This window comes from Sinorhizobium sp. 6-70, assembly GCF_030124375.1.
Classification (GTDB): Bacteria; Pseudomonadota; Alphaproteobacteria; order Rhizobiales; family Rhizobiaceae; genus Sinorhizobium.
Genome location: NZ_JASKLS010000015.1, coordinates 57,530 through 114,482, shown reverse-complemented (window position 1 = coordinate 114,482; position 56,953 = coordinate 57,530). Strand labels below are relative to the sequence as shown.

The following is a 56,953-nucleotide window of genomic DNA, read 5'->3' as shown; positions in this document are numbered from 1 at the left end:
CTCGCGCACTGCGCGCGTCAGCGGCCCGTCGACCCAGACGGTGTCGCCGCCCTTCAGCAGGTAGCGGCCGGTGAGATCCGCGGCGGCAAGATCGTCATGGCAGGAAACAGTCGAAAGCGGCAGGCCGAGCCTCGCGGCCATATGGCTGACAAAACGCGTCTTGCCGCAGCCGGTCGGGCCCTTCAGCAAGAGCGGCAATTGCCTGACCCAGGCGGTCTCGAACAGCGCGCATTCGTTGCCGAGCGGACTGTAATGCGGAATGTCGGCGGTCGGAAGGGTTGCATTCGGCAGGACGAAATTCATTTTGGTCTCCGTGACAAACAGTCGAAGCAAGCGGAAGGACCGACCCCGACGCGGGCGACGGGGTCGGTCAGGGCGATCATTCGGCGGGCTGGATCGAAGCGCTGAGCCGTTCGCTGCGTTCCCGGCCGGGAACCAGCACGGCCCAGATGAACATCAGCGCCGAGACCAGGACGACCGCACCGGAGCCGAGGCGGATCCAGTAGAACAGCGCCAGCTGGTCCTGCACGTCCATGTAGCTTTCGCCAAGCACACGCTGCAGGTGAACCTGAAGGACGCCTGCGAAGGTGAGCGCGAAGGTCATCACCGAGATGGCGGTGCACATCGCCCAGAAGCTGACGATCGAGAGCCACTGGTTGTAGGGCTGGCGGCCGCGGATTTCCGGGATCGCATAGGCCATCACCGCCAGGTTCAGCATCACATAGGCGCCGAAGAAGGCGAGGTGGCCGTGGGCCGCAGTGACCTGCGTGCCGTGGGTGTAGTAGTTCACCGAAGACAGCGTGTGCAGGAAGCCCCAAACGCCGGCGCCGAAGAAGGCCATCACCGAGCAGCCGATCGACCAGAGAAGGGCAGCGCGGTTCGGGTGCTTGCGCCCGGCCTTCCAAGTCATCACGAAGGTGAAGATCACCATGGTGAAGAACGGTGCGACTTCGAGCGTCGAGAAAAGCGAGCCGATCCACTGCCAGTAGCCGGGGGCGCCGATCCAGTAGTAGTGGTGACCGGTACCGAGGATGCCCGAGAAGAGCGCCAGGCCGACGATGACGTAGAGCCACTTCTCGACGACCTCGCGGTCGATGCCGTTGAGCTTGATCATCAGGAAGGCGAGCACCGATGCCATGATCAGTTCCCAGACACCTTCAACCCACAGGTGGACGACGTACCACCAGTACATCTTGTCGAGTGCCAGGTTCATCGGGTTGTAGAAGGCGAACAGGAAGAAGATCGCCACACCCCAGAGGCCGAAGATCAGGATGTTGGTAACCGTCGTCTTGCGGCCTTTGAGAACGGTAAGCGTGATGTTGTAGAGGAACATCAGCGCCACCACGACAATGCCGACCTTGATCGCGAAGGGCTGCTCGAGAAACTCGCGGCCCTCGTGAATATGGAAAAGGTACCCGACCACTGCGACGGCGGCAGCGATCAGGAAGAGCCAGAACTGGGCGACGGCAATCTTGGTGCTGTAAAGCTCCGTTTCCGCTTCCTCTGGCAGGAGATAATAGGTGGCGCCCATGAAGCCCATCAGCAGCCAGACGATCAGCGCATTGGTGTGCACCATGCGCACGATGTTGAACGGCAGGAGCTCGGAGAGCGTGTTGGGCAGGACATAGATGGTGCCGGCTAGAACACCGAACAGCACCTGGGCGAGAAACAGGCCGAGTGCGCCATAAAAATAGAGCATCGCGACCTTCTGGGTCTGGTATTTCATGGTTCTTTACTCCAATCGCAACGCTTAGCCGGCTTCGTTCGGTGGCCAGTTCTGGGTCTTGATGCGGCTCGTCCACTCCAGGAAGTCGGCGAGATCGTTGAGCTCCTGCTCGGTGAGGTTGAACTGCGGCATCTGCCTGCGTCCTTCGACGCCGGAGGGTTGCGCCGCCATCCACGCCTTCAGCGTTTCGCGCGCGCTGTCCGGATCCTTGTCGCCACCCCAGCGCTTCCAGACATTGCCGAGCTCGGGCGCGAAATAGGCGCCTTCACCGAGAAGCGTGTGGCAGTTGATACAGGAGTTCTTTTCCCAGACGTGCTTGCCGCGCGCGACCGAGTCGGTCAGCGTCGTCTCGTCCGTCGAGCTCGTCTTCATGTAGTAGTGGCTATGGGCCGTCAGCCCGATGAATATTGCAAAGAAGAAGAAGGACCCGCCGTAGAAGACGTTTCGGGCCCCGGTCTTGGTGAGGCGTTCTGCCATCACGTGGTCCTTTCGATTTCAGATGGCCGCGAAAGCGTGGCCGGCTTGATCTGATCCCCTCCCCGTTTGCCACCGCCTGTGGCGGAGCCGACGAATGTCCGGGGCACGATCCATGTCTATGGATTTCCCGCGCGCGTTCTTTGCGTTTAGGCAAACAAACAGAGCGGTTTCAAACGGATGGCATGCCGGTGATAAACAGCTGCGCCGCTGCCACCAGAGCAAGGATCAGCGGCCAGGCGAGAAGCCCACGCCGTATGGCGGCCGGACCGGAGCGCAGGCCCATGAAATCCAGGATGATCAGTCTGGCCTTGATGAGTGCCAGGACGAGAACGGCGGAAGCGACGACAGGGGCACGGCCTTGAAAGGCGACCGCCAACATGCCCGAAAGCACGATGGCAACGAGCACGATCCAGGTTCGAGCGAGTTGGTTTCGATTGCGGTCCGTCATGACGTCATACCAGATAGATGATCGGGAACATCACGATCCAGATGAGATCGATGACGTGCCAGAGGGTTGTTATCAGGGTTACGTTGCCGGGCGTCTGGCGCCAGGCGACGAGAAGCAGGATCAGGCCGCCGAACACCACATGCAGCAGGTGAAAGCCGGTGATCAGGAAATAGAGCTCGAAGAAGGCACCGAACCGGGCAAGGTCGCCGCTTGCGAGTTCGCCGCTATATTCCGTGAGTTTAATAGCGACGAAGATGAAGCCGAGCAGGGCGGCCATGACGAGGGCACGCCGACGCTCCCCAGGTAGAGCGGATTTGCGCGCGGCGAGCGCCGCCTGCCAGCCACTCGTCAAAAGCACCAGCGTGTTGATGCCCGCGAGCAAGGGGTTAAGTTCGCTGCGCCCGGCAGCAAAGGCGTCGGCCTGCAGGAAGCCGGTGACGAGAAAGGCCACGAGCAGAATGCCGAAGGCCGCGAGTTCGCTCCAGACCAGAATCCAGAGCAGAAGCTCGTCTGCGGGCGCTTCCTCTCCCGCTTCAATGTCAGATGTTACGCGTGCATCCATGCCGCCTCTCCCTTGATCGGAAATGATCGGCACTTAGGCGAGCCGGCAAAGCGATGTCTTTGACATTTCGCAAGGAATGAGGACCAAAAACCGGATATCGGTGAGGCAACCAAGAGCGGGATGAGGGCAAGTGTGCGCGGTTTTTCGCCCGCATCCCGCGTCTCAACTTATTAGAATCGTTCACGTTTATGATTTTGGGCCGACTCGACCCAAAATCATCGTGATCCAGGAGTTCTTCGATGACAGACGCACAGATCGGCCTTTCGGTCGCTACCCCCATCATCATCGTTTTCGCCCTCGTCCTGCACCGCATGGGTGTGCTGCAGCGCGCCGGCACGGTCTCGGCCGTCCTGTTCTCGATCGCGATTGCCGTGGTGCTGTTTCTCGATCGCTAGAAATCAGGGTGCCGCGGTTTTCCGTCCGGAGTTGCGTCGCGTCGATCGGACTTGCGATATGTCAAAGAAGCGAGCCGGCTCGCCGGCTAGACGATTGCACCAGGATAAATCGACTGGAGTCCGGCTGATGGCTGGAAGAGAGACAATGCAACGAAGCCGCATGCTGGAAAACGGCTATGACGCGCTCTTGGAATTATGTGATCGGCTGGAGGCAATCGCCGACGCCTTGCCGAACGCAATCGATGTGACGCGCTACGATGAGATCGCGAACACGCTGGTACCGACGCTCGGCAACCTGCACGAACTGGAGGAGCAAGTGCTCTTCCGGCAACTTCGCTCGCAGCCGGACGGTCGCAACGTCACGACGCTGATCGAGCGTCTTCGCGCAGAGCACGAACATGATGAGAAGGCCGCGGCGGAGGTCGCCCAGGTCTTGCGTGAGTTGCTTCACAGTCGCTGCCGGCTAAGCTGGGACGCGATCGGCTATATGCTGCGTGCCCTCTTCGAGGGCCTTCGCCGCCATATCGCGACCGAGCGCCTGCTGCTTGCGGAAAGCCGTCGGGGTGGTGCCTGCCATGCGTGAGTTTTTGCTGGCCTTCGCCGTCTTTCTCGCACTGCACATGGTGCCCGCGATGCCGAAGCTTCGCGAGCGGCTCATTCAGCGGCTGGGGCGAAAGAGTTACTTCGCTGGCTATTCGCTGCTCTCGATCCTAGCCCTCGTCTGGGTCTTCCACGCGGCGCTGACACTCGATTTCATACCGCTCTGGGATGCGGCGCCGTGGCAGGCCCGGGTGACGTTTGTGCTCGCACCGCTTGGGATTTTTCTCGTTCTTGCGGGCCTCTTCAGCGAGAACCCGCTTTCCGTCTCGATCTTTCAGGGCACCGGACGGATGGGGGCGATCGTCGGCATCACGCGCCACCCGGTGCTCTGGGGGTTCCTCATCTGGGCGGTGGGACACGTCGTGCCGAACGGCGATCTTCGCTCGCTCGTGCTCTTCGGCGGTTTCGCGCTCTTTGCCGCTGGCGGTTTCCTGATGGTCGAGCGGCGTGCACGCCGTCGCCTGGGCGACAAGTGGCCGACCGCTGCCGCCGGCACGTCGATCTGGCCCTTCGCCGCGATCCTCACCGGGCGCACCCGCTTCCGGCTCGATCCGGTCCTGGTGCTGTCGGCCTTTGCCACGGCCGCAATCACGTTCTGGCTGCTTGCGGGCGGCCACTACGTCCTCTTCGGCGCCGATCCGCTGCTGCAAGCCTTTCCGATGTATTGAACCTGCCGCCGGGACGTTCTTCCCGGCCGGCCTTATTCCTGCCAGGCTTCCGCGAGCGGCGCGATCGGCAGCGCCAGAAGATCGATGGCTCGCGCGGCAAGATGGTCGACGATCGCCTCGACGCTTGTCGGCTTGTGATAAAATCCCGGCACCGGCGGCATGACGATCGCTCCCATCTCGGTGACGGCGCACATGTTGCGCAGGTGCCCGAGGTGGAGCGGCGTCTCGCGCGTCATCAGCACCAGCCGCCGGCGTTCCTTCAGATGCACATCGGCGGCTCTGACCAGGAGATTGTCGGCAAGTCCATTGGCGATCGCCGCCAGCGTGCGCATCGAGCAGGGTGAGACGATCATACCGGCGGTCGGAAAGGATCCGCTGGCGATCGCCGCACCGATGTTGTCGTGCTCGTAGACTCGATCGGCCTTTTCGAGCATTCGCAATAGCGCGTCCGGCCCCACCTCGTGGCTCAATGTCCGGTGTGCCGCCGGCGACATGACCAGATGCATCTCGACCCCGTCGATCCGTGCAAGTCGTTCGGCGATGCGCAACGGAATCGCTGCTCCCGAAGCGCCGGTCACGCCGACGACAATCCTCGATACTCCCGTCATGGGCTGTCTCCTAAACCCAGCTCGGCCCACATCCGGTCGACGCCGGCCTTCACCTCCGGCGACATGTCGAGCACCCTCCCCCATTCGCGGTCGGTCTCCGCGCCGATCTTGGTGGTCGCATCGAGCCCGAGCTTGCCGCCGAGGCCGGACCGCGGCGAGGCGAAGTCGAGGTAGTCGATCGGCGTCTCGGTGATGATCGTCACGTCGCGGCTCGCGTCGAAGCGGGTGGAAAGCGCCCAAACGACATCCGGCCAGCTGCGCACATTGATGTCGGGATCGACGACGATGATGAGCTTCACGTAGCTGAACTGCGGCAGCATCGACCAGAGCCCCATCATCAACCGCTTCGCCTGGCCCGGATAACGCTTGTCGATCGCCACGACCATCGCCCGGTAAGAGCAGGCCTCCGGCGGCAGCCACAGATCGACGATTTCCGGAAACTGCTTCTTCACCAGCGGCACGAACAGCACGTTCATCGCTTCGCCAAGACGCGACGGTTCATCGGGCGGCCGGCCGGTATAGGTGGAGAGATAGATCGGATTTCGGCGCATCGTGATCGCCGAAAGCGTCATCACCGGGAAACGGTCGACGGAATTGTAATAGCCGGTATGATCACCGTAGGGCCCTTCATCCGCCGTCTCGATGGCGGACACGGTCCCTTCGAGCACGATCTCCGCGTTCGCCGGCACCGGAAGCGGCACGGTCCGACCTGTCGCCAACGGCGTTCGGCGCCGGCGTATGAGCCCTGAGAAATTGAGTTCGCTCAATCCGTCCGGCAACGGCATCACCGAAGCAAGGATGGTGGCCGGATCCGCACCGATCGCGACCGCGACCGGCATGTCCCGGCCCTGTCGCTGCCAAAGGCGGTGATGGCGCGCGCCACCGCGATGGGCGAGCCAGCGGACGATCGCGCGGTCTCTGCCCAGAACCTGCATGCGGTAGATGCCGACATTGATGTCGGTCGGATCGTCCGGCGCCATGGTGATAACCAGCGGCCAGGTGATGAGCGGCGCCGGTTCGCCCGGCCAGCACCACTGGATCGGCAGGTTCCCGAGATCAAGCTCCGGACCGCTCCAGACAATCTCCTGGCACGGCGCTCGGCTATGATGCTTTGGCCGCATCGAGAGCGCGGAGCGCAGCAAGGGCAGTTTCTCCCAGGCGTCGCGCAGCGATCCCGGCGCCCGGGGATCACGCAGCTCCGCGAGTTCATGGGCAAGGAAGGGTAATCCGCCCGGCGCCAGACCGAAGCCACGTTCGATCCTCGCTTGCGCGCCAAACAGGTTGGCGAGCAGCGGAATTGCGTGCACGCGGCCGGAAGCATCGACCGGCTTTTCGAACAAGAGCGCTGGTCCGCCCGATGCAAGGACGCGCCGGTGGATTTCGGTCACTTCATGGACGAGCGAGACCGGCCGCGAAATCCGCTTCAGCTCGCCGTCGCGCTCCAGCGCCGAGGCAAAATCCTGAAGCGAGGCGAAGCGCTCTGCGGTGCGGAAGTCTTTGTTCATGCCGCCTCTTTGTGCCGGTGATTTCCGCCTGTCTTTGATGTGGGACAAACACAGGCGACGGCAGCCGGCTAACATCGGGAGAACATTCACAAGTTCGCAGGCCCCTCATGACCGTTCCCACAGCGATGGCCGTTCCGCTCCGGCTCATCCCCATTCCCGCCATCGAGCGGGCGACAAGGCTCGTCTTCTCCCACGTCATGGCGCGCCATCCCGGCCTTTTCGATCGCCTCGGCGAACACGCGGCCAAGCGGTATGGCTTCATTCCGTCGGACCTGCCGGTCGGTTTCCTGGTCGAGCCTGCCAAGACCCGTATATCCGTGCACCGCAAGCCCAATCTGCCGGCGACCGACGCTTCGGTCACCGGCGGCTTCGTCCTTCTCCTCGGCCTGCTCGAAGGCCGGCTCGACGGTGACGCCGTTTTCTTCTCGCGTGACCTGACGGTAACCGGCGACATGGAAGCGATGCTGGCGCTGCGCAATGCACTCGACGACTGCAACATCGACCTGCCCTCCGACATCGGCAGCCTCGCGGGCCCCTTCGCGCCGCTGATCGGCCGGGCCGCCGCGGAGATCAGAAGCCGCGTCCTGCCCAGGGAGGCCGGCCAATGGAACTGATCTGCCCGGCCGGCACGCCGGCCGCATTCCGCGAGGCCGTCGATGCCGGAGCCGATGCCGTCTATTGCGGTTTTCGCGACGAGACCAATGCCCGCAACTTCCCGGGGCTGAACTTTTCCCGCGACGAGCTGAAGGCGGCGATCGCCTATGCCCGTCAGCACGGAGCGATGACCTTCGTTGCCATCAACACCTTCATGCGCGCCGGCCGCGAAAAGCTCTGGCACGAAGCCGTGGACGATGCCGTGCGCCTGGGCGCCGACGCCGTCATCCTCGCCGATTTCGGCCTGATGGCCTATACCGCCGAGCGCTATCCCGACCAGCGCCTGCACGTATCGGTGCAGGCTTCCGCCGCCAATGCGGACGCGGTCAATTTCCTGGTCGAGACGTTTCGGGCAAAGCGCGTCGTGCTGCCACGCATCCTCACCATTCCTGACATCGCCCGCCTTGCAAAGCAGATCCGCTGCGAGATCGAGGTTTTCGTTTTCGGCGGCCTCTGCGTGATGGCTGAGGGGCGGTGTTCGCTCTCCTCCTATGCGACCGGCAAGTCGCCGAACATGAACGGTATCTGTTCTCCGGCGAGCCATGTCCGCTACCGCGAGGATGGGCGCGAACTCGTCTCGGAACTCGGCGATTATACGATCAATCGCTTTCCGGCCGGCGAGGCAGCCGGCTACCCGACGCTCTGCAAGGGACGCTTCAACGTCGCGGACGAACGCGGCTACGCCTTCGAGGACCCGGTTTCGCTCGACGTGATGGACCACGTCGACCTGTTGCGCGAGGCGGGCGTCAGCGCGCTGAAGATCGAGGGACGACAGCGCGGCAAGGCCTATGTGGCGGAGGTCGTCTCGGTGATGCGCCGCGCGGTCGCCGCCAATGCCGCCGAGCGGCCGGCCCTCATCTCGCGCCTGAGACTCTTGAGCGAAGGCCAGCGGACAACGTCCGGCGCCTATGAAAAGCGCTGGAGGTAGATCATGACCGTCACCACGCTTCCAAGCCTCAGCCTCGGCCCGGTTCTCTACCTCTGGGATGGACCGAAATGGCGCGATTTCTATTTCCGCATCGCCGACGAGGCGCCGATCGCGCATGTGTTCATCGGCGAAACGGTCTGCTCGAAACGCCTGCATTTCATCGAGCCGCATGTCGGCGAGGTGGTGGAGCGGCTGGAACAGGCGGGAAAGAGCGTCAGCCTTTCCTCGCTGGCGCTCGTCACGCTCGAACGGGAAAGCCAGCTGGTGCGGGCGCTCGCGCGCGACAGCGCGCACCCGGTCGAAGCCAACGACCTGTCGGCGCTCGGGCTGCTTGCCGGCAAACCACATGCCATAGGCCCGTTGATCAACGTCTATAACGGCGCCACCGCGCGGCTGCTCGCCTCGCGCGGTGCGACGAGCATCTGCCTGCCGCCGGAACTGCCGATGACATCCGTGCGCGAGATCGTTCGCGATGCGCCCGGCGTGGCCTTCGAGATATTCGCGTTCGGGCGAGTCCCGCTGGCGATCTCGGCCCGCTGCGCGCACGCCCGGTCCAAGGGACTGGTCAAGGACAATTGCCAGTTCATCTGCGGCGACGACCCGGATGGGCTTGTGGTGGAAACGCTCGACCGTCAGCCTTTTCTCGTCCTGAACGGCGTGCAGACCGTCTCGCATACATGTCAGGCCCTGATCCAGGAACTGCCGGAACTGGCGGACGCCGGCATATCGCGGATCCGCCTTTCACCGCAGGACTGCGACATGGTTTCCGTCGCCCGAGCATTCGACGATGCAATCGCCGGCAGGTCCGCACCCGCCGATGCCATCGCCCGTCTTCAAGAGGCCTATCCCGGCACGCGCCTTTCGAACGGGTTCCATTACGCCCAGCAGGGAGCCGCCTGGATCGCAGGCCACGCATCAACTTAGCCGGAGTCTCACCATGACACGTGAATTCGACATGCTCGCAGATGAAACCACACACGATGAAAATCTCGTGACGGTCATCAGCCAGATCCGTAGGTTGATCGATGCCGCTTCGCTCGAATGCGGCTGCCGTACACGCGTCGACGAATTGCTGCTTCGCTTCGAAAGCCTGACGGCGAGGCAACGCGAAAAGCGCATGCTCGACCAGGCCCGGCGCCAGCGGCGCCGCATCGCCACGATCATGGAACTGCTTCACGAGCTTGACGAGATCGGCTATGGGGATGCCGACCGCAGCGTGCTGGTGGAAGCACGGCTGCTTTTCGAGGACATTGCCGAAGCCGCGCTGCAAGGGGCGCGGCTGCTCAATGTCGCCGCCCTGCCGAGTTCGAAGGCGGCTGTGCGATGAACACGATGAGACCTTCGGGACCGGGCCTACTGGAGACGGAGAATGAAGCTTCCGTTGCGTATCCTTTGCCTGTGCCTTGGCTGGCTGATGGTCGGGTTCGCCGTCGCGGGCGTGTTCCTGCCGTTATTGCCCACCACACCTTTCCTGCTCTTGGCGGCGGGCCTGTTCGCACGGGCGTCTCCCCGGCTTGAACGCTGGCTTGTCGAGCATCCGGTCTTCGGTCCCTCGCTGCGCCTGTGGCGCGAAAAGGGTGCGATCACGGCGAGAGCGAAGTTCACCGCCGTCGCCCTGATCGCCGCCAGTTTCGGTCTCTTCTGCCTCTTCAGCGCGCCGGACGCGATGCTTGCGGCCATCGTCGCGGCCGTGATGGCACTCCCGGCCGCGTTCATTCTGACGCGCCCGAGCAATTGAGTGCCGATCCACTGCAGAAATTCAGAGTTCTACAGCGACCTTCGCGCGTCCAGTCACAATACACGACGATCGGGTAATGGATTTGGCGGGTGCTTTTTATCGCCCTCATCCCTGTGCTTGTCACAGGGATCCAGCAGCGCCGGGCGCGGAAGAGTCTGTTCAGCCCAAGGACTGCATGTTTCTTTAAATCGTAGCTGATTTAAGGATAAAAACATGCAGCAATTCAAAGTACTACAGCGTCCTTTGCGCGTCTGATAAGACGCGCGGCGCTGTAGGGGCTGGCTCGATTCCTGTGACAAGCACAGGAATGAGGATCGAGGAGAGCCTTGCTGCACGGCAGCCGGCGAGGCTGCAGTGCGCTGATGTCGTGTACAGTGGCGTCCAGTCGGACGCGCGACGCTGTAACGCTCAGAAGTTGCTCGCGTGCAGTTCCTTCATCGCCTGACGTAGTTCGTCGATCGGCGTTGAACTGGTGGTGCTTTCGCCTTCCAGTTCCGGCGGTACCTTCCAGCCCGGATCAATGCCTTGCATGTTCGGCAGTTCGTGGGCGATGCCCTTGTGGCAATCGATGCAGGTCGCGCGGCCGGGAAGCAGGTAACGGGTGTGGATCGCCGCCGCTCGTTCCGTCTGTCTCTGCAGGTCCATCGCCACGGCCGAATGGCAATTGCGGCACTCGAGGCTGTCGTTTGCCTTCAGCCGCGCCCATTCGTGCTGGGCGAGTTCCAACCGATGCTCGAGGAATTTCGGGCGGGTATTGATCGTCCCGAAGATCTTGCCCCAGACCTCCTTCGAGGCCTGCATCTTGCGGGCGATCTTGTCGGTCCAGTTATGCGGTACATGGCAGTCCGGACAGGTAGCCCTGACCCCGGAGCGGTTGGAGAAGTGGATCGTCCGCGTCAGCTCCTGGTAGACGTTGTCGCGCATCTCATGGCAGGAAGTGCAGAAGGCCTCGGTGTTGGTGAGCTCGAGCGCGGTGTTGAAGGCACCCCAGAACATCACGCCTCCGACGAAGCCGCCAAGCGTCAGAAAGCCGAGGCTCAGTGTTCCGGCCGGCGTGCTGACGACATGCCACGCCCAGAGGACGACTTTCCTGATCCATTCCATGGCGTCACTCGCTTCCCGCCGGCTTAGCGCCCAGCTCGCTCATATCCTTGAAGGTGTTGCCGACAAGTGGCTTGGCGTCGGCCTGCGGCACATGGCAGGCGGTGCAGAAATAACGCCGCGGCGACACATCCGCGAGCATCTGGCCCTCGCGGGTCATGTAGTGCGTGACGCTGATCATCGGCGCGCCGGATTCCTGGGTGAACTCGCGCCTGTGGCAGGAGAGGCACCGGTTGGTGTTGACCGAGAGCTGATAGCCCTCGATCGAATGCGGGATCACCGGCGGCTGGTCAGGATAATTGCGCTCCTTGCGGACGTCATCGGTGATCCACTTAGGCAAGGGCGCCGCTGGGCCTGTCTCCATCGCGGGAGACCGCCCCACCAGTTGTGGCATGACCGTAGGTATTACCTGGGCAATCGCGGTTGTCGTGACGAACAGCAGAAGGCCTGCCACGACCACCATCCATTCAGGCCGTCTCAGACGGCGACGGGTATAATCTTGACCGCGCATTTTTTGAAATCCGTCTGTTTGGAGATGGGATCCGTAGCGTCGAGGGTGACCTTGTTTATGAGCTTGCTGGCGTCGAACCACGGAACGAAGATCACGCCCGGCGGCATGCGGTTGCGACCGCGCGTATCGATACGGGCACGCATCTCGCCGCGCCGGGAAACGATCCTGACTTCGGCGCCCTGATTGATACCGCGCTTGCGGGCATCATCGGCATTCATGAAGCAGACGGCGCCCGGGAAGGCCCTGAAGAGCTCGGGGACCCGCAAGGTCATCGAACCGGAATGCCAGTGCTCCAGCACGCGGCCGGTCACCAGCCAGATGTCGTATTCCTCATCGGGCGATTCGGCCGGCGGCTCGTAGGGCACGGCGATGATGACCGCCTTGCCGTCCGGCTGGCCGTAGAAGTTGACGCCCTCCCCAGGCTTGACAAAGGGATCGAAACCCTCGCGATAGCGCCAGAGCGTCTCCTTGCCGTCGACCACCGGCCAGCGCAGCCCGCGCACCTCGTGGTACATGTTGAAGGGTGCGAGATCGTGGCCGTGGCCGCGCCCGAAGGTGGCATATTCCTCGAACAAGCCCTTTTGGATGTAGAAGCCGAAGTCCTTGGCTTCGTGGTTGTCGTAGGCCGGATCGATCTCGCTGAGCGGGAAGCGATCCACTTCGCCGTTGCGGAAGATCACGTCGAACAGGGTCTTGCCGCGATATTCCGGATTTGACTCGAGAATGTCGGCAGGCCAGACCTCGTCGGTCGTAAAGCGCTTGGAGAATTCCGCGATCTGCCAAAGGTCCGAGCGGGCCTCGCCGGGAGCCTGGACGAGCTGGCGCCAGACCTGGGTGCGACGTTCGGCATTGCCATAGGCCCCCTCCTTCTCCACCCACATGGCCGCCGGCAGGATCAGGTCGGCACTCATCGCGGTGATCGTCGGGTAGGCGTCTGAGACGACAATGAAGTTGTCGGGGTTGCGATAGCCCTGCCAGGTCTCGTTGCTGGTGTTCGGTGCGGCCTGGATGTTGTTGTTGACCTGCACCCAGTAGAAATTGAGCTTGCCGTCCTTGAGCATGCGATCCTGCAGGACGGCGTGATAGCCCGGCTTGTCGGGGATAATTCCCTTCGGGATGCGCCAGATCTCCTCGGCACGCTCCCGATGTTTGGGATTGGTCACCGTCATGTCGGCGGGAAGCCGATGGGCGAAAGTGCCGACCTCGCGCGCGGTGCCGCAGGCGGACGGCTGGCCGGTCAGAGAGAACGGGCTGTTGCCGGGCTCCGAGATCTTTCCCGTCAAAAGGTGAATGTTATAGACCATCTGGTTTGCCCAGACGCCGCGCACATGCTGGTTGAAGCCCATGGTCCAGAGCGACATGACCTTGCGGTCGGGATCGGCATAGAGCTCCGCCAACTGCTCGAGAAAGCCGGGATCGACGCCGGTCAGTTCCGCCGTCTTCGCCAATGTGTAATCGGAAACGAATGCCTTGAAGGCTTCAAAGTCGATCGGCTCCATCTTCGTCGGATCGGCCGCGTTGGGAGCCGCCTTTTCCAATGGATGTTCCGGTCGCAGGCCATAGCCGATCTCGGTTACGCCGCGGACGAATCGCGTGTGGCGCTGCACGAAGTCCTGGTTGACGCGACCGGTCTGGATGATGTGATTGGCGATATAATTGAGGATTGCCAGATCCGTTCCCGGGGTAAAGATGATCGGGATGTCGGCCAGATCCATGCTGCGGTGGGTAAAAGTGGAAAGCACGGCGACGCGGACGTGAGGCTGCCCCAGTCTGCGGTCAGCGACCCGCGTCCACAGGATCGGGTGCATTTCGGCCATGTTCGAGCCCCACAGCACGAAGGCATCGGCGTGCTCGAAATCGTCATAGACACCCATCGGCTCGTCCATGCCGAAGGTGCGCATGAAGGCATAGGCGGCCGATGCCATGCAGTGGCGGGCATTGGGGTCGAGATTGTTGGAGCGGAAGCCGGCGCGCATCAGTTTCGTCGCCGCATAGCCCTCGAAGATCGTCCACTGGCCGGAGCCGAACATGCCGACAGCCGTCGGTCCCTTTTCCTTCAGAACCCTCTTCGCCTGCTCCGCCATCACGTCGAAGGCTTCGTCCCAGCTCACCGGCTCGAACTCGCCGTCCTTGGCGTAGGCGCCGTTCCGCTTGCGCAGGAGCGGCGTCTTCAGCCGATCGGCGCCATACATGATCTTCGAGAGGAAGTAGCCCTTGATGCAGTTGAGGCCGCGGTTGACCTCCGCCTGCATGTCGCCGTGCGTGGCGACCACCTGCCCTTCCTTCACGCCGACCATCACGCCGCAGCCGGTGCCGCAGAAACGGCATGGCGCCTTCGACCATTTGATCTCCAGCGCGGTCACGCCACCGGGAACGGGTTGCGCTGCGGCTGGAAGCGCGATGCCCGCGGTGGCCGCCGCGATGCCGGCCGCATGGGCCTTGAGGATGTCACGCCGCGTCAGTTCGCCGGTCATTGCCGATCGTCTCCTCTTTCTCGACATGCTCGAACACCATGTTGGCCGCCACCACGCCCTCGAGCGTGGAAATTTGCGACAGGCACTCGCCGAGCATGCCCGTGCTCGTCCCTTCGATGACCACCACGATCTTGCCGCCCTGGTGGCCGTAAACCTCGACATTGCTCATTTGCGAAAGCGTCGCCAACACCTTGTCTTCCATCGCCGGAACGGCGACAATAACGGCGCTCGAGACATGATAATTGCCTGATGCGTTAGGCATTGGCGCCCTCCTGGTTCCGCGCACCGAGTTCGACAGCGCCGACCGGACAGATCCCGACGCAGGCGCCGCAGCCGCTGCAGGCTTCCTCGTCTACGACCGGCAGAAAAGGTCCGCCGATCCGCGGCTGGAAGCGGATTGCCTGTTCCGGACAGCTGTCGCGGCAGGACTGACAGGCGACAGCGTTCTTCGCCAGACAGTGATCGGCGATCGCCGCCACATGCGGAAAGCGCGTCACGCCGGCAAACTGAAAGACCGGCTCCGGACAGGCGCTCCGGCAATCACCACAGAAGGTGCACTCGCCAATGGAAAAATCGAGAGCCGGCCTGTTGCCGGCAAGGCTGATGATATGCGTCGGACAGGCATCCACACAGCGACCGCAACCGGTGCAAGCGGCGAGGCTCTCGGGCGTCACGCCCGGCGGACAGATCCGTTCGGGCTGAGGCGCGCCACGGCCGAAGAGCAGGTCTCGTCTGGAAATCGTCGCAACCGCCATGACGCACCTCAATGCGGCGCCGGCGGCGGACCGGGCGGTCCGAAGACGAGCTGCAGCATCCAGACGATGAAGCCATAGGCGCCAACGACAGCGACGGCGAGCAACGGCCAGATGCCGAAGGCCAGTATCAGAAATGTCAGAAGTTCGCGTCGTCGAGACTGCGGCGGCGGTGCCGCCACCTGCTGCGGAGATAACTCTGACACGCTAACATCCCCCGTTGATGTCACTCGCCAGCATAGTAACAATCCTTGACGGGAAAGAAAGGGAAATAAACTAAACTCTTTTCCTCAGGAAAAGAAATAACATCTGTCAATTCAATAGGATATTTTACCAGGGCAAATACGGGGTTTCTCTTGGGAGTGAGCGCCCGCAGCATTTCGTATCTTCGAAAATAACGCGCATGCTACAACGCCTGCGCGTAGAAACGTCGTCGGCAGAATCGAATAGAGAAAGAAAGGCCGGTGCGGCGTTCGCGCCGCGCCGGCCTCTATGATGCTGTCGGTGGATGTCGCCCGCTACAGACGGACGACACCGCTTATAGCGCCAGTGCCGCGAGGGCGGCGTTGAGGCGCTCCTGCGCCTTCCTCGGGTTCTTCGCCCCCTTCGCCGCGTCAAGGTTTGCCGGCATATCGCCGACCTGCACGACGCCGACCATGCCCATGCCGTAGTGCGGCGTGCACTTCACGCCATAGACGCCCGGCGTGGTAAACGTGACCTTGTAGTTCTCGTTGACCTTGCTCTTCAGCGCTTCGGCGCCATCCGGAAGCATGCCCTTGATCGTCTCGACATTGTGGCCCTTGTCGGTCGGTATGAAAGTCACGGTATCGCCTGCGGCGATCTTCAGCGAGGCCGGCTCAAAGACCATTACGCCGTCCTTGCCCTTGTTGAGCATGTGCACTTCAAAGTCTGCCGCAAGCGCAGGGGTGGTGATCAGCATTGCCACCGCGGCGAGGCCAAGGCCCTTCTTCATCATCGTCAGCATTTCATCTTCTCCGTTAAGTTCCAGGCCCTTGCCCGTGGTTGTCGCCCCGGAAATAGGCCGATGCCGACCTGCCGACTTTGACGCGCGTCAAATAACGCGCAAGATGACGCGCATTGCCCCCAGCCGGGGCCGCTTGCCACATGCACGCGAACGGCAATGCCGCGATCGCCGACGTCATCGCAGCCGTTTCTACCCCCCGCACATTTGAGTTCGAACGCGATTTTGAACGGAACTCCTTCGTCGAGCATCATTGACAGATTTCGTCTGTCGGATTAAAAATGACGAAATTTGAAAATCGTCACTCGTAATTCGTGAGAAGAAATGAGCGAACTCGTAGACACCGGCATCGACGCAGCCAGACAGGAAAACGTGACGCGGATCCTCGATTCCGCCGAGCGGCTGTTCCGCCATTACGGCTACAGCAAGACGAATGTCGCCGACATCGCCCGCGACCTCGAAATGTCGCCGGCCAACATCTATCGCTTCTTCGCGTCGAAGACGGAGATCCATCAGGCCCTTTGCGCGCGCATGCTGGCCGCGAGCTATGGGCAGGCCTTAGAGACGTCCCGCCTGCCTTTGAGCGCCTCGGAGCGGCTTCGGCGCTATGCACAAGGCCAGCACAAGATGACGGTCGAGACCATGCTCGACGAGCAGAAGGTCCACGAAATGGTCGTCGTCGCCATCGAGCGGGACTGGCACGTCATCGAGAAGCACATCGACCGCATGGATGGGATCCTCGCCGACATTATCCGCGAGGGCATCGCAGCCGGCGAGTTCGCCGACCAGGACCCGGAAAAGGCCGCGCGCTGCTTCGGCGCCAGCATCGTTACGCTCTGCCATCCGCAGATCGTCGCCCAGTGTCTCGCGAAGGAAAACCGCGCAACGCCCGACGAGCTGATCGAATTCGCGATCAGAGCACTGAAGAAATAATCGAGCCAGAAATATTCGAGCCGCGGGGCGGCAGACAGGATCAGGAGCGCCAGAGATGTTTTCACCAAAGGCCCTCGAAATAAGAACCCCGGTCGCCGCCAAGCTCGCGGCCGCGCTTGCCGTCGCCGTCGCCCTTTCCGCCTGCTCGGAAGAGAAGGTGGAGACCAGGGAGATCATCCGGCCGGTCAAGGTCGTCGAGATCGCCGCGGCCGGCAATCACCGCGAACTCGATTATTCCGGTTCGGTCAAGGCGCGCACCGAGATGAATCTCGGCTTCCGCGTCGGCGGTAAGATCACCGAAAGGCTCGTCAATATCGGCGACCGGGTGAAGCCGGGCGACCTGCTCGCCCGCATCGATCCGACCGATTATGAGCTCGCCGTGAAAAGCGCTGTTGCCAGCCTCGCTGCCGCTGAAAAGCAGGTGGAAACGACGGCGCTCACCAAGATGCGGGCGGAACAGCTCTTCACCCGTGAATTCTCGTCCAAGGCTGAGCTCGATCAAGCGACGCTTCTTTATGATCAGGCGGTCTCCACGCGGGACGCGGCCGCCTCCTCGCTCGACCAGGCCAGGAACCAGGTCGCCTATACCGATCTGAAATCTGACCAGAACGGCATCGTCACCGCGATCAACGCTGATATCGGCCAGGTCGTCGGCACCGGCACGCCGGTGGTGACCGTCGCCGTCGATGGCGAGAAGGAAGTGCAGGTCGCAGTGCCCGAGATGGATATCTCCGACTTCAAGCCGGGCAAGACGGTCAAGGCGCGCTTCTGGTCGGACGACGCGCTCGTGCTCGACGGCAAGGTGCGCGAGGTCTCCGGCAGCGCGGACCAGCAGTCGCGAACTTTTTCCGTGCGCATCAGCCTGCCGACCGACCCGCGTGTGCTGCTCGGCATGACGGCTACGATCGAGGCGGTCGCCGCCAATGCTGAGCCCTCGGTTTCCATCCCGTTGAGCGCGCTTGCCGCGAAAGACGGCCGGAAGGTGGTCTGGGTGGTCAATCCTGACAACTCGACCGTGCATGCGCGCGACGTCAAGCTTGCCGAATTCACCGGCGATGGCGTTCGCATCGCCGAAGGGCTTAAGCAGGGCGATCTCGTCGTTGCCGCCGGCACGCAATTCATGGCGGAAGACCTGAAGGTGAAGCTGCCGGCAACCGAACAGCAGGCGGCGCTGACCGAAACCGGCGAAGTCCTTCGCTAACCCTCCCTTTACCGATAGAACGGAACGACGGCGATGGACGCCTCCACTGAGGACAGGAAACCGTTCAACCTCTCGCGCTGGGCGATCGGCCATCCGAGCATCGCGCGCTTTCTCTTCGCGCTGATCCTCATCACCGGCGCGCTTGGCCTCGTACGGATGGGCCAGCGCGAAGACCCGGAATTCACCTTCCGTGTCATGGTCATCCAGGCCGTCTGGCCCGGCGCATCGATCGAGGAGATGCAGGACCAGGTCGTCAACAAGATCGAGCGCAAGCTGCAGGAAACGCCGCATCTCGATTTCGTCCGCTCCTATACGCGCGCCGGCAGTGCCATCATCACGCTGCAGGTCGAAGGCGACACCAATGCCGAAGAGGTGGCCGACGCCTTCTACCAGGTTCGCAAGAAAGTCGGCGACATCGACAACGAGCTGCCGGACGGCCTCCTCGGCCCCTATTTCAACGACGAGTTCGGCGACACCTTCATCACGCTCCATTCGATCAGCGGCGACGGCTACAGCTATCCCGAGCTCAAGAAGTTCGCGATCCAGGGCCGTGACATGCTCTTGACGACGCCCGGCGTCGAAAAGGTGTCGATCATCGGCGACCAGCCGGAGAAGATCTATATCGACGTTTCGTCCAAGACGCTCGCTGAACACGGGCTAACGCTCAACGATCTCCGCAGCGCGATCGTCGGCCAGAACAATGTCGATCTCGCCGGCTCTGTCGATACCGGCACGCGCTCGGTGCGCATTTCCGTCGAAGGCGGCGTCGACCGCGCCGAGGATATCCGTCAGCTGAGATTGCGCGCCGGGAACCAGGTGATCCGGCTCGGCGATATCGCCAGCGTCACCTCGGGGCTGGAAGACCCATATCAGCGCAAATACCGCTTCAACGGCCACGACAGCGTCCAGATCGGCGTGGTCATGGCCAAGGGTTACAACGTGACCGACGTCGGCAAGGCGGTGGAAGCGACCTATGAGCGCTTCGAGTCCGCGCTCCCCTACGGCGTTTCTGTCGACCAGATCGCCAACCAGCCGGAGGTCGTGACCGACGCCATCACCGAGTTCATGCATGCGCTCGGCGAGGCGCTGATCATCGTGCTCGTCGTCTCTTTCCTGTCGATCGGCTGGCGCTCCGGCCTCGTCATCGCGATCGCCATCCCGCTCGTGCTCGCCGCCACCTTCGCGATCATGTACGAACTCGGCATCGACCTGCAGCGCATCTCGCTCGGGGCGCTGATCATCGCGCTCGGCCTGCTCGTCGACGACGCGATGATCGTCGTCGAAATGATGGAGCGCAAGCTCGAGGAAGGCCTTGTGAAAATCGAGGCCGCGAGCTTCGCTTACTCCTCCACCGCCTTCCCGATGCTGACCGGTACGCTGATCACGACCGCAGGCTTCATCCCGGTCGGCTTCGCCGAGTCGACCGCTGGCGAATATGTTCGCTCGCTCTTTTACGTCGTCGGCATCGCGCTGGTGGTCTCCTGGTTCGTGGCCGTCTATTTCACGCCCTGGCTCGGCTACATGATCCTCAAGCAGCGCCATCATGCCGGCAGCCACCATGACGTCTTCGACACGCGCTTTTACCGGCGCTTGCGCGCGACGGTCGGCTGGGCGGTGCGCCATCGCGTCATCGTGCTCGTCATGACGCTCGCGACCTTCGTCGGCAGCCTCTGGGCGTTCCAGTTCATCCCGAAGAACTTCTTCCCGCAGTCTTCGCGGCCGGAAATCCTGGTCGATCTGTGGCTGCCGGAAGGAACCAGCATCAAGGAGGTCGAGAAGCAGGCCAAGGCTCTCGAAGCCCGGATGATGGATGACGAGGACAAGCGCTTCATCGCCACCTATATCGGCGAGGGCGCGCCGCGTTTCTTCCTGCCGCTCGACCAGCAGCTTCGCAATCCGAATTTCGCGCAGCTCCTCGTCATGGCGAAGGACGAGCCGGCCCGCGAACGGTTGATTACCAAGCTGCGCGCGGTTCTCGCCGAAGACTTCCCGTCGATCCGCACCAAGGTCGACCGGCTGTTCCTCGGCCCGCCGACCGGCTGGCCCGTGCAGTTGCGCGTGATGGGGCCGGATCGCGCCGAAGTGCGCCGCATCGCCGATCAGGTAAAGGCGAAGTTCAACGAGAACCCGCTGCTTGGTGCCGTCCACGACGACTGGCTGGAGCCGGTGCCGGCGATGAAGCTGACGATCGACCAGGACCGCGCCCGGGCGCTCGGCGTCACCTCGCAGCGCATCCGCCAGATGCTGCAGGCATCGATGTCCGGCGTGCCGCTCGACAATTTCCGCGACGGCGAGGAAACCGTCTCGATCGTCGCACGCGAGCCGGACGGCAACCGCCAACTGCTTTCGGCCGTCAACTCGGTTTATGTTCCGACCGACTTCGGCGGCTTCGTGCCGGTCTCGCAGGTCGCCAAGGTCGTTCCCGTCATGGAACAGGGCATCGAATGGCGCCGCGATCGCCTGCCGACGATCACGGTCCGCGCGACGCTCCCCGACGGCGTGCAGTCGAACGACGTAACGATGAAGCTTTATGACGAGCTTCAGGGGCTGAGAGACAGCCTTGCCCCCGGCTACAAGGTCGAGATCCAGGGCGGCGCCGAGGACAGCGCCGAAAGCCAGGCCTCGATCGCCGCCAAGGCGCCGATCATGCTCGTCGTGATTGTCGTGCTGCTGATGGCGCAGCTCCAGCACTTCGGCAAGGCGATGCTGGTGCTCGCGACCGGTCCGCTCGGCATCATCGGCGCGGCCGCCGCGCTCTTGATCAGCGGCGCCCCCTTCGGCTTCGTCGCCATTCTCGGCGTCATCGCCCTGCTCGGCATCATCATCCGCAACTCGATCATCCTCGTCGACCAGATCGATCAGGACATCGCGGCAGGCATGGAGCGCGCCGAGGCGATCATCGGTGCGGCGGTTCGCCGCTTCCGGCCGATCATGCTCACCGCACTGACGGCCGTGCTGGCGCTGATCCCGATCTCGCGCGGCGTGTTCTGGGGCCCGCTCGCCTACGCCATGATGGGCGGCATCCTCGTTGCGACGGTGCTGACGATCCTGGTGCTGCCGGCCGGCTACGCACTGTTCTTCGGCCGGGAGCCGAAGCGGAAAGCGGAGCCGGAAGCCGCCGAGCAGCCCGAAGAGGACAACGAGGAAGAGCGCTATCCCACGCCGATCGCGGCCGAGTAAGCTCCGGCGCTCTTATTCCTGATGCGCCAGCCGGAAGGAAAACCGGCTGGCGCATGGTCGTTTAGCCCAGGTGGTGGCGCTCCTGGAGGCCGTAGACCGGCGTCGAAATGCCTTCGCAGCGGGCCTTCAGCTGCAATGAAAGATACTGCGAATAGTGCCGCGACTGATGCAGGTTGCCGCCATGGAACCAAAGCGCCTCCTGTTGTGTCGGCTTCCACATGTTGCGCTGCTCGCCCTCCCACGGACCGGGGTCCTTCGGCGTATCGGAGCCAAGGCCCCAGACCTTGCCGACCTTGTCGGCGACCTCCTTCGAGATGAGATCGGCCGCCCAGCCGTTCATCGAGCCATAGCCGGTGGCGTAGACGACGAGATCGGCCGGGAGCTCTGTGCCGTCCTTCAAGACGACGGCATCGTCCTTAAGGTGGCTGACGTCGGAGCCGGATTTCAGCTTGATGCTGCCGTCGATGACGAGATCGCAGGCGCCGACATCGATGTAATAGCCGGAACCGCGGCGCAGATATTTCATGAACAGGCCGGAGCCGTCGGCGCCCCAGTCGAGCATGAAACCGGCCTTTTCCAGATCCGCATAGAACTCGGCATCGCGCTCGCGCATCTTCTCGTAGAGCGGAATCTGGAACTCGTGCATGATCCGGTATGGAAGCGAGGCGAAGATCAGGTCGGCCTTGCGCGTCGTCATGCCGGCGGCAACCGCCCGTTCGGAATAGAGGTCCCCGAGCCCGATATCCATCAGCGTGTCCGAGCGCACGATGTGCGTCGACGAACGCTGCACCATCGTCACGTCGGCACCGCCTTCCCAAAGCGCCGCGCAGATATCATGCGCGGAATTGTTGGAGCCGACGACCACCACCTTCTTGCCACGATAGGCGTCCGGACCCGGATGCTGCGACGAATGCTGCTGTTCGCCTTTGAAGACGTCCTGACCTTTCAGCTTCGGACTATTCGGCTTGCCCGACATGCCGGTCGCGAGCACGAGCTGCTTCGGCCTGAGCACGACTTCCTCGCCGTTGCGCTCGACGACGACCGTCCACTCCTTCGCCTCCTCGTCATATTTAGCCGACTTGCAAGTGGTCGAGCCCCAGTAGTTGAGCTCCATCACCCTGGTATACATCTCCAGCCAGTCGCCGATCTTGTCTTTCGGCGCGAAGACCGGCCAGTTCTCCGGGAAGGGGATGTAAGGCAGGTGGTCGTACCAGACCGGGTCGTGCAGGCACAGCGACTTGTAGCGCTTGCGCCAGCTGTCACCTGGCCGCTCGTTCTTCTCGATGATGATCGTCGGCACGTTCAACTGACGCAGACGCGCGCCGAGCGCGATGCCGCCCTGGCCGCCGCCGATGATGAGGGCGTAGGGCTGCGTCCCGTAGCCGAGGTCGGCCGCCTCCCGCTCGCGCTTTTCCTTCCATGTCCTGCGATTGGGATCGTGACCGTGCTCGGCGCCGAGAGGCCGCCGCAGGCCTTTCGGCTCCTCGTGCCCTTTGAGCTCGGTCATCGTCGTGAGAAGCGTCCAGATCAGGCCGTCCTTCAACCGGATATGGCCATAGCCCCGCGCCGCGTCCGTCTCGAATTCGAACCACCCGTCGGTCACGCCGTCCCCGCCGCTCGCCTGTTCGTTGGCGTCCTGCCGAAACAGCGCCGGCTTCACCGCTGCGAGCTGGCTCGCCAGCATGTCGCGGATCTGGTCCCGCCCCTCCATCGTCCTGATGTTCCAGGTAAAGGTGACGAGGTCGCGCCAGTAGCAATCCGCCTGGAACAGATTGACGGCGGCCTCAATATCGCCCTGTTCGAGCGCTCTGCCGAGCTTGGCAAGGGCATTGTCGATGCGGGTATTGGGACTTTCTTCAAGCATGAGAGCTCCTCCTTTTCGCTTGGCTTGCCTGCTGGCGACTCCTCTTTCGCCGGCAAGGGTGTTCCTGCGCAGCGCTGCCGCCGCGGTCGAACAGCGATGTGCAATGGCCGTGCCAAGCGTCGCAGCCAGGAAAAACGCAATGTTTTCAGGGACAGGAGGAATTAGGACTGTTGCACGCCTCCACGCGGCCGCCACAAGTGAGGCGTCCGACCTGTTGCAGGCGCCGCCGACGCCTGCAACGCCGCCCGTCCAATCAGACGCGCAAGGGCTGCTGTGGAGCTTTGAGTTACCGCATGCATGCAACCTTGCGCCGGCAGGGCGCTCTTACCGATGCGGCTTCAGGTGATAGCGCCGGATCTGGCGATGGACCGTCGAGCGGTCGAGGCCGAGCCGCCGCGCCGCCTCGGAGATGTTCCAGTTGCAGGCGTCGAGCATCAGTCTCAACGCCGTGCCGGCATCATCCGCATCGTCCGGCGCAGCCCTCGCGACGAGATAATCCGGCAGATCGCAAACGTCGATGACGCAGCCTTCAGCGAGCGCAGCGGCAACGGCGATGGCGTTGTCGAGTTCGCGAATGTTTCCCGGCCAGTCGTGCGCCTTCAGCGCGACAAGCGCGGCCGACGAGAGCGTCCGTTCGCCGGCGGCATGGGAATGTCGTTCTAGCATCTGCTCCACCACCCAGTCGAAATCCCGTCTGTCTCTAAGCGGCGGAACCGAGAGCGTTGCGGCGTTGAGCCGGTAATAGAGATCTTCGCGAAAGGCGCCCTGCGACACCAGTGTCTGCAAGGGCCGATGCGATGCCGAAACGATCCTGATCTGGACCGGGCGCGGCACGGTGCCTCCAACCGGAAGCACCTCGCGCTCGGCCAGCACCCTGAGCAGCCGGCTCTGCAGCACAAGAGGCATGTCGCCGATCTCGTCGAGAAAGAGCGTGCCGCCGTCCGCCTGTTCGATCAGGCCCTTGCGGCCCTTGGCCGACGCGCCGGTGAAGGCGCCCGGCAGATAGCCGAAGAGTTCGCTCTCGATCAATTGCTCCGGGATCGCCGCGCAATTGATGGCAACGAAGCGGCCCGCAAGGCCGCTGCCCTCGTGGATGGCGCGCGCCAGGTATTCCTTGCCCGTCCCGGTCTCGCCCTGGATGAGGATCGGCAGCGCCGTGCGGGCGAGTTTCGCGGCCTTCGCCTGCAACGCGACGATTTCGGGCGCATCGCCGCCGAGCCGGCGCAATGGCGGCGGGATCTGGGCGCGCGAGACGCCCGGCGCGCGGATGCCTGAATGCGGCTCGATGGCATGCGCAAAGAGCGCATTGCCGTCGCGGGCGAAAACGAGCCGTTCCTGCGTCGGCCGGCGGCGCGTGAGCTCCGGAAGATCGTCGATCTCCAGGTCGAGGAAGCGCGATACCGGCTCGCCGATCAGCAAGCGCGGATCACGCCAGTCGAGCCCGGTCGAGCGGGCAAGGATCTTCGCCCCGCCATGGGTCATGCCGGCGATCCGCCCGAGACCGTCGATCGAGATCGCCGCCTCGGGATCGACGTCGAGGAATTCCGGCGAGCGCGAGAACCTAAGCACCCATTGATGCCGCGCCTGGGCCATCAGATTGGCGAGCTCGATCCGCCTTGCGCTGGCGGTGACCAGATGAAGCGCCAGGTTCTGGCTTGCCTTGAGGATGGGGGAACTCAAGAGCGAGATGTCGAGGACGGCCGAAAGTTCGCCGTGGATGTCGTAGATCGGCGCCGCCGTGCAGGAGAGCGGCGTATGCGTGTTGTCGAAGTGGTCGCTCTGGTGGATCGTCAGCGCCTCGCCCGTCTCGATGCAGGCGCCGACGGCGCAGGTTCCGGCGCGCCATTCGGACCATTCGGACCCGAGATAAAGGCCCGCCTTGCGAAGGCTGTTGTTGAAGAGCGGATCACCAAGGAACTCGACGGTCACGCCCTGCCGGTCGGAGAGCAGCAGCACGTAGTTCTGCCCCGCCACTTGCCTGAACAGATGTTCGAGCCCGGAACGGGCGATCGTGATCAGGTCTTCCGATTGCTGGCGATGCTCCTTGAGCCGCGTCTCCGGTACGATATAGGCCTCGCAAGCCTGCGCGGGGTCGAGGCGGTGATGCTCCAGGCAGCGCCGCCAGGATTTGACGACCATATCGTCGCGGCTGCTCGGAAGGCCGCGGCCGACGCGCTCGATTTCGCGGATATGGTCGGAATGTGAAAACATGACCGCCTCCCAACGACCGCCTTCCTCCCACAGCGCCGCGCGTTTTATCAGACGCGCAAAGGACGCTGTAGCACTTTGAATTGCTGCATGTCTTTGTCCTTAAATCGAGGTCGATTTAAGAAGACATGCAGTAGGCGCGAGTGTGCGCATGGGAAGCTGAAATGTAAAGGAACGGGAAGGCGGGCGCGCGATGATCCGCCTCGGGCGCCTGTTCCCCGAACACCGATGCGCGACCCGGACTCTGCTTCGTCCGGGCCGGCGCCGCCAAATGTCCTTGATCGGCCGGATCGACCGCGCGCATCAATCGTCGAGGCGGAAGCCCACCTTCATGACGACCTGGTAATGCGCGACCTCGCCGTTGACGATCTGTCCGCGGATCTGGTCGACTTCGAACCAGTCGAGATTCCGCATGGTTTTCGAGGCGCGCGAAATCGCCGTTTCGATCGCCTCGTTGACCGAGGTCTTCGAGCTTCCGATCAACTCTATCTTCTTGTAGACGTGCCCGCTCACAGTAACCTCCTCGGGTTCTGATTGATCCTAAAGCGTCGTGCGTCTTTCCAGACGCATCAAGTTCGCTGTAGCACTCTGAATTGCTGCATGTTTTTGTCCTCCGATTTAAGGAAACATGCAGTATTCCGAACATCGCCCTCGGGCAGCGAAGAATGCGACGGCGTGTGCGCGCGCCGCCAATCATTGAGGACGATGCCGTCAGCATGCGCCCGTTGGGGCGCGATTGCCAGCCGCGGCCTTCGGAAATTGCGGCCTACTGCGCCGCGCGTCTTTTGAGACGCGCAGTGCTCGCTGTGGCACTTTAATTGCGTTCGCCGGTTACCCGCCGCGGATGGAGGAACGCCAGACGAGGTCGGCGTTCAGTCTGACCGAATGGTTGCGCGCGGCAGGATCTTCCGCGTCGTCGCTGCCGAGCCACGTCACCGCCTCCCGGGCGATCGCCTCGACCGGCTGGGCGAACGTCGTCACTTGATAGGACGACCAGGCCGCCTGTTCGATGTCGTCGAAGCCGGCAACGCAGAGCTGATCCGGAATGGAAATCGAGAACTGATGCCGGGCGGCGTCCATGAAGCCGCAGGCGATGAGATCGGTTGCGCAGAAAACGGCATCGGGCCGCTCGCTGAGCGTGAGCAGCCTTTGCGCCAGCACACGGCCGCTTTCATAGCCGGTCGGTCCGTAGCGCTCGACGACGACCTCGAGCCCCATAGCCTTCGCCGCCGCGACGAAGCCGTGCTCGCGCGCCATCAGGCTAGGCGTTCCGGCTTCGGAATTGGCAAAGGCGAGCCGACGGCAGCCGGCGCGCAGAAAGGCGGTGACGAGCCGGCCCGCGGCGGCTGCGTCATCGAGATTGATCCTGAGCGGCCCCTCCTGATCGTCGTCACGGTTGATCAGCACCAGCCTCTGGCCATTCTTGAGACAGAGTTGGGTGAGCGATTTGTCCGGCATTCCCGACAGGATGATCGATGCGTCGGCGCGATACCGGATCGCCTGCCTGAGCGCCAAATCGACACTGCCGTCGGACCGGTCGGTATTGACCAGCATGGCGATCTTGCCGGCATCCTGCAATTGCTGTGTCACCGCCCGGATCAGGCTCGATCGATACGGCGTGCCCATTTCCGAGACGATGAGGCAGACGATGCCGCTCTCGTTCAGCATCAGCCCACGCGCGAGATGGTTGACGTGATAGCCAAGCACCTCCGCCGCCTCCACCACCTTTCGCCGCGTCTCCGGCGAGACGCTGGCGCCGGGCGTGAAAGTGCGCGAAACGGCGGAGCGGGAGACGCCCGCCCGCTCGGCAACTTCCTGAGCGCTGACGAAAGGTTTTTGCGACACGACAGCCCGATATGTTCCATAGCCTTGCACAAAGAATTGCACAGTTTTGCAATTGCGTGCAAGCCATCTGTGCCGATGGACTGGCCACGATATCGAAGAAATATGTTGACAGCCAAAATCTCCTCATGCAGCATTTGCACGCGCTTGCAATAGCGCCCGGCATGGAGGCGCCGGCTCAATCTGGGAGGAAATCATGGGTTTGGTTAAAATGGCTGCGGCAACTTTTGCCGCGGGTGTGACTTTCTTTGCCTTTTCCGCGCATGCCGACGGAAATCTCAATCTCATCTGCTCGGCGGACGTGGTGATTTGCGAGCAGATGGAAGGCGCCTTCGAAAAGGAGACCGGCATTTCGGTCAACATGGTTCGCCTTTCGTCCGGTGAAACCTATGCCAAGGTCCGCGCCGAGGCGCGCAACCCGAAGACCGATATCTGGTGGGCAGGCACCGGCGACCCGCACCTGCAGGCCGCTTCCGAGGGGCTGACGCTCGAATACAAGTCACCGATGCTCGGCGAGCTGCAGGACTGGGCGGTCAAGCAGGCCGAGAGCGCCGGCTACCGCACGGTCGGCGTTTATGCCGGTGCACTCGGCTGGGGCTACAACACCGAAATCTTCAAGCAGAAGAACCTCAAGGAACCCAAGTGCTGGGCCGACCTGCTCGACGCGTCGTACAAGGGCGAGATCCAGATCGCCAATCCGAACTCGTCCGGCACCGCCTATACCGCACTTGCGACGCTCGCCCAGATCATGGGCGAGGACCAGGCCTTCGATTACCTGAAGAAGCTCAACGACAACGTCTCGCAATACACCAAATCCGGCTCGGCACCGGTGAAGGCGGCCGCCCGCGGCGAAACCGCGATCGGCATCGTCTTCATGCATGACGCGGTGGCGCAGGCCGTCGAAGGTTTCCCGGTAAAGTCCGTAGCGCCCTGCGAAGGCACCGGCTACGAGATCGGCTCCATGTCGATCATCAAGGGCGCGAAGAACCTCGACAACGCCAAGAAATGGTACGACTGGGCGCTCTCGGCCGCGGTGCAGTCGAAGATGAAGGAGGCAAAATCCTTCCAGCTCCCGTCGAACAAGACGGCGGAGGTTCCGAAGGAAGCGCCGAAGTTCGAGGACATCAAGCTGATCGACTACGACTTCAAGACCTATGGCGATCCGGCCAAGCGCAAGGCACTGCTGGAGCGCTGGGACCGGGAAATCGGCGCCAACGCGAACTGATCCCCCGCATTCCGGCCGATTGGGCCGGAGCGGATTGGGCCGGCGGCTCCCGCCAGCCGGCCGAAACCTCACCACCGCACACGGAACCGCGCGGTGGTGAGTCTGGCGGCACATGACGCTACACATTCTTGCAATCGGTCGCATCGATGCCTGGATTGACCCGGGCGCGCTTCTCGCGACCCCGAAAGGCCCGAGGCAAACGCGATCCATGGAACACCGCAATCGCAGAATGGATATCGTCCTCGCCCTCGGGCTGGCGGCCTTTCTCGTCCTGCCCTGGTACCGCATCGAGGGCGGCTTCTTCGGCTTCGGCTGGCTTGCCGATTTTCCGGGCAATGCGTCCGTTTCGCCCGGCCTGATGCAGATCGCGAACGGTCGGTGGTGGCTTACGGCTCCGGCGCTGTTGCTCGTGCTCGCCGGTGCGTGCCGCTTCGTCGGTGATGCGCAGCGGCGCGGCGCTCTCCTCGCCTGGACCGGCGCGCTCGGGATCGTATTTCTCGCCCTGCAAGGCCTGGCGATCGGCTTTACCGGCTGGACCTGGACGATCAGCGAAACGCTTTTCGGCACGCTTGCCGACGGGCAGCCCTCGATGGGCGCCGGCGCGGTGCTGTCGGCGCTCGTCTTCGTTCTCTTCTTTTCCTTTGGACTTGCCGAGCGCGGCGTAATGAAGGGCGACGCCTTCGTCGTCAGCGCGATTTCCCTGCTCGTCTTTCTCGTCGCCGTCTTCGTCTTCTATCCGGTCGGCAGCATGCTCGTCGGCGCCTTCCAGGATTTCGACGGCTCGTTCAACCCGGACGGCTTTACCCGCAACATCGTCGACCCGTCGATCTGGAGCCTCGACTGCGTCATCGGCGGAGCGCGCTGCGGCGTCGCCTGGCGCACCTTCTGGCTGGCGATCATGACGGCAAGCGGCTCGACCATTCTCGGGCTCGCCTTCGCTCTCGTCGCCACCCGCACCGGCTTTCGCTACAAGAAGAGCCTGCGGCTCCTGACCGTGCTGCCGATCATCACGCCGCCCTTCGTCGTCGGCCTGGCGCTCACCCTGCTCTTCGGCCGCTCGGGCGTCGCGACGCAGGCGATGGCGGCGCTCCTGGGTGTCGAACCGGGTCGCTGGCTCTACGGCCTCACCGGCATCTGGATCGCCCAGGTCCTGTCCTTCACGCCGATCTCGTTCCTCGTGCTGATCGGTGTCGTCGAGGGCGTCAGCCCGTCGATGGAGGAAGCCTCGCAGACGCTGAGAGCCGACCGCTGGCGGACCTTCTGGCGCGTCTCGCTGCCGTTGATGAAGCCCGGGCTCGCCAATGCCTTCCTCATCGGCTTCATCGAAAGCATGGCGGATTTCGGCAATCCGCTGGTGCTCGGCGGCAGCCACGGCGTGCTGTCGACGGAAATCTTCTTCGCCGTCGTGGGTTCGCAGAATGACCCCTCCCGCGCAGCGGTGCTGGCGATCATCCTGCTCTCATTCACCCTTGCGGCCTTCCTCGCCCAGCGCCTCTGGCTTTCGGGGAAGAATTTCTCGACCGTGACCGGCAAGGGCGACAGCGGCGCGCATGCGGCCCTCCCCCACTCGGTCTCGGTCGGCGTGCATGCGCTGGTCATTCCCTGGGCGCTCTTCACCCTCGTCGTCTACGGCATGATCCTGATCGGTGGGTTCGTGAAGACCTGGGGGCTCGACAACACGCTGACGCTCGAGCACTACATCCAGGCCTTCTCGATCGAATTCCGCGACGGCGCCATTGCCTGGACCGGCGTTGCCTGGAACTCGTTCTGGACGACGATGGAAATCGCCCTCGTTTCGGCGCCGCTGACGGCCGCCGTCGGTCTTCTTACCGCCTATCTGATCGTGCGCCAGAAATTCGCCGGCCGCGAGCTCTTCGAATTCGCGCTGATGATGAGCTTTGCCATTCCGGGCACGGTCATCGGCATCAGCTACATCATGGCCTTCAACCTGCCGCCGCTGGAGATGACCGGCAGCGCGCTGATCCTGATCGCCTGCTTCGTGTTCCGCAACATGCCGGTCGGCGTGCGCGGCGGCGTCGCGGCGATGAGCCAGCTCGACCGCAGCCTCGACGAAGCCTCGTTGACGCTTCGGGCCGACAGCTTCCGCACAATCCGCAAGGTGATCCTGCCGCTGCTCCGCCCGGCGATCACCGCCGCCCTCGTCTACTCCTTCGTGCGTGCCATCACCTCGATCAGCGCCGTCATCTTCCTGGTCAGCGCCGAATACAACATGGCGACCTCCTATATCGTCGGCCTCGTCGAAAACGGCGAATACGGCGTTGCGATCGCCTATTCCTCGATGCTGATCCTGGTCATGATCGCCGTCATTGCCAGCTTCCAATTCCTTGTCGGCGAGCGGCGGCTGAGGCGTGAGAACCGCGTGCAGTCGCTTGCCGCAACCACGCCCGCTTCCCTTCGCCAGGAGAAAACCGCATGAGCATCGAAGGTTCCGTCGTCTTCCAGAACGTCCGCAAGGAGTTCGGCGCCTTCACGGCCATCCCCGACCTGTCGCTGACGATCGAGCCCGGCACGCTGGTGACGCTGCTTGGCCCGTCCGGCTGCGGCAAGACGACGACACTCAGAATGCTGGCCGGCCTCGAGCATCCGACATCCGGCCGTATCCTGATCGGCGGCAAGGACGTGACCATGTTGCCGGCGAACGAACGCGACGTTTCCATGGTCTTCCAGTCCTACGCCCTGTTTCCGCACATGACGGCGCTCGACAACGTCGCCTACGGCCTTGAATCGTCGGGGTTGAAGCGCAAGGAGGCGCGCGAACGGGCCGAGGACGGACTGGCGCTCGTCGGCCTTGCCGGCATGGGTGGGCGCCTGCCGGCGGAACTCTCCGGCGGACAGCAGCAGCGGGTCGCCGTCGCCCGCGCGCTGGTGCTCGAACCGCAGGTGCTGCTTCTCGACGAGCCGCTGTCGAATCTCGATGCGCGGCTGCGCCGCCGTGTCAGGACGGAGATCCGCGAACTGCAGCAGCGGCTCGGCTTCACAGCCGTCTATGTCACCCACGACCAGGACGAGGCGCTTGCCGTTTCCGACCGCATCATCGTCATGAGGGACGGGCACATCGCCCAGGAAGGCGCGCCGCGCGATCTCTACGAAGCACCGGCCTCCGCCTTCATCGCCGATTTCATGGGCGAGGCAAATGTCGTTCCCTGCGATATCCTCGGCGTGGAGGGGGGCGATGCGATGATCCGCGTCGAGGCGCTGACCCATCGCCTGCCGGGGCGCGATATCCGGCCCGGTCCGGCGAAGCTCGCCGTGCGGCCGAACGCGATTACGCTGGAACCGGCGTACAACGGCGCGTTTTCCGGCCGCATCACCCACGCCGCCTATCTCGGAGATCATGTCGAATACGAGGTGAAGACGGCCGCCGGCACGCTCTTCGTTGTCGATCCCGCCGTCGAAAGAGCACTGGCTCCGGCGACCGATGTCGCGATCGGCTTCAAGGAGCGTGGAATAGCAATCATCAGCGGTTGAGCCCGCATTGTTCGAGAAACCGTATTTTCAAGCCATAACCGAGGAAAGTTTCATGACGTCACACGTCCCTTCCGGGCTCGAAGCCCGACTGGCGCTCGCCGAAGCGGTGGCCCGCGAGGCAGGCACCGTCGCGCTCGACTATTTCAACCGGCGCGAGACGCTGGTCATCGAGACCAAGCGGGATCCGCAGGATGTCGTCTCGATCGCCGATCGCGAAGTGGAAATGCTGATCCGTGACCGTTTCGCGGAAGCCTATCCCGACGATGGCCTGCTCGGCGAGGAATACGGCCTGGAGCCGGGAAACTCCGGCTTCACCTGGGTGATCGACCCGATCGACGGCACGAGCCCCTTCGTCAACGGCATGCCGAACTGGTGCGTTTCGATCGCCCTCCTCCATGACGGCGTTCCGGTCGTCGGCGTGATCTCGGCGCCCTGCCACGACGAACTTTATGCCGCAGCACTCGGACGCGGCGCGCGGCTCAACGGCAAGCCGCTATCGCTCGACGCGTCGCGGACCATTCGCAATGCCGTCACCGGCATAGGCGCCAACAATCACGTGACGCCGGCATTCGTCGGCAGGATGGTCGAGAAACTGCTTGAAGCCGGCGGCAATTTCGTGCGCAACGGCTCCGGCGCACTGATGCTCGCCTATGTCGCCGCCGGCCGTCTCGTCGGCTATTACGAGCCCTATATGCACGCCTGGGATTGCCTCGCCGGCTATTGCCTCGTCAAGGAAGCGGGCGGCTGGTACCTGCCCTTCCCTGTCGAGGGCGAGCGTCTGACCAAGGGCGCTGCCGTTCTCGCCGCGGCACCGGGCGCAATCGAAGACCTGCGGAAGGTGGCGGGCATCTGAGCGGCGGGCTCGAAACCGGCGATGGAATTCGGAAGCGTCGAAGCGATCAGGCGCCTCGTCGGCGCCGGGATCGGCGACACCATTCTACCGAGGCTGGCGCTTGACGACGGCTTGCGTCGAAGCGGTCCAGAACGACAAACATAGCCGATTCCAATTGGTTAGGCGAAGATGGCGGCGGAAGTCCTGCGCTTGGGCCAAGACCCGTTGGCTTGCTGCCTCTTCTTCCGAAGCTCGATCGCTCGCTGGCGATGGTTGTCCGCCGGGCCAAACATCTCGATCGCGGCCTCAGGGAAAACGAGGCGCGGATTTCGGATGAACAGTCCTCAAAAACGGGTGTTGCGGGATTTCTTGAATCGGGTCCGATTTGGGCGTAAAATTACACAGCAATTCAAAGCGTTACAGCGACCGTGCGAACTGAGGCAGCGGAGCTGAAACGTAAGGCGCACGCGAGGGTGACGCTTTGGTCAAGCTTCATATGTGGAGGTTGTCATGCCAAACACTCTCATTGCGGGAAAAAGGGCCCAGGACTGGGCCAATCTGGTCCTTGGGGTGTGCCTGTTCCTCTCTCCCTGGGTCATCGGTTTTGCGGCTGAGGCCGTGCCGACCTGGAACGCCTGGATCGCCGGCATCGTACTCGGCGCGCTAGCGATTGCAGCGCTTTCGGCCTTCGCAGAATGGGAGGAATGGGTGAACATGGTGATCGGCCTATGGCTGATCGTCTCTCCCTGGCTGCTCGGCTTCATGGCGAACATGAACGCGATGTGGACACACGTCATCCTTGGCGTGCTCGTCGCGGCACTGTCGGCCTGGGCTGTCTGGGACTACCGGCACCCGCATTCGGCTGCCTAATGCATGTCGCCCAAAAGTGCGCAGCTATTTTGGGCGGGCGACATGCATGAAAACAAAGACCTAGAGCAATTCCAGGAAAAGTGTGTAACGGTTTTCCGTCCGGAATTGCGTAGTTTCAAAGAGTTAGATCATTTCGCTGTTTCAATGAAACAATGAAATGATCTAAGCGCGTCGCATGTGGCCGCGTAATGCGACGCGCTTTAAGAGAGTTCCTTGGGTGCACCTTCTCTTCTTCAAAGAAGCCAGTTCTCCGCAAAGTCAGAGCGCGGCAGCCACATGCGCGCCCGTTGAAGTCTTTGCGCTCGTTCCGCCCTTAGCATCAATCGCCGTCTCGCGCGCCTCGAACGATCAACGTCCTGCGCACAACGCAACCGCGAAATGGGAATAAAGTTCCACAGATCCCTTGCTGTGCGCGCGGCGCTCATTCCCTCGGCCCGCAACTTTTTCCTATTTCAGAGATTGGTGGTTCGTGATCCGGCCACGCGCGGACGCGAGCGCAGATGAAATGGGATATCTCCGCTGGAACCTTCGGTCGTCACATCGGTTGGCCTTATTGAGGAGGCGCAACAATGTTGATGGACGATCTCTGGCTATTGGTAACAGCGGGCGGCGCCTTTGCTCTCGGTGCTGCTATCGCCTATGTGGTCATGCGGCAGAGGCCGCTTCCACCGGCCCTTAAGGAAGCACAGGACCGGAAGGTCCATAAGCTCTACCGGGAATCGCAGGAAGATTCGGCCCCATGAGCCGTGGCTCGATCCCTAACGCTCCCACCTCAGGAAGATTGTCGCGAGCGGCGGCAGTGTAAGAAGGATGGAGAAGTCCTTGCCATGCGCCGGCTGGCGTTCAGCCCAGACTTCGGTCTGCCCGAGATTGGATCCGCCATAGATCGCCGCGTCGGTGTTGAGCACCACCTCAAAGCGCCCTTCCATCGGCACGCCAACGCGATAATCGTGCCGCGGAACTGGCGTGAGATTGGACATTATCAGGATATACGAGGAGCGGTCTTGCGGACTGCGCAGCATGCCGTAGACGGACTTCTCCGCGTCGTCGGCGACCGCCCATTCGAAGCCACCCGGCTCAAGGTCGCTGAACTGCAGCGATGGTTCTCGATTATAGAGCCTGTTGAGATCGCGGACCAATTGCAGAATGCCCGCATGCTCGGGCCGGTCAAGCAGGTCCCAATGCACAGAGCCGTCATGGCTCCATTCGCCTTCCTGGGCAAGCTCGCCGCCCATGAAGAGCAGTTTCTTGCCTGGATGTCCCCACATGAAGCCGTAATAGGCGCGCAGATTCGCGAGCCGCTGCCAATGGTCGCCGGGCATCTTCCCGAGCAGAGAACCTTTGCCATGCACCACCTCGTCGTGGGAGAGCGGCAGCATGAACCGTTCGGAATAGGCGTAGATCATGCCGAAGGTCATCGCGCCGTGGTGATATTTGCGGTGGACCGGATCGTCCTGCATGTAGTGCAGCGTGTCATGCATCCAGCCCATGTTCCACTTGAAATCAAAGCCGAGGCCGCCCTCCTCGGGCGCCTTGCTAACGCCAGGCCAGGCGGTCGACTCTTCCGCGACGGTAAGGGCATGCGGGCAGCGCTCATGGATGATGCTGTTCAAGTGCTTGAAGAACTCCACTGCTTCAAGGTTCTCGCGACCACCATATTGATTGGGTATCCATTCGCCCTCCTCGCGGCTGTAGTCCCGGTAGAGCATCGAGGCAACCGCGTCCACGCGCAACGCATCCACATGATAATGCTCCAGCCATTCCAGTGCGCTGGCAATCAGGAACCCTTTCACCTCGTTGCGGCCCAGATTGTAAATCAGCGTGTTCCAGTCCCTGTGGAAGCCCTCGCGCGGGTCCTCATGCTCGTAGAGCGCGGTCCCGTCGAAGCGGGCGAGCCCCCAGACATCGGTGGGAAAATGCGCTGGCACCCAGTCGAGGATAACGCCGATGCCGGCGGCATGGCAGCGGTCGACGAAATAGGCAAAATCCTCCGGCATGCCGTAACGACCAGTGGGAGCGAAAAGGCCGAGCGGCTGGTAGCCCCAAGAGCCGCCGAAAGGATGTTCCATGATCGGCAGGAATTCGATGTGCGTGAAGCCGAGATCCCGCGCATAGGGAATCAGCCGCTGGCTGAGCTCGACCCAGTCGAGCGGCCGGTTTCCCTCCTCAGCGATCCTCAGCCAGGAACCGGGATGTACCTCGTAGACCGAGATGGCACCGGTGCCCGCCCGGTCGGCGCGGCGGGCACGCATCCAGTCCTCGTCGCTCCAGCGGAAAGGTCTCGACGAAGCGACTATCGAAGCCGTCGAGGGCGCGGCTTCGCTGGCGCGGGCAACCGGATCCGCTTTGTGAGGCAGGAGATCGCCGTGAGCATCGAGCAACTCGAATTTATAGCGCTCTCCATGCGTGAGGCGCGGAATGAAGATTTCCCATACGCCGGCTGATGACCGAAGCCGCATCGGATGTCGGCGGCCGTCCCAACTGTTGAAATCGCCGACGACGGAAACCCGCCGCGCATTGGGTGCCCACACGGAAAAACGCACGCCCTGGACACCATCAACGTCCGTCGGAACGGCGCCCAGTGTGCGGCCGAGATCGTAATGCGTGCCCTGGGAGATCAGATGCAGATCGAGGTCGCCGAGCAACAGGCCAAAAGAATAAGGATCCTCCGTCTCCTGCACCGCATCCTGCCAATGGATGCGAAAGAGGTAACGGGCCGCGCTCCCGATCACACCGGCGAAAAGTCCGCCCGCGTGAATCACCTCCAGCCGCGTCAGCGCGCGGTTGGTATCGGCCTCAACCACGTCCACGGAGACCGCGCCGGGCAACAAGGCCCTTACCACGTTGAGATCGTCATATCGATGATGTCCGAGGATCGAAAAGGGATCGCCATGCCGGCCTTCGACGAGAGCCTGGAGGCCTTCAGCGACGGTGCCGATCATCAGGTCTGCGCGCTCATATCTCATGCGACGTTCTCCAAGAGTCTCGATGCAATAGCCGAGAAGCCGACAAGTGGCAGAGGCAGCCAGGTGGGGCGATTGCGCGCTTCATAAGCGATCTCGTAGGCCGCCTTCTCCAGCAGGAACAGGTCGAGGATGCGACCGCGTGAAACCGGACGTAAGCTGAGTTCTCGCGTTTTGCCGACTGCGTCGACGTATCCTTCGAGGAAGGCCGGTTCCGCCATTTCGATGAAGCGCGCCACCAGCGCGGCATGTCGTTGATCAACCACCTCGCTTACCAGTTCCCGGTCGAGATTGGCGGCCGCTGCAAGATAGCTCAGCGATCTCAGCAGCCCCGCAACATCCCGAAGCGGATTGGTCTTGGCGCGGCGTTCAGCGAGATCGCGGGCAGGTTCGCCCTCGAAATCGATGATGTAGGCGTCACCTTCCGCAACCAGAACCTGGCCCAGATGAAAGTCGCCGTGATTGCGGGTCATCAGCGTGCCAGCCGCGGCCTTTGCCAGATGCCCGGCCAACTTCAAAAGCTCCTCGCGTCGTGCGACGAGCGGTCCGATCTGCTGGGCGACCTCAGGGGCGAGACTTTCCTGGATCTCCTCGAGGATGGCGAGGCTTTCGTGAATTTGCTTCTTGACGGCATCGCCCCACCGTCCGGCATCCTCATTGGACATGCGTACCGGTTTGAAATCTTCGTTTTCGGTCGGCTGCGCCAGCGCCACGTGCAATTCGCCGAGCCGCTTGCCGACGGTCGCTGCGAAATCCACCAGCGGCGTGAAGTACTCATTCGCCATGTCTACTTCGACACCGGTCACCATCACCTCGTCGATCGCGCGGCGCAGATTGCTCAGCATCCAGTTCCAGGCATCGCCTTGATTGCGGATCGCGCCTTGCACGATGATCAATGTGCAACGGCAGCCGTCCGGCGCGGTGTGCGCGACTTCGCCGAGCAGTTGTGCAGTGTTCCCATATCCGATTTCCGTCAGATAGCGGGTCATCTCCACTTCCGGATGGACACCCGGCAGGACGTGGCGGATGAGCTTTACCATCGCGATCTCGCCGATGATGAGCGAGCTGTTGGATTGCTCGGCTGAGAGCCACCGTACCGGCAGGTCGTCATTCATGCTCATGCGGTCGAGCAGATCCGTCCCGAGGAATTCAAGCGTGCCCGCTCGGTCGGAGATCACCGCACATTCGCGGAGCCCGCGGATGACGCTGCGTGCCAATCCCTCTATCGCAAAGCCGTCGGTCAAAAATCCGACGCGGCGGCCCTGGCGGAGGCGGGCAAGCGCAAGTTGTTGCGCCAGCGCCGTTGGCTGCCTGTCGTCCCACGACACCGCAAGCGGCAGCAGATACATGTCCTTGCGGCCGTCGAGTTCGGCCTCCACCTCTCCAAGCGAGAGGTCACGGGCGAAGGGAAGCGGCGTGGCGACGACGAGCGAGGCATGCCTCAGCTTCTCGCCCTTGGCGCCGAACCAGCGCCGCTTGCCGAGATAAGCCGGCAGTATCTCGTTCGAGAGCGTGCCTGATAGCCGTGGCTCGTCGACCAGTTCCTGCAGGTCACGACGCACCACCATGGTCACCATGTCCTGCATCTGTTCCGGTGGTTCGGCGCGCCAGGCCGGACCGTCCGCCTCCTGGGCAAGCAGGAACCAGAAGAAGCCATAGGGGGGCAGAGTGAGCATGTAAGTGAGCTGACCGATCGGCGGGAATGGCGACATGCCGGTCAACTCGATGGGGACGCGGCCGGCAAAGTTCGCAAGGTCGAGCTCGACAGCCTGGGGCAGGCGCGACAGGTTGGCGACGCAGAGGATCGTGTCGTCACGATATTCACGCAAATAGGCAAGAATCTTCCTATTGCCGGGCGAGAGGAACCTTAAGGAGCCACGCCCGAATGCCGAATGCTTGTTGCGCAGCGCCAACATCCGCCGTGTCCAGTTGAGCAGCGAATGCGCATCGGCGCCCTGCGCTTCGACATTGACTGCCTCATAGCCGTAAAGCGGGTCCATGATCGGCGGCAGCACGAGTCGTGCCGGATCGGCCTTGGAAAAGCCGCCACTGCGGTCCGGCGACCACTGCATGGGCGTGCGCACACCGTCGCGGTCGCCGAGATAGATATTGTCGCCCATGCCGATCTCATCGCCGTAATAGATCACGGGCGTGCCGGGCATGGAAAACAGCAGCGCGTTCATCAACTCGACGCGACGGCGATCGCGCTCCATCAGCGGCGAAAGACGGCGCCGGATTCCGAGGTTGATGCGGGCTCGACGGTCGGTGGCATAGATGTTCCAGAGGTAATCGCGTTCCTCGTCGGTCACCATCTCCAGCGTCAGCTCGTCGTGGTTCCTCAAGAAGATCGCCCATTGGCACGTCTCCGGGATTTCCGGCGTCTGCCGCATGATATCGGTGATCGGGAAGCGGTCCTCCTTGGCTATCGCCATGTACATGCGCGGCATGAGCGGGAAGTGGAAGGCCATGTGGCATTCATCGCCATCGCCGAAATAGTCGCGCGTGTCCTCCGGCCATTGATTGGCCTCGGCAAGCAGCATTTTGCCTGGATGGGTGGAATCAAGGGCCGCGCGGATCTTCTTCAGGATCGCATGCGTCTCGGGCAGATTCTCGTTGATCGTGCCTTCGCGTTCCACCAGATAGGGGATCGCGTCGAGCCGGAAACCGTCGATGCCGGTTTCCAGCCAGAAGCGCATTACACCCAAAAGTTCCTCGACCACCAACGGATTGTCGAAATTGAGGTCGGGCTGGTGGGAATAGAACCGGTGCCAATAATAAGCGCCGGCGACTGGATCCCATGTCCAGTTGGACTTTTCGGTATCGAGGAAGATGATGCGGGTCTCGGGGAACTTCTGATCCGTATCCGACCAGACGTAGAAGTCCCGCTCCGGCGAGCCGGGGGGCGCGTGCCGCGCCCGCTGGAACCATGGATGTTGGTCGGACGTATGGTTGATGACGAGCTCAATGATCACCCGGAGGCCGCGTTGATGCGCCGCTTCCACGAAGGCCTTGAACTCCTCCACCGTTCCGTAGTCCGTGCTGACATTGGTGTAATCGGCGATATCGTATCCGTCGTCGCGACGCGGGGACGGAAAGAAGGGCAAGAGCCAGATGGTATTGGCGCCAAGCGAGGCGATATGATCGAGCTTCTCGTGAAGGCCCTTGAAGTCCCCGATACCGTCGCTGTTCGCATCGAAGAACGACTTGATGTGAAGTTGGTAGATGAGCGCGTCCTTATACCACAGGGGATCAGGTTCTTGCGGGTTGGTCTGATCCTCCTCCTGGTCGCGGCTTGTGATCACCATGTCCATTTTGTTTCTCCTGTCTTATCTCACCCGCCAGATCGCAAACGGCAGACCGGCATGCGGATCGAGCCGAAGGTGTTGGACCCTGCCTGTCCAACTGAACCTGTGGCCTGCGATCAGGTCTTCGAGGTCAAGCGTGCCATGGTCCGGGAGGTTCCATGACCGGAGCGGGATTTCCACATCCGCCTCATGAACATTGTAGGGATCGAGATTGACGGCGATCAGCAGGGCGTTCTCACGCCCCGGACTCGTCCTCTCATAGAACATGATGTTGTCGTTCCAGGCGGTGAGAAGCTGTAGGCCAAGATGCGAGTGCAGAGCCGGGTTCTCCTTTCGAATCCGGTTGAGCATCGTGATTTCCGATTTGATATTGCCCGGCCGGTCGTAGTCCCAGGCGCGGATCTCATATTTTTCCGAGTCGGCATATTCCTTGCGCTTGGTGTCCGGCCGACCCTCACAGAGTTCGAAACCATTGTAGACGCCCCAAAGTCCTGACAGCGTCGCGGCAAGTGCCGCACGGATCAGATAGGCCGGACGCGGCGCGTTCTGCAGGAAATCGGGGTTGATGTCGTGCGTGTTAACGAAGAAGTGTGGGCGGAAGAACTCTTTCGGTTCCTGCGTGGTGATCTCGCGCATGTATTGCTCGAGCTCCCACTTCGTGTTGCGCCAGGTGAAATAGGTGTACGATTGAGAAAAGCCGACCTTGGCGAGCCTATACATCACCTTCGGCTTCGTGAACGCTTCCGACAGGAAGACGACCTCCGGATGCCGCGACCGGATATCGGCGATCAGCCACTCCCAGAAGGGAAAAGGCTTGGTGTGCGGGTTATCAACGCGAAAGAGTTTCACGCCGTTGTCGACCCAGATTTGCACGATATCGCGCAGCTTGATCCAGAGCGAAGGGATCGCGTCCCAGCTGTAGAAGTCCACATTGACGATGTCTTCGTATTTTTTCGGCGGATTTTCCGCGTAACGAATGGTTCCGTCCGGTCGCCAGTCAAACCAGCCCGGATGCTGTCTCAGCCAAAGGTGGTCGGGCGAGCACTGGATGGCGAGGTCGAGCGCTATCTCCAGGCCCTCGTGCTTGCTGGCATCCACCAACCGTCGGAAATCTTCGAAAGTGCCAAGGTCAGGATGGATCGCGTCGTGACCGCCATCCGGCGATCCGATGGCATAAGGACTGCCTGGATCCGCCGGCGCCGCGCGCAGGCTGTTGTTCCTGCCCTTGCGATTCGTCTTGCCGATAGGATGAATCGGCGGGAAATAGAGCACGTCGAAGCCCATGGCGCGGATGGCCGGCAGCCGTTTGATGACGTCATCGAATGTGCCGTGGCGGGTCGGATCGCCGCTCTGTGAGCGTGGGAATACCTGGTACCAGCTTGCGAAGCTGGCCCCCGGACGCTCTGCATCAAGAGGGATAGTCTGCGACCGGAGACGATGAGGACGTCGATCTGCCGTCGCCATAAGCTCGGCGGTTTCTGTCGCCAGCAGGATTTCGGTACGTTGGGCATCGTGCGCCGCCGTCAGCTTGTCGAAGAGGGTTTTGAGCTGCGTCTTGATTTGGCCTTCCGCATAATCGAGCGCATCCACCACGAAGTTGATGCCCTCCTGGATTTCGAGCCTGAGATCGAGCCGCGCCTCGTGCTTCTTGACGAACTCGTAGCGGAAGATCTGAAACGGACTGCGCCAGGCTTCGACCGCGAATTCGTGCCGGCCCAGGCGCTTGGGCGTGAATTCCGCACACCAGCGATCATTTTCGATCAGTTCCATGTGCACTTCGTTCCAGCCGCTTTCGTCGACCGCCCGCCAGAGCAGGACAGCCGAAAGCGGGTCGTGGCCGTCGCCGAAAATATCTGCCTCGACCTTCACCGTCTGGCCGACAACGCGCTTGACGACGAAACGACCGTCATCGACCGCGGGCGTGATCTTCTCGATTGCCAATCTCGGAGACGCGGCGGCCTCGCTGGCATCGGGTACCGGAACCGTATCGACGATCGGTACGGACGCCTGTCCTTCGAAAATGCGCAACTCGCCCGGCTTCAACTTGAGATCGGCGTCAAAAACCTCGCCTTCGGCCTGGGGATTGACGAGCGGAAGGAATAGCGACGCCGCCTCCCGCAAGACATTGAACGGTGCGTTGACGACGCGCCGGAGGTCGCGATTGAGGACAACGACGCGGATTTTCTGCGAGGCGCGAACGTCCTCCTCGTCCGTCTGCATCAGAGCGACGGCCGGAGTCTGGCTGGCGGAGATGAGCTTGAGCGGCTGCCGCGCGAAGCCGGCGGCCGTCTTGTTGGTCCAGCCGTTCACGGCGCGGATGTCATCGGAAAGATCGAAAGAGCCCTGTTTACGAAGGCCAAGCAGGCCGGTTCCATCGCCATGCGTCGGATCGAGCGGCGTGGCAGCACCGAATTCGAAGCCCATTGGAATCATCATTCCGCTGGCAAATGTGGAAGCAAGCTTCAGCGCGCGGACAGCCTTACGCTGCAGCACCTCACAACCGTCGGTGCCGTGAGCGATCCGTTTACCGAACGGCGCCTCCGGGAAGGTAACCTGATATCCGATCTGCCGCTGGATCTGGTATTCATCCGTGATCCACCGTTCCTCCAGGTTCCACCAGGCAAGCGAGGAGAAGCTGCCGTCAAACCCTGCCCCGTCGAGAGCCTTGCGGTCTTCGAAGGCGCTGCCAGGCGTCCACGCCAGAAAGGTTGTTTCTGGCGCCGACTTACGGGCCGCGACGATAAGGTCGTACCATGCCTCCGGCGCCAGGCGACCGATGCCTAAGCAGCGAAAACCAGCAATGCCGAGGCCCGTGAGCCAAGTCATTCGTTTGCGCCAGTCCTCGATGTACCTGGCTTCGCCCCTGAAATCGACGGGCCGGCTACGGCTTTCCTGCGGTGCCACGCGCGGATCGGCGATGATGGACCCCGCAGGCTTGTCATCGACGGCAACTCGATCCACGACGAGGTCGAGCATTAGTTTGAGATCATTTTCCCGGGCCACCTCGACCAACGACTTGACGCCATCCTCGACAGAGTCACCCAGCTCCAGGTCGGGATCGAGCTGATCGAAATTCCTGGTGACGAAGACACTGGCATAATGGCCACGTTCAAAAAGAGGCGCCGCCAGGACCGTATCAAAACCAAGGTCTTTCGCATGCGTGAAGACCTCTCTCCACGCGTCGAGCCCCTTCAGCACCAAAGGATGCACGTAGTAGATTCGCGGTGGCAATTGCGACAGCGAGATTCGCGAAGCGACTTGGGGGCGCGTGTTCATCGGGTCTGCCTCGCCGCAGGGTTTCCCTGTGTAACGGTGAGGCGACCGTCCTTGTTCCTCTAAAAGGGCACAAACTGACCGCGATGCACCACGCTGGGCAGCCATGGATGTAGAGCTTCAGCATTGTTGCCGCGCTAGTTTGCCCAAACGCTGACGCTTGCTTGCCTGCTGAAGCCTCAGCCCTGAAGGGATTTCAGCCAGTCGCCGATCGTGGCTCCGCGATGGCGCTCGGAAGGAGCGAGCGGTGCGACGTGCCGTTCGGCAGCTGCCATCTTGCGGATATCGCGCGGGTTCGCCCCGAATTCGTGATTGAAGGCGCGTGTGAAATTCGCGGCCACGTCGAAACCCGCGGCTTCCGCAATTTCGGAGATAGGCCGCTTGTTCGTCGGGTCGCTGAGGTCCGCATAGGCCTGCAGAAGCCGGCGGCGGCGAATGTAGTTGAGGACACCGCCACTCGGCTCGAAAAGCTGGTAAAGGCGCGTGCGGGAAATGCCCAGTACGCGGGAGATGGCATCCGGTGTCAAATCTCCCGCATGAAGGTTTTGATGGATATACCGGTGCGCCCGTTCCATCATTCCGATGTTTACCGGGGACGCTGCCGCGTCCGGCCGCGTCGCTGATGCAGCGCAAGCGACGATCATGTCGCGCACCGTGCGCACGATACGCGGCACTTCAGGCGCGGCAATGGTGCTGAGATTTGATTCTACACCGTCAATGTAGTTCATGAGCAGATCCGTCAAACTGCCCGACAGGACAGAATTATTGGCACCCTCGAGTTTGCTCGCATCGTCCGCCAGCAATTCATATGGCATGAAGAGAAGGACGGCCACGGACTCCGTCACACGCCCGCGGTAGGGGTAGCCCAGGGACCGAAGAAAGAGCTCTCCCGGTCCTATCTCCGTGACGTGGCGGTCGACTTCGGTCCATGCCCGACCACTGCGGAGCACCCCGACGTTCCAGTGGTCTATCGGGCTGGAGCGCAGCATCGCGCGAGACCGCTCATAGCTATATCCCGGCGTACGTTGTTGAACGACGAGCAAATCCCCAAGGTGCCATCCTACCTGCTCTGCAGGAAAGCCTTCATCCGGAGCCTTCCCGTCTGGCAAACGAACATCGATCAGCGGAGCCATGTGCTGGCGCCATGCGTCAAACTGTTCCGCAGGCGGCAATCCGAGCGTGGAAAAATGCGAGGGCACCAGCCCGGGGCGCGCGATGGCTTGGCGCTCCCTTCGTTCGGTGGGCTCGCGCGGCCACCGGCGCCGCTCCAGATGGGCGGGCCAGGCGGGAGCTTCGGGTGGACCATCTCCGGATTCTTTACTCATGCAACACCCTCCAGCGAATGGTCGCGCTCGAACGTGAGCCGCAAACGGTCGAGTGCCTGTAGCGGCGCATGTCCCGCTTCGTCACAACTCGCCCCAGAGTGGAACAGAGCCGACAGATTACACCCAGAAGTGACACTTATACCTCGTTTTGAGTAGAAATGCACGGCAAGATAACTATCCGGATTGGGTGATAATGACATTCACCACGCCGCGATTGTATCAATAGGCAACAGTCGCTTTCAAATAGCGCAAGGCAAAAGCCAGAGTATTTTCGAACGAAGGCATTTGAATTACCTAGTTATTCCTTCCGTTGGCGAACGTTCTTAGTTTGTTAATAAGTGGCGTGGAGATTATCCGTGAATTATTTTCGTAATGATTTCAGAAACACTTTGACAAATGCAAAAGAAGACAAAGATTTCTCGCGGCGCCCGAAGAACCTGAAGCGAATACTCGTCACTGGCGGCGCGGGCTTCCTGGGATCACATCTCTGCGAGCTGCTTCTCGGCGCCGGTCACGAAGTCCTCTGCATCGACAACTTCTCGACCGGCTTGAGACGCAACGTCGCGCAGCTGAAGCGCTTCGACACCTTCCGTGTCATCGCCCATGACATCGTGGAGCCGATCGATCTGGAGGTCGACGAAATCTATAATCTCGCCTGTCCGGCATCGCCGCCGCACTATCAGGCCGATCCGATCCAGACCATGAGGACCTGTGTGGTCGGGTCGCTCAATCTGTTGGATCTGGCTGCGCGCAAGGGGGCGCGCATCTTCCAGGCGTCGACGTCGGAAATCTACGGCGACCCGCAGGTCCACCCGCAGGTGGAAAGCTATTGGGGCAACGTCAATCCCTTCGGCCCACGCTCCTGTTACGACGAGGGCAAGCGTTGCGCAGAAACCCTGTTCTTCGACTTCCACAAGGTCCATGGGGTCGACATCAAGATCGTTCGCATCTTCAACACCTACGGCCCCCGGATGCGCCCGGACGATGGCCGTGTCGTCTCGAACTTCATTGTCCAGGCACTCAAAGGTGAGGACATCACCATCTATGGCGACGGGTCGCAAACCCGCTCCTTCTGTTTCGTCGACGATCTGATTGACGGCTTCGTCCGCCTGATGGCGTCGCCATCGTCGCTCACGGGCCCGGTCAACCTCGGCAATCCCGGAGAGTTCACCATCAGTGAACTCGCTGACCGGGTGATCCACGTGACCGGCTCACGCTCGAAGATCATCCGCCGGCCCCTGCCCGTCGATGACCCGCGCCAGCGCCGCCCGGACATTTCGCTCGCAACGGAAGCGCTCGGTTGGCGCCCGACGATCAATCTGTCGGAAGGTCTCGCACGCACGATCCAATACTTCGACGGCCTCCTCGCCGGTTCCGATCGGAAAGTCATGGAGCTGGTCTGATGGACGCGCCACGCCTTCTCGTTACGGGTGGGGCCGGCTACATCGGCAGCCACACCGCAAAGCTTCTCTGCCTGGAGGGCATCGAGCCCGTCGTCTACGACAACTTGTCGACCGGGAATCGCTCCGCGGTACGCTGGGGACCGTTCGTCCACGGCGACATCCTGGACACAGCCCACCTGATCAAAGTGGTGGAACAATATCAGCCGGCCGCCGTCATCCATTTCGCCGCATCCGCCTATGTCGGTGAATCCGTCGCAGACCCCGCGAAGTACTACAACAACAATGTCCGCGGAACGCTGTCGCTCCTCGATGCGTGCCGACAGGGGGGCCTCGACAAGATCATCTTCTCGTCGAGCTGCGCCACCTATGGCGTACCGGCGGTGTTGCCGATCGACGAGGCCACGCCGCAGGCACCGATCAATCCCTACGGCAAGACGAAACTGATGGCCGAGCACATGCTCGCGGACTACGCGACGGCCTTCGGACTCAACTATGTTTCGCTGCGCTATTTCAACGCCTGCGGGGCCGATCCGGAAGGTGATCTCGGGGAGTGGCACGACCCGGAAACGCACCTCATTCCGCGGGCACTCATGGCCGCGGCAGGTAAAATTCCGCATCTGGAGATCTTCGGCGACGACTACGACACGCCCGATGGGACCTGTGTGCGTGACTATATCCACGTGGCCGATCTGGCGCACGCTCACGCCCTGGCCTATCGACACCTCGCCAGCGGTGGAGCGAACCTTGCGCTCAATCTCGGCACCGGTCGTGGTTGTTCCATAAAGGAAGTGCTTCAAGCAATCAGCGAGGTTACCGGTCACGCCGTCCCGGTGGTGTTTCGCCGGCGACGTTGTGGAGATCCGCCGGCGCTCTATGCGGATGCTGCGCTTGCGCACCGGACAATCGGCTTCCTGCCCCGCTATTCCGATCTTGAGACAATCGTGCGAACGGCTGCGCCATTCTTCGGACTGGAGGCGCGGCCATGACTCGCCTTTCTGCCGACGACGGAACGAGCACTTCGCAGAGCGATGAGCCCTTGCTCGTTCCTGTGCTCACCGGCTATCGCCGGGCGGAATATCTCCTCGGCGCCGGCCTGTGGCTGGCCGCTCTCGTTCATTTCTGGGCCTGGTGGCTAGAGCCGCGCCACCACATGGACACTTTGGGCAGTATTACGGTGACCGCGGTCCTGGCTTGGGTCACTCTCCTGCCTGCCTATTTCGTCGCGGTCTTCTATCGCGCGGCAAAACCAAATGGACCTCTGCGGTTGCCGGCCGGCAGTCGCGTCGCGATGGTCGTGACCAAGGCACCATCGGAACCCTTTTCGATCGTGTCGGAAACGCTGAAGGCGATGCTCGCGCAGGATGTCCCGCACGACACCTGGCTCGCGGACGAAGATCCCTCCGAGGCGACGCTCGAATGGTGCCGCAGGCATGGCGTCCTCGTCTCGACCCGCAAGGGACGGGCCGACTATCATCGGACTTCGTGGCCGCGACGCACGCGTTGCAAGGAGGGCAACCTCGCCTTCTTCTACGATCATTACGGCTATGATCGCTATGATTTCGTGGCCCAGCTCGACGCAGATCATGTTCCTGAGCCTGGTTATCTTTTTGAGATGCTCCGCCCTTTTGCGGATCCGAGGGTTGGTTACGTCTCCGCACCAAGCATCTGTGACCGGAACGCATCCGAAAGCTGGGCGGCGCGCGGAAGGCTTTATGCCGAGGCGAGCATGCACGGCTCGCTTCAGGCTGGCTATAATGGGGGGCTGGCGCCGCTGTGCATAGGATCGCACTATGCGGTCCGCACGGCGGCGCTGGAGGAGATCGGCGGACTCGGGCCCGAACTGGCCGAAGATCATTCGACGACGTTGATGATGAACGCCGCCGGCTGGCGCGGCGTCCACGCGCTCGAAGCGATCGCGCATGGTGACGGGCCGCGCACTTTCGGGGACCTCGTGACTCAGGAATTCCAGTGGTCGCGCAGCCTCGTCATGCTCCTGCTGCAGTATTCGCCACGCTTGGTTGGCAAATTGCCGCTACGGCTGAAGTTCCAGTTCCTTTTCTCGCAGCTCTGGTACCCTCTGTTCGCGTGCTTCATGGCGCTGATGTTCGCGATGCCGATGATAGCGCTGGCGCGCGGCGAGACCTTTGTCGCGGTGACCTATCCTGATTTTCTCGCGCATTTCGCGCCGCTTTCGACCATCCTCGTGCTTTTGGCCTATCGCTGGCGGGCCAGCAGCTCGTTCCGGCCGTATGACGCGAAGATCCTGAGCTGGGAATGCACGCTCTTCCTCTTTGCGCGGTGGCCTTGGGCGCTCGCCGGTACCCTGGCGGCGCTACGCGACTGGCTCACCGGATCCTTCGTGGATTTTCGTGTCACTCCGAAAGGTGCATCCGAGGTCGATCCGCTCCCGTTCCGTGTTCTCGCGCCTTACGTCGTTCTGGCCATTGCAGCCGTGCTGCCGGTCCTCCTGGTCGACGATGCTGCGAACGCCAAGGGCTTCTACCTCTTCGCGATCCTGAATGCCGCGATGTACTGCCTGCTTCTGCTGGTCATCGTCGCGCGGCATTCGAAGGAGAACGCGGTCACCACCACCTCCCGTTTTCACCGCCCGGCGATGGCGGCAGGTCTTTCGGCACTCGTCGCATTGCCCGGGATCGCGACGGCCGAACACGGGAAAGACGGGCTTGAGGCGCTCGCATGGGGTGCCGGGCATCTCCGCCTCTTCGAGGAACGTTATGCGGTAGCGGGTGCCGGGCAGGACGGCAGCAACTTGCGAAAGGTCGTCTTCCGGCCGCGCTGGATTTCCGTCACGGCGGAACAGGGAAACGGTGGAGCACACTGAGGGTAGGCCATGACAGGAAATCTCGGAATTGATCAGAAACAAGGTTGGCGCCCCCGTTATGCAGCGTTCATCAGGCGCCTCGCTCTTGGCGTCGTGCCAATGGCCTTTCTCCTCAGCCAATCGCCGGTGTCGGCGGAGGTCGTCGTTCCCGAAAAGGCACGCGTCATGACCGGCGTGGAACTTTACATGATGTTCCGCGACAAGACGTGGAAATGGGAGAACGGCGCCGGCCGAATGCAGGGCGAAGGCCGCGTTTTCCGAGCCTGGGCGCAGTCTGAGGCGGGAGCGACTTGGGCGGAAGGCCGCTGGAGCGTGACTGATGGCGGTCAACTCTGCCTTAAGGGCGTATGGCACAGCCAGAGCGCTGCGGCCCGCGACAAGACCTGCTTCACCCACCGGATCCTCGACGGCACCATCTATCAGAAACGGGAGCCTGCCGGCGACTGGTACGTCTTCAGACATGCGAGGCCGGCGGCCGACGACGCGTTCAATCGTCTGATCGTTGAGGATCTGGTCGAAGCGAAGCTCCCTATCATCCGGGCGGTCCTCAACGCCCACGCAGAAGCAAAAACGAATAGCGTGCGCCCGCAAACCGAGGCGAACGAAGTTGGAGGTGTGCAATGAACAAGAGATCAAAGGCGTTTGCCTTCACATTTTTTGGCTTGTTGCTGTCGGGTACCGTCCTCGCAGCCAGCATGCCCCGCGGAATTCCAGACGCGAACTCCATCACTACGGCAACACCATCGGACAAGCGTCCGGTGTTGAATCAAGACTCGATAGATTTCGGCGCCTATGATCCGCACGGCGACTTTGGGGAGCCGTCGCAATCCAAGATCGAACATCTCTTCCTGCCTTGGGAGGATGTCGATCTGTCGACCCTGACGCTTGCGGACAATTATGCACAGGCGCGCGGACGCACACTGATGATCACGATCGAACCGTGGTCCTGGTCACCTGACTGGCGCGTTTCGGATCAGGAATTGCTGCGCAGCATCCTGAGTGGAAAGCGCGACGACAACATGGCCGCTGTCTGTTCGACGGCTGCCACGCTGAAAAGCCCGATCATCGTAAGGTGGGGCCAGGAAATGGACGAAACGGATAACCAATTCTCCTGGTCTCACTGGCAGGGTGCGGAATTCAAAGCGGCCTTCCGACGCATGGTGGACGTGTGCCGAGCGCATCTGAAAAACGCGAAATTCATGTGGTCGCCCAAAGGGAATCAGGGGCTGGACGCCTTTTATCCCGGGGACGACGTCGTCGACATCGTCGGGCTGTCGGTGTTCGGCTATCAACAATACGATCGAGCCATGACTGGCCGCGACCAGTCGTTTTCTGAACGTCTGGCACCCGGATATGAGCGGGTGAAGAGCTACGGCAAGCCAATCATGGTCGCCGAACTCGGTTACGAAGGCGACGCATCCTATGTGGCCAGCTGGGCAACAAACGTGGCCACGCGCCATGCCGAATTCCCGGAGCTGACGGCAGTCGTCTATTTCAACGACCGCGAAATCTACCCGTGGCCCGGGGGGTATGGACGGCCCGATTGGCGGGTGGTCCGGGAAGCCACCAACTAGCCAGCAGGCCGACAGGAGACATGAGATGAAGCCAGCACTACGCACAATATCTTTGGTGGTCGCAATCGCTGCGGCCATGGGGGCGGCGGGATCGGTTGCCGAGGCCGCTGCTGGACGCGTGAACGCTCAAAATGCAACGCCACTCACGCACGAGGAGCTCTACAAGCTCTACGGTCAGAAATCGTGGATATGGAAAGCGGGCGCGGGTTATTTCTCGGTGCGGCAGCGCCGGTTTACGGCCTGGTCACGCGAGAACGGCACGCCCTCATACGGTGTCGGCCGCTGGTTCATCACTGGGCCGGGAAAACTCTGCTTCAAGGCCGACTGGCATGCCAAGGACGGCTCCGCACCCGCAACGACATGCTTCAGCCATCGCAAGCAAGGTAGCCGCATTCTTCAGAAACGCGAACCGAATGGCGAATGGTATGTCTTCAGGAACACGCCGGCAAAGCCTGATGACGAATTCGCCAAACTTCGCCACGGCAATTATGTGACCGCGCGGCTGAACCGCATCGAAGCCAAGCTCGGCAAGGTCGACTGATCTTGACCGGGTGAAGGGGTTGCGCAGCCTGTTGGCGTCAGCGCATCAAGAAGGCTCCGCAGATGAGCCCGTCGCCAATCGGCGCGCAACTCCGCCATTATCGAAGGAAGCAGCGCGAGGTGCTGCCAAAACCGCTCGGCGTGCAAATATATGGCGCGCGCCCGAGATAGGCGGCCCGTTCGAGCTTGGCCGCCCGTTGAACGACGACCTGCTTGGCCGCGACGGGCTTGCTGCTTAACGCCGGGTAGCCGAGCTGTTTCGTCAGCGACGAGGTGCGGATACTCTGATCCGCGGTGGCAGAACATCCCGACACCGCTGCTGCAAGGAGCAGTGCAAAAACGCCCCGCACCATGCCGTTGCGGCTGTCGATTAGCCCGACCGAAATTCTTGTTTGCGCTTTCATGGCTAGAACTCCCGGTTCCGAAACTCATGCGCAGACGGTAGATGAGACGATTTAAATGGCCGTGCAGAAAATGCATACAACTTGACCCATCGCAGCTACCGTTCCGCCGCACGTGAGTCTCGGGTCAATGACCACGCACGCAGCCACCGGATTCCAGCAGGTTGGCCATAGACCAATTTCTGAGCCGGCCAGCCAATCACCGCCTGACGGAGAGGACAGTCATATCTCCCCCAGGACTTGCACGGAGAAGCCTTCATAGCATTGGCCCCAGAGGACACGACTCGGAGGCAAATTGACGCGATCTTCGAGACCGAGGCGGTGAAGCCCAAGATCGTGCTGGAGACGCCCTATTCGACCACGATATGCGCAATGGTGAATGCGGGGCTCGGTTGCGGCGTAGTGAACCCGATCACCGCGGAACCTTTTCTCGGCAAAAACATCGTAATCCGGCCCTTTGAACGGGCTGTCTATTTCCGCACGCTTCTCCTTCTACCCCCGAACCGACAGCCCTCGAAGATTGTGCGAGATCTCATGAGCGAGCTCAGGAAGCACGCAAGCTCTGACGATGCGACCATGCCTCAGTCAGTGTCACGAGGTTAACCCTGGACGCGAACTGCATAGCGCGTCCGGGCTGGGTCTTCGCGAAACGAAGTCGATCGCCTCCAATCCTGCCCGGCAAATCTGATGTCTGGCCGCCGGCCCTGAGGCCGGCTCCGCTCCGTTTCACTTGCTTGCCAGTCGCTCAGAAGGCGAGTTGAACCTTCATCGAGCGGCTCCGGTCGCCAGCCGCCTCAAACGCTTTCACGGCGTCATCGATCGCAAACACCGAAGAAAGTAGTGGCTTCAAGTCGACGCGGCGCGAATTGATCAGATCGACGGCCAATCCGAACTCCTCGTGGAAGCGGAAGGTGCCCTTCATTTCGATCTCCTTGGCGACCACCAGGTTTTGCGGGATCGAAACATCCCCGCCGAGCCCCAGTTGTACGAGAACGCCACGCGGCCTCAGCGTCTCGAGCCCGGACCTGACCGCCATTTGGTTGCCCGACGCCTCGAACTGGACGTCGAAATAGCCCTTGTTGGCGGCGTAAGCTGCGAGGTGATCGGCGTCATTAGCGACGTTGATCACCCGGTCCGCGCCGATCGATCGCGCCTTTTCGAGCACGCCATCCATCACGTCGGTGGCGACGATCTCTCGTGCGCCGTGAACGCGAGCCGCGATGATCGCCAAGGCTCCGATCGGGCCGCAACCGGTGACAAGAACGCGTTTTCCGATCAGCGAGCCCGCACGGGCCACCGCATGCAAGGTGACGGCAAACGGCTCGGCGAGTGCGGCTCCGTTGATCGAGACGCCGTCAGCGACCTTGTGGCACTGCCACTCCTCCGCGACCAGACGCTGCCTGAAAGCGCCCTGGATATGCGGCATCGGCATGGCGCTGCCGTAGAAGCGCATGTTCATGCAATGGTTCTGTTGGCCGCGCTGGCAGTATTCGCATCTTCCGCAGGGCCGGCTCGGCGACACGGCGACCCGGTCCCCCACGGCAAACCTGGCGACGCCCTCGCCCAGCGCCTTGATCGTTCCGGCGACCTCGTGCCCGAGGATCATCGGCTCGCGCAGGCGTACGGTGCCGAAGCCGCCGTGATTGTAATAGTGCAGGTCGGAACCGCAGATGCCGCCCGCTTCGACCTGAACTTCAATCTGGCCAGGTCCGAGAACCTCTGCGTCCCGCTCCTCGACCCGCAAGTCCTTGGCGGCGTGAATGACGACGACTTTCATCGGGCTTACCTCAGATAACGGGGGTCAGGAGGACCGCGCCGGCAAAATGCGCGGCGAGGTTGTCGCGAACGAGTTGGCCCATCGCCTTGCGCGTCTCGACCGTGCCGGACGCATGATGGGGCTGCAGGAGAACATTGTCGAGCTTCAGGAACCGGGGATCGAGCTTCGGTTCCCCCTCGAACACATCGAGTGCTGCCGCCCCCAGAACACCCATCTCCAACGCATCGAGCAAGGCTTCCTCGTCGATGTTGGAAGCGCGCGAGATATTGATCAGCATTCCCTCGGGCCCGAGCGCCTCGATCACGTCCTTCGAGACGATGTGCCGGGTAGCGGAAGAGGCCGCCAGCGTGACAAACAGGAAGTCCGAATGCTCTGCGAGGGAGACCGGGTCGGCAATGAAGGTCATGCCATCCGCGTAGGGCTTTTCGGCGACGTCGCTATAGGCGACGTCCATGTCGAAACCACGAAGACGCTTGGCAACCTCGAAGCCGATGCGACCCAGACCGAGCACGCCGGCTCTGCGGCCCCAAACGCGCCGCTTCAGCGGATAAAGGCCCTTCGCTGCCCAGCTTCCGTCCTTGACCCAGCTTTCGGCACCGATCATCCCACGCGATTGGCAGAGCATCATCGCCACACCGAGATCGGCAACGTCATTCGTCAGCACATCGGGGGTATTGGTGACGCGGATGCCGCGCTCACGGCATGTCGCGAGATCGACGGCATCATAACCCACGCCATAGACCGACACGATCTCCACATGGGGAAGCTTGCCGATCAAGTCCGCCGATGCGCCGAGCTCCCCTCGTGTCGCGATCGCTCGAATGCGCGGGCCATGCGCTGCGAGGAAGGCATTCCTATCCTCGGCTTCATAGATCTTGTGGACGCCGTAACGCGCCTCGAGGTCCACCAGATCCCAATCCGGATAGGGGCCCATGAGCAGAATGTCCGGTTTCGTCATCAATTTCCTCCCGTGGTTTCGTTTCGTCGGTGGCGGCGCGATGCGCACGGATCGCCAGGGTTTTCATCGCCAGCGCAACGATGCGCTCCAGCGACTGATCGATTTCGATGGTAACGACGTCCGCCTCACCCACAGGCAATTCGAGCGTGGCAAGCTGACTGTCGAGGAGCGACACCGGCATGTAATGGCCCTGACGCTCTGCCAGGCGCGCTGCGAGCATCGCCCGGGCGCCCTGCAGGAAGACGAAAGTGATCGGCCTTGCGGCCACCGCCCGCAGCCGTTCGCGATACGACCGCTTGAGGGCCGAGCACGACACGACAGCGGCCTCGGTGCCTTGCAACCGCTCCCCGATCTCGTCGAGCCAAGGCCAGCGGTCGTCATCATTGAGCGGGATGCCGCTTCCCATCTTGTCGATGTTCGCCGCCGAATGCAGGCTGTCGCCCTCGATGAACCGCGTGCCGAGATGGGCTGCCAGCCGCTCACCGACGGTCGATTTGCCGCAACCCGACACGCCCATGACAACGACCGGACCGAAGCCGCCGCCGGCCTCAAAGGCTTGTGGTGATGCCGCCGTCGACATAGAGCGTGTGTCCATTGACAAATGACGAGGCATTGCTCGCCAGGAAAACCGCCGCGCCCACCAGTTCTTCGACCTCACCCCAGCGCGCTGCCGGCGTGCGCTTCTCCAGCCAGGACGAGAATTCCTCACTGTCGACAAGCGCCTGATTCAACGGCGTTTTGAAGTAGCCGGGCGCGATGGCGTTCACCTGCAACCCGTACTTCGCCCAGTCCGTGCACATGCCGCGCGTGAGGTTTCTGACTGCACCCTTGGTCGCCGTGTAGGGGGCGATCGACGGGCGAGCGAGCTCGCTTTGCACCGAGGCGATATTGATGATCTTGCCGGCACCTCGTCCGATCATGTGCCGGGCCACCGCCTGGCCGACATAGAAGACGCTCGACACATTCGTCTTCAGCAATTGCTCCCAACGCTCGGCGGGAAAGTCCTCGAGCGGCGTGCGGAACTGCATGCCGGCATTGTTGACGAGAATGTCGATGGCGCCGATATCCTGCTCGATCGCATCGACGCCACGGCTCACGGCTTCGACGTCAGTGACGTCGAAATCGCTGACGGCGACGTTGTGGCCGATATTGCGGAGCGACTTTGCTGCATCCTCAAGCTTGCCGCGATCACGCCCATTGAGAACAATCGACGCGCCATGCTCGGCTAGGCCGCGCGCCAGAGCGAAACCGATACCTTGAGACGAACCGGTGATCAGCGCCCGTTTGCCTTCGAGGCTGAACAATGAATGTATCATCGTGGCTTCCTTCAAAAAACGATGTCTGCTGAGCCCCTCGCATCGGCTCGGAAGAGCCAGTTTCAGAAATCTACAATCAGGCCCTTCGCTTTGAGAACCGGCTCAAGATTGCTGACTTCGACGACGGATTTGCCCTGTTTGTAGGCAGCGATGTAGCCGGCCTCGGCATCTTCGCGGGCCTGCGAAAGCCTGGCGACTTGCCTGACCTCGTTCCGGCGCACAACGACCAGGCCGTCCGCATCGCCAACGATGACATCGCCGGGATTGATCAGTTCGCCGCCGACGATGATCGGATCGTTGACGGCGGCCAGAGTTTCCTTGACGGTTCCCTTGATGCAGACGCTCAACGAAAATACCGGGAAGCCAAGTTCCCTGAGCTGGAGGGTGTCACGAACGCCGGTGTCGGTTACGAGGCCGCCGATACCCTTGGCGAGGCAGGCGTTGGCGAGCACGTCGCCGAACGAGCCGGCCTCTTCATATTCGCCGGCAGAGACGACGATGATGTCGCCTGGCTGAGCGTAGTTGATGGCGAGCTGAAGCATGATGTTGTCGCGTGGCGCGCATTTGACGGTAAACGCCGGACCGCAGAGCTTCATGCGATAGTCGACGGGCTTGAGACGGGACGAAAGCGCTCCGCGGCGCCCCTGTGCTTCATGAATGGTCGCCGGCGAGAATTTCGAGATCGCCTCGATGTCTTCGGCGGACGGGCGTTCGGCAATGTTCTTGATGTGGGTCATAAGGGGCCTCAAACGGTCGTGACGATGCGATGGCGGCAGTGGTCCCACCGCCCTCGGTTTCCAAAAATGACAGGGGTTAAGTGCGATACCGCTGTCCGATCAGGGGATCGGATCGAACTTCAGTTCGGTGAGCGGAACGACCTTGTCGGTGCGTGTCATCTTGTACTCGGTGTCCTTGCCGAGCCACTTTTCCCAGATCTTGTTGATCTCGCCATCGGCATCGAGCTTATGCAGGACTACGTTGACCTTGGCGACGAGCGCGGGCTGACCTTTGGGCATGCCGATGCCGATCGGCTGGAACAGCATCGGTTCCTCGATCATCCGCATCTCCTTGCCGCGGGTCTTCGATTCGTTGACGAGTTTCGTTGTCGTCATGGTGTTGGCCACCATTCCGCGAGCCTTGCCCTGCTGGACCGCGAGATAGGCCGAGGCGGTGTCCTGGAACGTCAGCGGCTCGGACTTGTTGAGCTTGATCGAAAGCTCGGACGTCGAACCCTTTGCCGAGGCGATCCTCACGCCGACGAAATCGGCCTTGGTCTTGCCCTCGTCGGCAGCCGGCACGATCAGCATTTCCTTGGCCAGGTAGTACGGATCGCTGAAGTCGATCTGCTCGGCGCGCCCGAGGGTATAGGCAAGGTTGGCGACGGTAATGTCGACCCGACCTAGCTTGACCTCCGGTACGCGAGCCTCGACCGACACCGGTTTGACCTCCGCCGTCACACCCATCGCCCCGGCGATCGCCTTGCAGAGATCGACGTCGAAGCCG

The 56,953-nt window shown here is 62.1% G+C and carries 52 protein-coding genes and 1 pseudogene (1 of these 53 only partly in view); 24 read left to right on the top strand and 29 right to left on the bottom strand.

Annotation, left to right across the window (positions count from 1 at the left end; genetic code table 11):
- The 5 genes from QN222_RS24565 to QN222_RS24545 all read right to left on the bottom strand — a co-directional run.
- A partial coding sequence (locus tag QN222_RS24565) for a MoxR family ATPase (RefSeq protein ID WP_284005628.1) occupies positions 1-303 on the bottom strand: 303 nt, incomplete at its 3' end.
- Positions 304-379: 76 nt separating this feature from the next.
- Complete coding sequence (locus QN222_RS24560) at positions 380-1,726, bottom strand: nitric-oxide reductase large subunit (RefSeq protein ID WP_283965716.1); 1,347 nt, start codon at positions 1,724-1,726, stop codon at positions 380-382.
- A 24-nt stretch (positions 1,727-1,750) separates the two neighbouring features.
- The gene (locus QN222_RS24555; RefSeq protein WP_283965717.1) at positions 1,751-2,203 is read right to left on the bottom strand and encodes a cytochrome c; all 453 of its coding nucleotides are present in this window, start codon (positions 2,201-2,203) and stop codon (positions 1,751-1,753) included.
- A gap of 169 nt (positions 2,204-2,372) precedes the next feature.
- Positions 2,373-2,651, bottom strand: a complete 279-nt coding sequence (locus QN222_RS24550; protein ID WP_283965718.1) for a cytochrome C oxidase subunit IV family protein — start codon at positions 2,649-2,651, stop codon at positions 2,373-2,375.
- Positions 2,652-2,655: 4 nt separating this feature from the next.
- A complete protein-coding gene (locus tag QN222_RS24545) occupies positions 2,656-3,213 on the bottom strand; it encodes a cytochrome c oxidase subunit 3 (RefSeq protein ID WP_284005627.1) in 558 nt (185 codons plus the stop codon).
- A 239-nt stretch (positions 3,214-3,452) separates the two neighbouring features.
- Between QN222_RS24545 and QN222_RS24540 the strand changes: the two genes are divergently transcribed.
- The 3 genes from QN222_RS24540 (at position 3,453) to QN222_RS24530 (ending at position 4,876) form a co-directional block, all read left to right on the top strand.
- A complete protein-coding gene (locus QN222_RS24540) occupies positions 3,453-3,608 on the top strand; it encodes a hypothetical protein (protein ID WP_153439984.1) in 156 nt (51 codons plus the stop codon).
- A 145-nt stretch (positions 3,609-3,753) separates the two neighbouring features.
- Positions 3,754-4,191 (top strand): hemerythrin domain-containing protein, encoded by a 438-nt coding sequence (locus QN222_RS24535; protein WP_283965881.1) that lies wholly within the window; start codon positions 3,754-3,756, stop codon positions 4,189-4,191.
- Positions 4,184-4,876 (top strand): NnrU family protein, encoded by a 693-nt coding sequence (locus tag QN222_RS24530; protein WP_283965882.1) that lies wholly within the window; start codon positions 4,184-4,186, stop codon positions 4,874-4,876. The genes QN222_RS24535 and QN222_RS24530 overlap by 8 nt, the downstream gene beginning before the upstream one ends.
- 32 nt (positions 4,877-4,908) lie before the next feature.
- Here QN222_RS24530 and QN222_RS24525 read toward each other — a convergent pair whose 3' ends face one another.
- Positions 4,909-5,484, bottom strand: coding sequence for a UbiX family flavin prenyltransferase (locus QN222_RS24525; RefSeq protein WP_283965883.1), 576 nt, complete (start codon positions 5,482-5,484; stop codon positions 4,909-4,911).
- Positions 5,481-6,989, bottom strand: a complete 1,509-nt coding sequence (locus QN222_RS24520) for a UbiD family decarboxylase (protein ID WP_283965884.1) — start codon at positions 6,987-6,989, stop codon at positions 5,481-5,483. Before QN222_RS24520 ends, QN222_RS24525 begins: the two co-directional genes overlap by 4 nt.
- A gap of 107 nt (positions 6,990-7,096) precedes the next feature.
- On the opposite strand from QN222_RS24520, the gene QN222_RS24515 reads away from it, so the two are divergent.
- The 5 genes from QN222_RS24515 to QN222_RS24495 are packed head-to-tail and all read left to right on the top strand — an operon-like array spanning position 7,097 to position 10,309.
- Positions 7,097-7,603, top strand: coding sequence for an SCP2 domain-containing protein (locus tag QN222_RS24515; RefSeq protein ID WP_283965885.1), 507 nt, complete (start codon positions 7,097-7,099; stop codon positions 7,601-7,603).
- Positions 7,594-8,571, top strand: coding sequence for a peptidase U32 family protein (locus tag QN222_RS24510; protein ID WP_283965886.1), 978 nt, complete (start codon positions 7,594-7,596; stop codon positions 8,569-8,571). Before QN222_RS24515 ends, QN222_RS24510 begins: the two co-directional genes overlap by 10 nt.
- A gap of 3 nt (positions 8,572-8,574) precedes the next feature.
- Entirely contained in the window at positions 8,575-9,495 is a 921-nt protein-coding gene (locus QN222_RS24505) for a U32 family peptidase (RefSeq protein WP_284005626.1), read from the top strand.
- A gap of 13 nt (positions 9,496-9,508) precedes the next feature.
- Positions 9,509-9,898 (top strand): hypothetical protein, encoded by a 390-nt coding sequence (locus tag QN222_RS24500; protein ID WP_283964638.1) that lies wholly within the window; start codon positions 9,509-9,511, stop codon positions 9,896-9,898.
- A gap of 42 nt (positions 9,899-9,940) precedes the next feature.
- On the top strand, positions 9,941-10,309 hold the full coding sequence (locus tag QN222_RS24495) for a YbaN family protein (protein WP_283964639.1): 369 nt from the start codon (positions 9,941-9,943) through the stop codon (positions 10,307-10,309).
- Between the two features lie 408 nt (positions 10,310-10,717).
- On the opposite strand, the gene QN222_RS24490 is transcribed toward QN222_RS24495, so the two are convergent.
- The 7 genes from QN222_RS24490 to QN222_RS24460 form a co-directional block, all read right to left on the bottom strand.
- Positions 10,718-11,413 (bottom strand): NapC/NirT family cytochrome c, encoded by a 696-nt coding sequence (locus QN222_RS24490; protein WP_283964640.1) that lies wholly within the window; start codon positions 11,411-11,413, stop codon positions 10,718-10,720.
- Between the two features lie 4 nt (positions 11,414-11,417).
- Complete coding sequence (locus tag QN222_RS24485) at positions 11,418-11,921, bottom strand: nitrate reductase cytochrome c-type subunit (protein ID WP_180943044.1); 504 nt, start codon at positions 11,919-11,921, stop codon at positions 11,418-11,420.
- Complete coding sequence (gene napA, locus QN222_RS24480) at positions 11,888-14,395, bottom strand: periplasmic nitrate reductase subunit alpha (RefSeq protein ID WP_283964641.1); 2,508 nt, start codon at positions 14,393-14,395, stop codon at positions 11,888-11,890. Before napA ends, QN222_RS24485 begins: the two co-directional genes overlap by 34 nt.
- Positions 14,370-14,657, bottom strand: a complete 288-nt coding sequence (locus tag QN222_RS24475; protein WP_283964642.1) for a chaperone NapD — start codon at positions 14,655-14,657, stop codon at positions 14,370-14,372. The genes napA and QN222_RS24475 overlap by 26 nt, the downstream gene beginning before the upstream one ends.
- Positions 14,650-15,150, bottom strand: a complete 501-nt coding sequence (locus QN222_RS24470) for a ferredoxin-type protein NapF (RefSeq protein WP_283964643.1) — start codon at positions 15,148-15,150, stop codon at positions 14,650-14,652. The genes QN222_RS24475 and QN222_RS24470 overlap by 8 nt, the downstream gene beginning before the upstream one ends.
- 8 nt (positions 15,151-15,158) lie before the next feature.
- Positions 15,159-15,353 carry a periplasmic nitrate reductase, NapE protein gene (gene napE / locus QN222_RS24465; protein ID WP_283964644.1) on the bottom strand — a complete coding sequence of 65 codons (195 nt, stop codon included), beginning with the start codon at positions 15,351-15,353 and terminating at the stop codon, positions 15,159-15,161.
- A gap of 332 nt (positions 15,354-15,685) precedes the next feature.
- A complete protein-coding gene (locus QN222_RS24460; protein WP_283964656.1) occupies positions 15,686-16,129 on the bottom strand; it encodes a pseudoazurin in 444 nt (147 codons plus the stop codon).
- A gap of 324 nt (positions 16,130-16,453) precedes the next feature.
- Here QN222_RS24460 and QN222_RS24455 point away from each other — a divergent pair, with 324 nt between their 5' ends.
- Genes QN222_RS24455 through QN222_RS24445 form a run of 3 tightly spaced genes read left to right on the top strand, consistent with a single transcriptional unit; the run spans position 16,454 to position 21,443 of the window.
- Positions 16,454-17,062 carry a TetR family transcriptional regulator gene (locus tag QN222_RS24455; protein WP_283964645.1) on the top strand — a complete coding sequence of 203 codons (609 nt, stop codon included), beginning with the start codon at positions 16,454-16,456 and terminating at the stop codon, positions 17,060-17,062.
- Positions 17,063-17,117: 55 nt separating this feature from the next.
- The gene (locus tag QN222_RS24450) at positions 17,118-18,263 is read left to right on the top strand and encodes an efflux RND transporter periplasmic adaptor subunit (protein WP_283964646.1); all 1,146 of its coding nucleotides are present in this window, start codon (positions 17,118-17,120) and stop codon (positions 18,261-18,263) included.
- A 33-nt stretch (positions 18,264-18,296) separates the two neighbouring features.
- A complete protein-coding gene (locus QN222_RS24445; RefSeq protein ID WP_284005625.1) occupies positions 18,297-21,443 on the top strand; it encodes an efflux RND transporter permease subunit in 3,147 nt (1,048 codons plus the stop codon).
- A 61-nt stretch (positions 21,444-21,504) separates the two neighbouring features.
- Here the strand turns inward: QN222_RS24445 and QN222_RS24440 are convergent, their stop codons facing one another.
- The 4 genes from QN222_RS24440 to QN222_RS24425 all read right to left on the bottom strand — a co-directional run bounded on the left by QN222_RS24440 (position 21,505) and on the right by QN222_RS24425 (position 27,360).
- Positions 21,505-23,307, bottom strand: coding sequence for an NAD(P)/FAD-dependent oxidoreductase (locus QN222_RS24440; protein WP_283964648.1), 1,803 nt, complete (start codon positions 23,305-23,307; stop codon positions 21,505-21,507).
- Positions 23,308-23,631: 324 nt separating this feature from the next.
- Positions 23,632-25,518 carry a sigma-54-dependent Fis family transcriptional regulator gene (locus QN222_RS24435; protein WP_283964649.1) on the bottom strand — a complete coding sequence of 629 codons (1,887 nt, stop codon included), beginning with the start codon at positions 25,516-25,518 and terminating at the stop codon, positions 23,632-23,634.
- Between the two features lie 300 nt (positions 25,519-25,818).
- On the bottom strand, positions 25,819-26,028 hold the full coding sequence (locus QN222_RS24430; RefSeq protein ID WP_283964650.1) for a dodecin: 210 nt from the start codon (positions 26,026-26,028) through the stop codon (positions 25,819-25,821).
- A gap of 318 nt (positions 26,029-26,346) precedes the next feature.
- Entirely contained in the window at positions 26,347-27,360 is a 1,014-nt protein-coding gene (locus QN222_RS24425) for a substrate-binding domain-containing protein (protein WP_283964651.1), read from the bottom strand.
- 193 nt (positions 27,361-27,553) lie between these two features.
- Here QN222_RS24425 and QN222_RS24420 point away from each other — a divergent pair, with 193 nt between their 5' ends.
- The 6 genes from QN222_RS24420 (at position 27,554) to QN222_RS24395 (ending at position 34,516) form a co-directional block, all read left to right on the top strand.
- The gene (locus QN222_RS24420) at positions 27,554-28,582 is read left to right on the top strand and encodes an ABC transporter substrate-binding protein (protein WP_283964652.1); all 1,029 of its coding nucleotides are present in this window, start codon (positions 27,554-27,556) and stop codon (positions 28,580-28,582) included.
- A 208-nt stretch (positions 28,583-28,790) separates the two neighbouring features.
- Positions 28,791-31,019 (top strand): iron ABC transporter permease, encoded by a 2,229-nt coding sequence (locus tag QN222_RS24415; RefSeq protein ID WP_283964653.1) that lies wholly within the window; start codon positions 28,791-28,793, stop codon positions 31,017-31,019.
- Entirely contained in the window at positions 31,016-32,071 is a 1,056-nt protein-coding gene (locus QN222_RS24410) for an ABC transporter ATP-binding protein (RefSeq protein WP_283964654.1), read from the top strand. Before QN222_RS24415 ends, QN222_RS24410 begins: the two co-directional genes overlap by 4 nt.
- A gap of 52 nt (positions 32,072-32,123) precedes the next feature.
- Positions 32,124-32,924, top strand: coding sequence for an inositol monophosphatase family protein (locus QN222_RS24405; RefSeq protein ID WP_284005623.1), 801 nt, complete (start codon positions 32,124-32,126; stop codon positions 32,922-32,924).
- A 489-nt stretch (positions 32,925-33,413) separates the two neighbouring features.
- Positions 33,414-33,773, top strand: a complete 360-nt coding sequence (locus tag QN222_RS24400) for an SPW repeat protein (protein WP_283963997.1) — start codon at positions 33,414-33,416, stop codon at positions 33,771-33,773.
- Positions 33,774-34,342: 569 nt separating this feature from the next.
- The gene (locus QN222_RS24395) at positions 34,343-34,516 is read left to right on the top strand and encodes a hypothetical protein (protein ID WP_283963998.1); all 174 of its coding nucleotides are present in this window, start codon (positions 34,343-34,345) and stop codon (positions 34,514-34,516) included.
- A gap of 15 nt (positions 34,517-34,531) precedes the next feature.
- On the opposite strand, the gene glgB is transcribed toward QN222_RS24395, so the two are convergent.
- From glgB to QN222_RS24375, 4 genes are all read right to left on the bottom strand, one after another.
- The gene (gene glgB, locus QN222_RS24390) at positions 34,532-36,739 is read right to left on the bottom strand and encodes a 1,4-alpha-glucan branching protein GlgB (protein WP_283963999.1); all 2,208 of its coding nucleotides are present in this window, start codon (positions 36,737-36,739) and stop codon (positions 34,532-34,534) included.
- Positions 36,736-40,041 carry a maltose alpha-D-glucosyltransferase gene (treS, locus tag QN222_RS24385; RefSeq protein ID WP_284005635.1) on the bottom strand — a complete coding sequence of 1,102 codons (3,306 nt, stop codon included), beginning with the start codon at positions 40,039-40,041 and terminating at the stop codon, positions 36,736-36,738. The genes glgB and treS overlap by 4 nt, the downstream gene beginning before the upstream one ends.
- Positions 40,042-40,062: 21 nt before the next feature.
- Positions 40,063-43,317 carry a maltotransferase domain-containing protein gene (locus QN222_RS24380; RefSeq protein ID WP_283964000.1) on the bottom strand — a complete coding sequence of 1,085 codons (3,255 nt, stop codon included), beginning with the start codon at positions 43,315-43,317 and terminating at the stop codon, positions 40,063-40,065.
- A 176-nt stretch (positions 43,318-43,493) separates the two neighbouring features.
- Positions 43,494-44,639, bottom strand: a complete 1,146-nt coding sequence (locus QN222_RS24375; RefSeq protein ID WP_283964001.1) for an AraC family transcriptional regulator — start codon at positions 44,637-44,639, stop codon at positions 43,494-43,496.
- Between the two features lie 389 nt (positions 44,640-45,028).
- Between QN222_RS24375 and QN222_RS24370 the strand changes: the two genes are divergently transcribed.
- The 6 genes from QN222_RS24370 to QN222_RS24345 are packed head-to-tail and all read left to right on the top strand — an operon-like array spanning position 45,029 to position 50,999.
- On the top strand, positions 45,029-46,042 hold the full coding sequence (locus QN222_RS24370) for an SDR family oxidoreductase (RefSeq protein WP_283964002.1): 1,014 nt from the start codon (positions 45,029-45,031) through the stop codon (positions 46,040-46,042).
- Positions 46,042-47,028: a UDP-glucose 4-epimerase GalE gene (galE, locus tag QN222_RS24365; protein WP_283964003.1), complete on the top strand. Its 987-nt coding sequence runs from the start codon at positions 46,042-46,044 to the stop codon at positions 47,026-47,028. The genes QN222_RS24370 and galE overlap by 1 nt, the downstream gene beginning before the upstream one ends.
- Positions 47,025-48,884, top strand: a complete 1,860-nt coding sequence (locus tag QN222_RS24360) for a cellulose synthase catalytic subunit (RefSeq protein WP_283964004.1) — start codon at positions 47,025-47,027, stop codon at positions 48,882-48,884. The genes galE and QN222_RS24360 overlap by 4 nt, the downstream gene beginning before the upstream one ends.
- A 9-nt stretch (positions 48,885-48,893) precedes the next feature.
- Positions 48,894-49,508, top strand: a complete 615-nt coding sequence (locus QN222_RS24355) for a DUF995 domain-containing protein (RefSeq protein WP_336621039.1) — start codon at positions 48,894-48,896, stop codon at positions 49,506-49,508.
- Positions 49,505-50,458: a glycoside hydrolase family 26 protein gene (locus tag QN222_RS24350; protein WP_283964006.1), complete on the top strand. Its 954-nt coding sequence runs from the start codon at positions 49,505-49,507 to the stop codon at positions 50,456-50,458. Before QN222_RS24355 ends, QN222_RS24350 begins: the two co-directional genes overlap by 4 nt.
- 25 nt (positions 50,459-50,483) lie before the next feature.
- Positions 50,484-50,999 (top strand): DUF995 domain-containing protein, encoded by a 516-nt coding sequence (locus tag QN222_RS24345; RefSeq protein ID WP_283964007.1) that lies wholly within the window; start codon positions 50,484-50,486, stop codon positions 50,997-50,999.
- 97 nt (positions 51,000-51,096) lie between these two features.
- Here QN222_RS24345 and QN222_RS24340 read toward each other — a convergent pair whose 3' ends face one another.
- A complete protein-coding gene (locus QN222_RS24340; protein WP_283964008.1) occupies positions 51,097-51,402 on the bottom strand; it encodes a hypothetical protein in 306 nt (101 codons plus the stop codon).
- Between the two features lie 237 nt (positions 51,403-51,639).
- Here QN222_RS24340 and QN222_RS24335 point away from each other — a divergent pair, with 237 nt between their 5' ends.
- A complete protein-coding gene (locus tag QN222_RS24335) occupies positions 51,640-52,002 on the top strand; it encodes a LysR substrate-binding domain-containing protein (RefSeq protein ID WP_336621038.1) in 363 nt (120 codons plus the stop codon).
- A gap of 142 nt (positions 52,003-52,144) precedes the next feature.
- Here the strand turns inward: QN222_RS24335 and QN222_RS24330 are convergent, their stop codons facing one another.
- From QN222_RS24330 to QN222_RS24305, 6 genes and pseudogenes are all read right to left on the bottom strand, one after another.
- Entirely contained in the window at positions 52,145-53,176 is a 1,032-nt protein-coding gene (locus tag QN222_RS24330; protein ID WP_283964010.1) for an L-idonate 5-dehydrogenase, read from the bottom strand.
- Positions 53,177-53,186: 10 nt separating this feature from the next.
- Entirely contained in the window at positions 53,187-54,134 is a 948-nt protein-coding gene (locus tag QN222_RS24325) for a 2-hydroxyacid dehydrogenase (protein ID WP_283964011.1), read from the bottom strand.
- Between the two features lie 52 nt (positions 54,135-54,186).
- Positions 54,187-54,714 (bottom strand): annotated as a pseudogene (locus QN222_RS24320) (gluconokinase); the annotation flags it as partial.
- Positions 54,683-55,450: an SDR family oxidoreductase gene (locus QN222_RS24315; RefSeq protein WP_283964012.1), complete on the bottom strand. Its 768-nt coding sequence runs from the start codon at positions 55,448-55,450 to the stop codon at positions 54,683-54,685. The pseudogene QN222_RS24320 and the gene QN222_RS24315, both read right to left, overlap by 32 nt.
- A 62-nt stretch (positions 55,451-55,512) precedes the next feature.
- Entirely contained in the window at positions 55,513-56,187 is a 675-nt protein-coding gene (locus QN222_RS24310; protein WP_283964013.1) for a 4-carboxy-4-hydroxy-2-oxoadipate aldolase/oxaloacetate decarboxylase, read from the bottom strand.
- Positions 56,188-56,286: 99 nt separating this feature from the next.
- A protein-coding gene (locus QN222_RS24305) for an ABC transporter substrate-binding protein (protein ID WP_284005622.1) crosses the window boundary here: on the bottom strand, positions 56,287-56,953 show its 3' portion. The gene runs 170 nt beyond the window's last position; only the last 667 of its 837 coding nucleotides appear in the window; its start codon lies off the right edge, out of view — the gene reads right to left on this strand; it ends in the stop codon at positions 56,287-56,289.

Coding starts and splice junctions, on each gene's coding strand:
- QN222_RS24560 (WP_283965716.1), bottom strand. CDS start 1,726: ATGAAATACCAGACCCAGAAGGTCGCGATGCTCTATTTTTATGGCGCA.
- QN222_RS24555 (WP_283965717.1), bottom strand. CDS start 2,203: ATGGCAGAACGCCTCACCAAGACCGGGGCCCGAAACGTCTTCTACGGC.
- QN222_RS24550 (WP_283965718.1), bottom strand. CDS start 2,651: ATGACGGACCGCAATCGAAACCAACTCGCTCGAACCTGGATCGTGCTC.
- QN222_RS24545 (WP_284005627.1), bottom strand. CDS start 3,213: ATGGATGCACGCGTAACATCTGACATTGAAGCGGGAGAGGAAGCGCCC.
- QN222_RS24540 (WP_153439984.1), top strand. CDS start 3,453: ATGACAGACGCACAGATCGGCCTTTCGGTCGCTACCCCCATCATCATC.
- QN222_RS24535 (WP_283965881.1), top strand. CDS start 3,754: ATGCAACGAAGCCGCATGCTGGAAAACGGCTATGACGCGCTCTTGGAA.
- QN222_RS24530 (WP_283965882.1), top strand. CDS start 4,184: ATGCGTGAGTTTTTGCTGGCCTTCGCCGTCTTTCTCGCACTGCACATG.
- QN222_RS24525 (WP_283965883.1), bottom strand. CDS start 5,484: ATGACGGGAGTATCGAGGATTGTCGTCGGCGTGACCGGCGCTTCGGGA.
- QN222_RS24520 (WP_283965884.1), bottom strand. CDS start 6,989: ATGAACAAAGACTTCCGCACCGCAGAGCGCTTCGCCTCGCTTCAGGAT.
- QN222_RS24515 (WP_283965885.1), top strand. CDS start 7,097: ATGACCGTTCCCACAGCGATGGCCGTTCCGCTCCGGCTCATCCCCATT.
- QN222_RS24510 (WP_283965886.1), top strand. CDS start 7,594: ATGGAACTGATCTGCCCGGCCGGCACGCCGGCCGCATTCCGCGAGGCC.
- QN222_RS24505 (WP_284005626.1), top strand. CDS start 8,575: ATGACCGTCACCACGCTTCCAAGCCTCAGCCTCGGCCCGGTTCTCTAC.
- QN222_RS24500 (WP_283964638.1), top strand. CDS start 9,509: ATGACACGTGAATTCGACATGCTCGCAGATGAAACCACACACGATGAA.
- QN222_RS24495 (WP_283964639.1), top strand. CDS start 9,941: ATGAAGCTTCCGTTGCGTATCCTTTGCCTGTGCCTTGGCTGGCTGATG.
- QN222_RS24490 (WP_283964640.1), bottom strand. CDS start 11,413: ATGGAATGGATCAGGAAAGTCGTCCTCTGGGCGTGGCATGTCGTCAGC.
- QN222_RS24485 (WP_180943044.1), bottom strand. CDS start 11,921: ATGCGCGGTCAAGATTATACCCGTCGCCGTCTGAGACGGCCTGAATGG.
- napA (WP_283964641.1), bottom strand. CDS start 14,395: ATGACCGGCGAACTGACGCGGCGTGACATCCTCAAGGCCCATGCGGCC.
- QN222_RS24475 (WP_283964642.1), bottom strand. CDS start 14,657: ATGCCTAACGCATCAGGCAATTATCATGTCTCGAGCGCCGTTATTGTC.
- QN222_RS24470 (WP_283964643.1), bottom strand. CDS start 15,150: ATGGCGGTTGCGACGATTTCCAGACGAGACCTGCTCTTCGGCCGTGGC.
- QN222_RS24455 (WP_283964645.1), top strand. CDS start 16,454: ATGAGCGAACTCGTAGACACCGGCATCGACGCAGCCAGACAGGAAAAC.
- QN222_RS24450 (WP_283964646.1), top strand. CDS start 17,118: ATGTTTTCACCAAAGGCCCTCGAAATAAGAACCCCGGTCGCCGCCAAG.
- QN222_RS24445 (WP_284005625.1), top strand. CDS start 18,297: ATGGACGCCTCCACTGAGGACAGGAAACCGTTCAACCTCTCGCGCTGG.
- QN222_RS24440 (WP_283964648.1), bottom strand. CDS start 23,307: ATGCTTGAAGAAAGTCCCAATACCCGCATCGACAATGCCCTTGCCAAG.
- QN222_RS24435 (WP_283964649.1), bottom strand. CDS start 25,518: ATGTTTTCACATTCCGACCATATCCGCGAAATCGAGCGCGTCGGCCGC.
- QN222_RS24420 (WP_283964652.1), top strand. CDS start 27,554: ATGGGTTTGGTTAAAATGGCTGCGGCAACTTTTGCCGCGGGTGTGACT.
- QN222_RS24415 (WP_283964653.1), top strand. CDS start 28,791: ATGGAACACCGCAATCGCAGAATGGATATCGTCCTCGCCCTCGGGCTG.
- QN222_RS24410 (WP_283964654.1), top strand. CDS start 31,016: ATGAGCATCGAAGGTTCCGTCGTCTTCCAGAACGTCCGCAAGGAGTTC.
- QN222_RS24405 (WP_284005623.1), top strand. CDS start 32,124: ATGACGTCACACGTCCCTTCCGGGCTCGAAGCCCGACTGGCGCTCGCC.
- QN222_RS24400 (WP_283963997.1), top strand. CDS start 33,414: ATGCCAAACACTCTCATTGCGGGAAAAAGGGCCCAGGACTGGGCCAAT.
- QN222_RS24395 (WP_283963998.1), top strand. CDS start 34,343: ATGTTGATGGACGATCTCTGGCTATTGGTAACAGCGGGCGGCGCCTTT.
- glgB (WP_283963999.1), bottom strand. CDS start 36,739: ATGAGATATGAGCGCGCAGACCTGATGATCGGCACCGTCGCTGAAGGC.
- treS (WP_284005635.1), bottom strand. CDS start 40,041: ATGGTGATCACAAGCCGCGACCAGGAGGAGGATCAGACCAACCCGCAA.
- QN222_RS24380 (WP_283964000.1), bottom strand. CDS start 43,317: ATGAACACGCGCCCCCAAGTCGCTTCGCGAATCTCGCTGTCGCAATTG.
- QN222_RS24375 (WP_283964001.1), bottom strand. CDS start 44,639: ATGAGTAAAGAATCCGGAGATGGTCCACCCGAAGCTCCCGCCTGGCCC.
- galE (WP_283964003.1), top strand. CDS start 46,042: ATGGACGCGCCACGCCTTCTCGTTACGGGTGGGGCCGGCTACATCGGC.
- QN222_RS24360 (WP_283964004.1), top strand. CDS start 47,025: ATGACTCGCCTTTCTGCCGACGACGGAACGAGCACTTCGCAGAGCGAT.
- QN222_RS24355 (WP_336621039.1), top strand. CDS start 48,894: ATGACAGGAAATCTCGGAATTGATCAGAAACAAGGTTGGCGCCCCCGT.
- QN222_RS24350 (WP_283964006.1), top strand. CDS start 49,505: ATGAACAAGAGATCAAAGGCGTTTGCCTTCACATTTTTTGGCTTGTTG.
- QN222_RS24345 (WP_283964007.1), top strand. CDS start 50,484: ATGAAGCCAGCACTACGCACAATATCTTTGGTGGTCGCAATCGCTGCG.
- QN222_RS24340 (WP_283964008.1), bottom strand. CDS start 51,402: ATGAAAGCGCAAACAAGAATTTCGGTCGGGCTAATCGACAGCCGCAAC.
- QN222_RS24330 (WP_283964010.1), bottom strand. CDS start 53,176: ATGAAAGTCGTCGTCATTCACGCCGCCAAGGACTTGCGGGTCGAGGAG.
- QN222_RS24325 (WP_283964011.1), bottom strand. CDS start 54,134: ATGACGAAACCGGACATTCTGCTCATGGGCCCCTATCCGGATTGGGAT.
- QN222_RS24315 (WP_283964012.1), bottom strand. CDS start 55,450: ATGATACATTCATTGTTCAGCCTCGAAGGCAAACGGGCGCTGATCACC.
- QN222_RS24310 (WP_283964013.1), bottom strand. CDS start 56,187: ATGACCCACATCAAGAACATTGCCGAACGCCCGTCCGCCGAAGACATC.